This window comes from Saccharopolyspora sp. NPDC045839 (assembly GCF_056431645.1).
On sequence record NZ_JBWKKH010000038.1, the window covers coordinates 34,384 to 89,208 of the forward strand.

At 71.1% G+C, this 54,825-nt stretch carries 49 protein-coding genes and 1 pseudogene; 25 read left to right on the forward strand and 25 right to left on the reverse strand.

Annotated elements, in window-relative coordinates; genetic code table 11:
• Positions 1-223: 223 nt before the first annotated feature.
• Positions 224-457 (reverse strand): encapsulin, encoded by a 234-nt coding sequence (locus AC07EQ_RS36205; protein WP_478392319.1) that lies wholly within the window; start codon positions 455-457, stop codon positions 224-226.
• A gap of 264 nt (positions 458-721) precedes the next feature.
• Positions 722-1,996: an ATP-binding protein gene (locus AC07EQ_RS36210; protein WP_478392320.1), complete on the reverse strand. Its 1,275-nt coding sequence runs from the start codon at positions 1,994-1,996 to the stop codon at positions 722-724.
• Positions 1,997-2,294: 298 nt separating this feature from the next.
• On the opposite strand from AC07EQ_RS36210, the gene AC07EQ_RS36215 reads away from it, so the two are divergent.
• Positions 2,295-3,197, forward strand: a complete 903-nt coding sequence (locus AC07EQ_RS36215; RefSeq protein WP_478392321.1) for a LysR family transcriptional regulator — start codon at positions 2,295-2,297, stop codon at positions 3,195-3,197.
• Between the two features lie 3 nt (positions 3,198-3,200).
• On the opposite strand, the gene fdhD is transcribed toward AC07EQ_RS36215, so the two are convergent.
• Positions 3,201-4,034, reverse strand: a complete 834-nt coding sequence (fdhD, locus tag AC07EQ_RS36220; protein ID WP_478392322.1) for a formate dehydrogenase accessory sulfurtransferase FdhD — start codon at positions 4,032-4,034, stop codon at positions 3,201-3,203.
• Positions 4,035-4,236: 202 nt separating this feature from the next.
• Positions 4,237-6,522 (reverse strand): FdhF/YdeP family oxidoreductase, encoded by a 2,286-nt coding sequence (locus AC07EQ_RS36225; protein WP_478392323.1) that lies wholly within the window; start codon positions 6,520-6,522, stop codon positions 4,237-4,239.
• Between the two features lie 281 nt (positions 6,523-6,803).
• Here AC07EQ_RS36225 and AC07EQ_RS36230 point away from each other — a divergent pair, with 281 nt between their 5' ends.
• On the forward strand, positions 6,804-8,021 hold the full coding sequence (locus AC07EQ_RS36230) for a molybdopterin molybdotransferase MoeA (protein WP_478392324.1): 1,218 nt from the start codon (positions 6,804-6,806) through the stop codon (positions 8,019-8,021).
• A 183-nt stretch (positions 8,022-8,204) separates the two neighbouring features.
• Here the strand turns inward: AC07EQ_RS36230 and AC07EQ_RS36235 are convergent, their stop codons facing one another.
• Positions 8,205-8,807 carry a PadR family transcriptional regulator gene (locus AC07EQ_RS36235; RefSeq protein ID WP_478392325.1) on the reverse strand — a complete coding sequence of 201 codons (603 nt, stop codon included), beginning with the start codon at positions 8,805-8,807 and terminating at the stop codon, positions 8,205-8,207.
• Between the two features lie 54 nt (positions 8,808-8,861).
• Here AC07EQ_RS36235 and AC07EQ_RS36240 point away from each other — a divergent pair, with 54 nt between their 5' ends.
• Both AC07EQ_RS36240 and AC07EQ_RS36245 read left to right on the forward strand, forming a co-directional pair.
• On the forward strand, positions 8,862-10,058 hold the full coding sequence (locus AC07EQ_RS36240; protein ID WP_478392326.1) for an FAD-dependent oxidoreductase: 1,197 nt from the start codon (positions 8,862-8,864) through the stop codon (positions 10,056-10,058).
• 128 nt (positions 10,059-10,186) lie between these two features.
• Complete coding sequence (locus tag AC07EQ_RS36245; RefSeq protein ID WP_478392327.1) at positions 10,187-11,122, forward strand: alpha/beta hydrolase; 936 nt, start codon at positions 10,187-10,189, stop codon at positions 11,120-11,122.
• 8 nt (positions 11,123-11,130) lie between these two features.
• Here AC07EQ_RS36245 and AC07EQ_RS36250 read toward each other — a convergent pair whose 3' ends face one another.
• The gene (locus AC07EQ_RS36250; RefSeq protein WP_478392328.1) at positions 11,131-11,859 is read right to left on the reverse strand and encodes a TioE family transcriptional regulator; all 729 of its coding nucleotides are present in this window, start codon (positions 11,857-11,859) and stop codon (positions 11,131-11,133) included.
• Between the two features lie 477 nt (positions 11,860-12,336).
• On the opposite strand from AC07EQ_RS36250, the gene AC07EQ_RS36255 reads away from it, so the two are divergent.
• A complete protein-coding gene (locus AC07EQ_RS36255) occupies positions 12,337-13,632 on the forward strand; it encodes an MFS transporter (RefSeq protein ID WP_478392329.1) in 1,296 nt (431 codons plus the stop codon).
• Between the two features lie 96 nt (positions 13,633-13,728).
• Here AC07EQ_RS36255 and AC07EQ_RS36260 read toward each other — a convergent pair whose 3' ends face one another.
• Positions 13,729-14,499, reverse strand: a complete 771-nt coding sequence (locus tag AC07EQ_RS36260) for an MBL fold metallo-hydrolase (protein WP_478392330.1) — start codon at positions 14,497-14,499, stop codon at positions 13,729-13,731.
• Positions 14,500-14,726: 227 nt separating this feature from the next.
• Here AC07EQ_RS36260 and AC07EQ_RS36265 point away from each other — a divergent pair, with 227 nt between their 5' ends.
• From AC07EQ_RS36265 to AC07EQ_RS36285, 5 genes are all read left to right on the forward strand, one after another.
• Positions 14,727-15,638: an aminoglycoside phosphotransferase family protein gene (locus AC07EQ_RS36265; RefSeq protein WP_478392331.1), complete on the forward strand. Its 912-nt coding sequence runs from the start codon at positions 14,727-14,729 to the stop codon at positions 15,636-15,638.
• A gap of 166 nt (positions 15,639-15,804) precedes the next feature.
• Complete coding sequence (locus AC07EQ_RS36270; RefSeq protein WP_478392332.1) at positions 15,805-16,230, forward strand: DUF4913 domain-containing protein; 426 nt, start codon at positions 15,805-15,807, stop codon at positions 16,228-16,230.
• Positions 16,227-18,125, forward strand: a complete 1,899-nt coding sequence (locus tag AC07EQ_RS36275) for an SEL1-like repeat protein (protein ID WP_478392333.1) — start codon at positions 16,227-16,229, stop codon at positions 18,123-18,125. The genes AC07EQ_RS36270 and AC07EQ_RS36275 overlap by 4 nt, the downstream gene beginning before the upstream one ends.
• Before the next feature lie 18 nt (positions 18,126-18,143).
• A complete protein-coding gene (locus AC07EQ_RS36280; RefSeq protein ID WP_478392334.1) occupies positions 18,144-20,840 on the forward strand; it encodes an AfsR/SARP family transcriptional regulator in 2,697 nt (898 codons plus the stop codon).
• Positions 20,841-21,477: 637 nt separating this feature from the next.
• On the forward strand, positions 21,478-22,758 hold the full coding sequence (locus AC07EQ_RS36285; protein WP_478392335.1) for a sigma-70 family RNA polymerase sigma factor: 1,281 nt from the start codon (positions 21,478-21,480) through the stop codon (positions 22,756-22,758).
• Between the two features lie 171 nt (positions 22,759-22,929).
• On the opposite strand, the gene AC07EQ_RS36290 is transcribed toward AC07EQ_RS36285, so the two are convergent.
• The 5 genes and pseudogenes from AC07EQ_RS36290 to AC07EQ_RS36310 all read right to left on the reverse strand — a co-directional run bounded on the left by AC07EQ_RS36290 (position 22,930) and on the right by AC07EQ_RS36310 (position 26,570).
• On the reverse strand, positions 22,930-23,529 hold the full coding sequence (locus AC07EQ_RS36290; RefSeq protein ID WP_478392336.1) for a TetR/AcrR family transcriptional regulator: 600 nt from the start codon (positions 23,527-23,529) through the stop codon (positions 22,930-22,932).
• A gap of 10 nt (positions 23,530-23,539) precedes the next feature.
• Positions 23,540-24,229, reverse strand: coding sequence for a demethylmenaquinone methyltransferase (locus tag AC07EQ_RS36295; RefSeq protein WP_478392337.1), 690 nt, complete (start codon positions 24,227-24,229; stop codon positions 23,540-23,542).
• A 223-nt stretch (positions 24,230-24,452) separates the two neighbouring features.
• Positions 24,453-25,034, reverse strand: a complete 582-nt coding sequence (locus AC07EQ_RS36300; RefSeq protein ID WP_478392338.1) for a DUF6463 family protein — start codon at positions 25,032-25,034, stop codon at positions 24,453-24,455.
• A gap of 114 nt (positions 25,035-25,148) precedes the next feature.
• Positions 25,149-25,376 (reverse strand): annotated as a pseudogene (locus AC07EQ_RS36305) (esterase-like activity of phytase family protein); the annotation flags it as partial.
• A gap of 252 nt (positions 25,377-25,628) precedes the next feature.
• Positions 25,629-26,570 carry an NAD-dependent epimerase/dehydratase family protein gene (locus AC07EQ_RS36310; RefSeq protein WP_478392339.1) on the reverse strand — a complete coding sequence of 314 codons (942 nt, stop codon included), beginning with the start codon at positions 26,568-26,570 and terminating at the stop codon, positions 25,629-25,631.
• Positions 26,571-26,931: 361 nt separating this feature from the next.
• Here AC07EQ_RS36310 and AC07EQ_RS36315 point away from each other — a divergent pair, with 361 nt between their 5' ends.
• The 6 genes from AC07EQ_RS36315 (at position 26,932) to AC07EQ_RS36340 (ending at position 34,262) form a co-directional block, all read left to right on the forward strand.
• The gene (locus tag AC07EQ_RS36315) at positions 26,932-27,435 is read left to right on the forward strand and encodes a hypothetical protein (RefSeq protein ID WP_478392340.1); all 504 of its coding nucleotides are present in this window, start codon (positions 26,932-26,934) and stop codon (positions 27,433-27,435) included.
• Positions 27,405-28,823: a hypothetical protein gene (locus AC07EQ_RS36320; RefSeq protein ID WP_478392341.1), complete on the forward strand. Its 1,419-nt coding sequence runs from the start codon at positions 27,405-27,407 to the stop codon at positions 28,821-28,823. The genes AC07EQ_RS36315 and AC07EQ_RS36320 overlap by 31 nt, the downstream gene beginning before the upstream one ends.
• Complete coding sequence (locus AC07EQ_RS36325) at positions 28,820-30,169, forward strand: VWA domain-containing protein (RefSeq protein ID WP_478392342.1); 1,350 nt, start codon at positions 28,820-28,822, stop codon at positions 30,167-30,169. Before AC07EQ_RS36320 ends, AC07EQ_RS36325 begins: the two co-directional genes overlap by 4 nt.
• A gap of 75 nt (positions 30,170-30,244) precedes the next feature.
• Positions 30,245-31,357 (forward strand): ATP-binding protein, encoded by a 1,113-nt coding sequence (locus AC07EQ_RS36330; protein ID WP_478392343.1) that lies wholly within the window; start codon positions 30,245-30,247, stop codon positions 31,355-31,357.
• A complete protein-coding gene (locus tag AC07EQ_RS36335) occupies positions 31,354-34,113 on the forward strand; it encodes a DUF5682 family protein (RefSeq protein WP_478392344.1) in 2,760 nt (919 codons plus the stop codon). Before AC07EQ_RS36330 ends, AC07EQ_RS36335 begins: the two co-directional genes overlap by 4 nt.
• Positions 34,110-34,262 carry a hypothetical protein gene (locus AC07EQ_RS36340; RefSeq protein ID WP_478392345.1) on the forward strand — a complete coding sequence of 51 codons (153 nt, stop codon included), beginning with the start codon at positions 34,110-34,112 and terminating at the stop codon, positions 34,260-34,262. Before AC07EQ_RS36335 ends, AC07EQ_RS36340 begins: the two co-directional genes overlap by 4 nt.
• 211 nt (positions 34,263-34,473) lie before the next feature.
• On the opposite strand, the gene AC07EQ_RS36345 is transcribed toward AC07EQ_RS36340, so the two are convergent.
• Positions 34,474-35,361, reverse strand: a complete 888-nt coding sequence (locus AC07EQ_RS36345) for a TrmH family RNA methyltransferase (RefSeq protein WP_478392346.1) — start codon at positions 35,359-35,361, stop codon at positions 34,474-34,476.
• Positions 35,362-35,693: 332 nt separating this feature from the next.
• Here AC07EQ_RS36345 and AC07EQ_RS36350 point away from each other — a divergent pair, with 332 nt between their 5' ends.
• On the forward strand, positions 35,694-37,961 hold the full coding sequence (locus tag AC07EQ_RS36350) for an ATP-binding protein (protein ID WP_478392347.1): 2,268 nt from the start codon (positions 35,694-35,696) through the stop codon (positions 37,959-37,961).
• 81 nt (positions 37,962-38,042) lie between these two features.
• Here AC07EQ_RS36350 and AC07EQ_RS36355 read toward each other — a convergent pair whose 3' ends face one another.
• Positions 38,043-38,546: an ester cyclase gene (locus AC07EQ_RS36355; RefSeq protein ID WP_478392348.1), complete on the reverse strand. Its 504-nt coding sequence runs from the start codon at positions 38,544-38,546 to the stop codon at positions 38,043-38,045.
• Positions 38,547-38,756: 210 nt separating this feature from the next.
• Between AC07EQ_RS36355 and AC07EQ_RS36360 the strand changes: the two genes are divergently transcribed.
• Positions 38,757-38,996, forward strand: coding sequence for a hypothetical protein (locus AC07EQ_RS36360; RefSeq protein WP_478392349.1), 240 nt, complete (start codon positions 38,757-38,759; stop codon positions 38,994-38,996).
• A 32-nt stretch (positions 38,997-39,028) separates the two neighbouring features.
• The gene (locus tag AC07EQ_RS36365) at positions 39,029-39,196 is read left to right on the forward strand and encodes a hypothetical protein (RefSeq protein WP_478392350.1); all 168 of its coding nucleotides are present in this window, start codon (positions 39,029-39,031) and stop codon (positions 39,194-39,196) included.
• A gap of 22 nt (positions 39,197-39,218) precedes the next feature.
• Here AC07EQ_RS36365 and AC07EQ_RS36370 read toward each other — a convergent pair whose 3' ends face one another.
• Positions 39,219-40,379 (reverse strand): cytochrome P450, encoded by a 1,161-nt coding sequence (locus AC07EQ_RS36370; RefSeq protein WP_478392351.1) that lies wholly within the window; start codon positions 40,377-40,379, stop codon positions 39,219-39,221.
• A 165-nt stretch (positions 40,380-40,544) separates the two neighbouring features.
• Positions 40,545-41,432 carry a transcriptional regulator CynR gene (cynR, locus tag AC07EQ_RS36375; protein ID WP_478392352.1) on the reverse strand — a complete coding sequence of 296 codons (888 nt, stop codon included), beginning with the start codon at positions 41,430-41,432 and terminating at the stop codon, positions 40,545-40,547.
• A 117-nt stretch (positions 41,433-41,549) separates the two neighbouring features.
• On the opposite strand from cynR, the gene AC07EQ_RS36380 reads away from it, so the two are divergent.
• From AC07EQ_RS36380 to AC07EQ_RS36390, 3 genes are all read left to right on the forward strand, one after another.
• Positions 41,550-42,146, forward strand: coding sequence for a carbonic anhydrase (locus AC07EQ_RS36380; protein WP_478392353.1), 597 nt, complete (start codon positions 41,550-41,552; stop codon positions 42,144-42,146).
• Positions 42,147-42,281: 135 nt separating this feature from the next.
• Positions 42,282-42,752: a cyanase gene (gene cynS / locus AC07EQ_RS36385; protein ID WP_478392354.1), complete on the forward strand. Its 471-nt coding sequence runs from the start codon at positions 42,282-42,284 to the stop codon at positions 42,750-42,752.
• Positions 42,753-42,920: 168 nt separating this feature from the next.
• Positions 42,921-43,418, forward strand: a complete 498-nt coding sequence (locus AC07EQ_RS36390; RefSeq protein WP_478392355.1) for a nucleoside deaminase — start codon at positions 42,921-42,923, stop codon at positions 43,416-43,418.
• A gap of 237 nt (positions 43,419-43,655) precedes the next feature.
• On the opposite strand, the gene AC07EQ_RS36395 is transcribed toward AC07EQ_RS36390, so the two are convergent.
• Positions 43,656-44,048, reverse strand: coding sequence for a DUF5997 family protein (locus AC07EQ_RS36395; protein ID WP_478392356.1), 393 nt, complete (start codon positions 44,046-44,048; stop codon positions 43,656-43,658).
• Between the two features lie 60 nt (positions 44,049-44,108).
• Here AC07EQ_RS36395 and AC07EQ_RS36400 point away from each other — a divergent pair, with 60 nt between their 5' ends.
• Entirely contained in the window at positions 44,109-44,864 is a 756-nt protein-coding gene (locus tag AC07EQ_RS36400; protein ID WP_478392357.1) for a LysR family transcriptional regulator substrate-binding protein, read from the forward strand.
• Positions 44,865-44,950: 86 nt separating this feature from the next.
• On the opposite strand, the gene AC07EQ_RS36405 is transcribed toward AC07EQ_RS36400, so the two are convergent.
• The 3 genes from AC07EQ_RS36405 to AC07EQ_RS36415 form a co-directional block, all read right to left on the reverse strand.
• Positions 44,951-45,616 carry a class I SAM-dependent methyltransferase gene (locus AC07EQ_RS36405; RefSeq protein WP_478392358.1) on the reverse strand — a complete coding sequence of 222 codons (666 nt, stop codon included), beginning with the start codon at positions 45,614-45,616 and terminating at the stop codon, positions 44,951-44,953.
• Between the two features lie 253 nt (positions 45,617-45,869).
• Positions 45,870-47,339, reverse strand: a complete 1,470-nt coding sequence (locus AC07EQ_RS36410) for an FAD-dependent oxidoreductase (protein WP_478392359.1) — start codon at positions 47,337-47,339, stop codon at positions 45,870-45,872.
• Positions 47,340-47,343: 4 nt separating this feature from the next.
• Positions 47,344-48,261 (reverse strand): AurF N-oxygenase family protein, encoded by a 918-nt coding sequence (locus AC07EQ_RS36415; RefSeq protein WP_478392360.1) that lies wholly within the window; start codon positions 48,259-48,261, stop codon positions 47,344-47,346.
• A 174-nt stretch (positions 48,262-48,435) separates the two neighbouring features.
• Here AC07EQ_RS36415 and AC07EQ_RS36420 point away from each other — a divergent pair, with 174 nt between their 5' ends.
• Positions 48,436-49,005, forward strand: coding sequence for a dienelactone hydrolase family protein (locus AC07EQ_RS36420; protein ID WP_452617710.1), 570 nt, complete (start codon positions 48,436-48,438; stop codon positions 49,003-49,005).
• Between the two features lie 191 nt (positions 49,006-49,196).
• On the opposite strand, the gene AC07EQ_RS36425 is transcribed toward AC07EQ_RS36420, so the two are convergent.
• From AC07EQ_RS36425 to AC07EQ_RS36445, 5 genes are all read right to left on the reverse strand, one after another.
• Complete coding sequence (locus AC07EQ_RS36425; RefSeq protein WP_478392361.1) at positions 49,197-49,676, reverse strand: (2Fe-2S)-binding protein; 480 nt, start codon at positions 49,674-49,676, stop codon at positions 49,197-49,199.
• Positions 49,669-50,517, reverse strand: coding sequence for an FAD binding domain-containing protein (locus tag AC07EQ_RS36430; RefSeq protein ID WP_478392362.1), 849 nt, complete (start codon positions 50,515-50,517; stop codon positions 49,669-49,671). Before AC07EQ_RS36430 ends, AC07EQ_RS36425 begins: the two co-directional genes overlap by 8 nt.
• Positions 50,514-52,886 (reverse strand): xanthine dehydrogenase family protein molybdopterin-binding subunit, encoded by a 2,373-nt coding sequence (locus AC07EQ_RS36435; RefSeq protein ID WP_478392363.1) that lies wholly within the window; start codon positions 52,884-52,886, stop codon positions 50,514-50,516. The genes AC07EQ_RS36430 and AC07EQ_RS36435 overlap by 4 nt, the downstream gene beginning before the upstream one ends.
• A 324-nt stretch (positions 52,887-53,210) precedes the next feature.
• Entirely contained in the window at positions 53,211-53,402 is a 192-nt protein-coding gene (locus AC07EQ_RS36440; RefSeq protein ID WP_478392364.1) for a DUF397 domain-containing protein, read from the reverse strand.
• 18 nt (positions 53,403-53,420) lie between these two features.
• Positions 53,421-54,287, reverse strand: coding sequence for a helix-turn-helix domain-containing protein (locus AC07EQ_RS36445; protein WP_478392365.1), 867 nt, complete (start codon positions 54,285-54,287; stop codon positions 53,421-53,423).
• Between the two features lie 119 nt (positions 54,288-54,406).
• On the opposite strand from AC07EQ_RS36445, the gene AC07EQ_RS36450 reads away from it, so the two are divergent.
• Positions 54,407-54,709, forward strand: a complete 303-nt coding sequence (locus AC07EQ_RS36450) for a hypothetical protein (protein ID WP_478392366.1) — start codon at positions 54,407-54,409, stop codon at positions 54,707-54,709.
• Positions 54,710-54,825 lie beyond the last annotated feature (116 nt).

A 54,825-nucleotide genomic window follows, 5' to 3' on the forward strand; every position in this document is an offset into this window, starting at 1 on the left:
ATTGGGAAAGGGTGTTTCTTTGTCGGCGAAACCTTGTCTCTTGGGGGAGGGGTGGGGTGCTGTTTTCGCGCGAAAACGCCACCTACCGACCACCGGGACGAGCATGGACGGAGCCTTTCTGGAACCTTCTGAGTCGCCCTTGTCCATGCGGCAGACCGTGATCAACGCCGGCGGTTCAGGGCCGCCGGTGGCGTCCGTCCACAATGGCCGACGATCGGCGATTTCACCTGAAGGAATGAGAGCGTGCCGGGGACTCAGCTGGCCGGGACGGCGGACAGCGCGATCGCCGGCGCGGGCGTGTTGAGCGGGACGCGAAGCTCACCTCGAAGTACAGGTCGATTCCCCCGGCGCCGTGCGACCGGTACCCGATCGAAAGGTCCCGCCCGAGCAACAGGTCGTGGTCGCCGCCCCGAGGCGGCAGCAGGCAGCCGCCGCTGATCGAAGGCGCCCACACCACTCACCTCCAAGTGTCCGGCTCCAAGGGGAGATTTCTGAATCGGCTTTGCGTAGCGGTGCGGGCAGCGGCTCCTGCGGGATGCGGCCGAAACCGCATTCGACCGGCCTCGGTGCTACAGCGAGCTGTTCTGGATGTGGTGGCGCGGCGTCGTGGTCGGTCGGCGGGCTTCGAGGTGGTGAGGCGAACGGCCTGTTCACTTCACCTATCGGTACGAACGGGCCGTTCACTCCACACCCGCCAACGAGCAGGGTTCAAGAACAGCCGCTACAGCCGGGTGTGCGCGTCGATGTCGCGCTCGAACTCGGTGATGGCCTCCGCGGTGAGCGTGGGGCGGGTGTCCGCGATCGCCTGCAGGTACTCGTCGGTCGTTGCGAGGTCGCCGCGCTCGTGCAGCACGTCGCGCTCGAACGCGGTCTGCGCGCCCTGGCGCGCCGCGAACTCGATGTCCGCCGGGGTGAACAGCTCCGTCTGCTCCACCAGCAGGTCCAGGTCGACGTTGTCGCGCGCCGGGCCGAGGTAGCGCGACCAGATCGCCCGGCGCGCGGGCGGATCCGGCGGCCCCACCGGGATCAGGTAGTCGAACCGGCCGGGCCGCAGGAAGGCCGGGTCCAGCGAGCTCACCGAGTTGGTGGCGCACACCAGCAGGCGGTGGTCGTGCTCGCGGAAGCCCGGGATGAGCTTGAGCAGCTCGTTGGTCACGCCGTGCGCGGCGCCCACCGCCGGGCTGGAGCGGGTGCCGGCGATCTCCTCGACCTCGTCGATGAACAGCACCAGGTCGTCGAGCTCCTCCAGCTCCGCGAACACCTCCCGCAGGGAGGCCGCCAGCCCGTCCGGGGAGGACGCGGCGAGGCGGGACGGGAACAGCTCCACGAACGGCCAGTTCAGCCGGGAGGCGATCGCCTTGGCGAAGCTGGTCTTGCCGGTGCCCGGCGGCCCGAACAGGACGATCGCCTTGGGCGGCAGGACGCCGTGGCGCTCGGCCTGCTCGTGGTGGGAGATCGGCAGCACGACCCGGCGTTCGATGACATCCTTCTCCCGCCGCATGCCCGCCAGCGCGTCCCACCCGCCGGGCGGGAGGAGCCGGCCGCCGAGGTGTTCGAGGACGTCGAAGTCGGCGGGGTCGAGCTCCTGGACCTTCTCGAAGTAGGTCAGGTCGGTGCGGGGCCGGTAGCCGGAGTTCACCATCGCCCGGAAGCCCGCGGCCCCCTCCGACACCAGGCTGGCGATGCGGTGCACTCCCGCGCTGCGCAGTTTCTTCTCCAGCTCGGCCAGCAGCGCGCTGCCGATGCCGCGGTTGCGCCACCGGGCGTCGAGGGCGAACAGCGCCAGCCAGGCCCGGTCGCCCTCGACCTTCGCCGCCGCCATGCCGACGACGTCCTGCTGCACCACCGCGACCAGGGCCGGATGCCCGGCCCGCGCGAGCGACACCACCTCGGCGGCGGAGAACGCCGGCTCGCCGCCCTCCCTGCTCTGGTCCCAGATGTGGATCGCCTGGTCCAGGTCGTCGTCGTGGAAATCGCGCACCCGCCAAGTCGGCACGGCCCACCTCCCGGTCTTCCGCGCTGCGCGGCCGCGCCGGCCGCGAGCTTGTGTCGGGCAGTACGAGTCGGGAAATCCTGCGGTGCCGTGCCGCCTTCGCGCAGCGGCCGAATCGGCACCGGCAGAATTCTCCGCCGGGCATTTGGGGAAAGTCAAAGAGACATTTCCGATTTCGCGATAGGTCGCACCTATTTGCGTGCCGGGACTCCGTGTGCATGCGACGTCACGCGGTGTCGCAAGTCGGCTTTCGCGTTCCGGGATAGGATGTTCCGCGGCCCTCTGGCGTTAGGTGAACAAAATGCTCTTCCGGCAGCTCGAGTACTTGGTGGCATTGTCGCGCGAACGGCATTTCGTGCGCGCCGCGCAAGCGTGCTCCGTTTCGCAGCCGGCGCTGTCCGAGGCGATCCGGAAGCTGGAGGAGGAACTCGACGTCCCGCTGATCCGCCGCGAGCGCCGCTTCCAGGGCCTGACGCCGGAAGGCGAGCGCATCGTCCGCTGGGCCGAGAAGATCCTCGCCGACCGGGATTCGATGCGGCTGGAGGTGAGCGCCCTGCGCACCGGGCTGACCGGTCAGCTCTCGATCGGCGTCATCCCGACGGCCGCGCCCGCGGTGCCGCTGCTCACGGCGCGGTTCTGCGCGGAACACCCGCTCGCCCGCGTTCAGGTCATGGCCGACCTGCCCACCGACGAGATCTTCCGGCGGCTGCAGAACTTCGAGCTCGACGTCGCGATCGGCTACCTCGCCGGCGCCGAGGCGGCCGGCATGGTGAGCGTTGCGCTGTACCGGGAGCGGTACGTGCTGCTGACGTTCGCCGAGGGGGAGTTCGCCGCCCGCGAGTCGGTGACCTGGGCGGAGGCCGGGCGGGTGCCGCTGTGCCTGCTGACGCCGTCGATGCGCGGCCGCCGCACCCTGGACGGGGTCTTCGCCGAAGTCGGGATTTCGCCCGTCCCGCAACTGGAAACCGATTCGATCGCGGGGTTGTGCGCGCACGTCGCGATGGGGCGGTGGTCCAGCATCGTGCCCGCCCCGTTCGCCCGGGCCATCAGCGACACGGCCGGGGTGAAGGCCGTTCCGCTGGTGGCCCCGGACCACGAGGCGCGGGTCGGGCTGGTGACGACCGCGCGGGAGCCCGGATCGGTGATGGGCCGGGCGTTCATCGAGGTCGCGCGGTCGGTGGATGTGGCCGGAGCGCTGGAGTGAACCTCACGCCGGGTCCGGGCACAGCCGCTCGGCGCCGCTGTAGACGTTCATCGAGGTGCCGCGCAGGAAGCCGATGAGGGTCAGCCCGGCGTCCGCGGCCAGGTCCACGGCCAGCGAGGACGGTGCGGAGACGGCGGCCAGCGCGGGGATCCCGGCCATCACCGCCTTCTGCACCAGCTCGAAGGACGCCCGGCCGCTGACCATCAGGACGGAATCGCGAAGCGGCAGCCGGCCCGCGCGCAGGGCGTCGCCGACGACCTTGTCCACCGCGTTGTGCCGCCCGACGTCTTCGCGCAGGCACGTGAGCCGGCCGTCGGCGGTGAACAGCCCGGCTGCGTGCAGGCCGCCGGTGCTGTCGAACACCCGCTGGGCTTCCCGCAGCCGGTCGGGGAGGACGGCCAGCGTCGACGGCTCGATCCGCAGCGAGTCCTCGCCGAGGGGCCAGGCCGTCGTGGTGCGCACCGCTTCCAGGCTCGCCTTGCCGCACAGCCCGCAGGACGACGTGGTGTAGAAGTTCCGCTCCAGCGACGCATCCGGCGGCGCGACACCGGGAGCGAGGGCGACGTCGACGACGTTGTAGGTGTTGCCGCCGTCGGAGGTGGCGCCCGCGCAGTAGCGGATCGCGGCCACGTCGTCGGCCGAGTCGACGACGCCCTCGCTGACCAGGAATCCGACGGCGAGGTCGAAGTCGTGCCCCGGGGTGCGCATGGTGACGGTGAGCGGGCGGCCGCCGACCCGGATCTCCATCGGCTCCTCGGCGGTCAGGGTGTCCGGTCGCTGCGATCGCACCCCGTCGCGGATGCGCAGCACCGGCCGTCGCACGGTCACTCGGCCCATCGTTGCGTCCTTTCCTGGAGGTCACCGGGGATCCGGTGGGGTAGGTGGCTTCGGGACACCGCGGCCGCGGCCGGCATCCAACTGGACGCGGTGCGGTAGGTCGTCATGCCGGGTCGGCCCTTCTGGTTCGCGTGCGGAGGCGATCCCGGCACGACGTGGTGTCCACATCAGACGATCCGATGTGGACGTTCCGGCGGTGGCGTCAGGAGCGGGGTTCCAGCCGGACCACGATTCCCTTCGAGGTGGGCGTGTTGCTGAAGTCGGCCACGCTGTCCAGCGGCACGAGGACGTTGGTCTCCGGGTAGTACGCGGCGGCGGAGCCGGGCGTCGTCGGGTACGCGACCACGCGGAAGTCGCGCGCCCGTCGCTCGACGCCGTCGTGCCACACGCTTACCAGGTCCACGGCAGCGCGGTCGGCGAGCCCGAGCGCGTCCAGGTCGACGGGGTTGACGAGCACGACCCGGCGGGCGTTGTGGATGCCCCGGTAGCGGTCGTTCGGCGCGTACGGGATGGTGTTCCACTGGTCGTGCGAGCGCAACGACTGCAGCACCAGGTGCCCTTCGGGCGCGCTCAGCATCTCGAACTCGTTGCGGGTGAAGACCGCCTTGCCGCTGGGCGTGCGGAAGACCCCGCTGTTCACCGGGTTCGGCAGCGCGAACCCGCCCGGCTTCGCCACCCGCGCGTTGAAGTCCTCGAACCCCGGCACCACCCGCGAGATCCGGTCCCGGATCGTGCCGTAGTCCGCCTCGAACTCCTCCCACGGGATGTCGGGATCCGCGCCGAGCGTCAGCCGCGCCAGGCGGCCGAGGATCGCGACCTCGCTGAGCAGCATCTCCGAGGCCGGCTCCAGGCGGCCGCGCGAGGCGTGCACCACGCTCATCGAATCCTCGACGGTGACGAACTGCTCCCCGCCGGCCTGGACGTCCCGGTCGCTGCGCCCGAGCGTCGGCAGGATCAGCGCGGTCTCGCCGCACACCGCGTGGGAGCGGTTCAGCTTGGTCGAGATGTGCGCGGTCAGCCGGCACCGGCGCATCGCCCGCTCGGTGATCTCGCTGTCCGGCGTGGCCCGCACGAAGTTCCCGGCGACGCCGAGGAAGAACCTGGCCCGGCCGTCGAGCATGGCCCGGATGGAATCCACCGAGTCCCAGCCGTGCTCGGCGGGCGGGGTGAAGCCGAACTCCCGCTCCAGCGCGTCCAGGAAGGACTGCGGCATCTGCTCCCAGATGCCCATGGTGCGGTCGCCCTGCACGTTGCTGTGCCCGCGCACCGGGCAGACCCCGGCCCCCGGTTTGCCGATGTTCCCGCGCAGCAGCAGGAAGTTGACGACCTCGCGGATGGTGGGGACGCCGTGCTTCTGCTGCGTCAGGCCCATCGCCCAGCAGACGATGACGCTCCTGCTGGCCAGCACCCGGTCGAGCACCTGCTCGATCTCCTCGCGGGACAGCCCGGTGGCGGCGCGGATCTCGTCCCACGAGATCTGGCGGGCCTGCTCGGCGAACTCCTCGAAGCCGGTGGTGTGCGCGCGGATGAACTCGTGGTCGAGCACGGTGCCCGGGGCGGCGTCCTCGGCCTCCAGCAGCAGCCGGTTCAGCGCCTTGAACAGCGCGAGGTCGCCGCCGGGGCGGATCTGCAGGAACTGGTCGGCGATGGCGGTGCCGCGGCCGACGATCCCGCGGGCGTTCTGCGGGTTCTTGAACCGGATCAGCCCGGCCTCGGGCAACGGGTTCACGGCGACGACCTGCCCGCCGTGCCGCTTGGTCTCCTCCAGCGCGGACAGCATCCGCGGGTGGTTGGTGCCGGGGTTCTGGCCGACGACGAAGATCAGGTCGGACTCGTGGATGTCGTCCAGGCTCACGCTGCCCTTGCCGATGCCCAGCGTCTGCTGCAGCGCGAAACCGCTGGACTCGTGGCACATGTTGCTGCAGTCGGGCAGGTTGTTCGTGCCGAACGCCCGCGCGAACAGCTGCAGCAGGAACGCGGCCTCGTTGTTGAGCCGGCCCGAGGTGTAGAACAGCGCCTCGTCCGGGGAGTCCAGCGCGCGCAGCTCGCCGGCGAGCAGGCCGAGGGCGTCGTCCCAGGTGATCGGCTCGTAGTGGTCCGATCCGGGCCGCTTGACCATCGGCTCGGTGAGCCTGCCCTGCTGGTTGAGCCAGTAGTCGGACTTGCGGGCGAGCTCGGAGACCGGGTGCCGGCGGAAGAAGTCGGCGGTGACCCGGCGCGACGTCGCCTCGTCGTTGACGTGCTTGGCGCCGTTCTCGCAGTACTCGTTGAGGTGCCGCTGCTTCGGGCCGGGTTCCGGCCACGCGCAGCCGGGGCAGTCGATTCCCTTGGCCTGGTTGAGGTTCAGCAGCGTCAGCATGGTCCGCCGGACCGAGGTCTGGCCCAGCGAGTACTCCACGGCGTGCGCCACCGCGGGCAGTCCCGCCGCCCAGGTCTTGGGCGGGGTGACCGAGAGGGCGTCCTCGCCGGGATCTTCGATCTTGCTCATGTCGTGGCCAGCCCCTCGTTCGCTTCCGAATTCCGCCGCGCTTTTCAAGCGTTCGGTACCGGCCGGAGAAAGTCAAAGAGGGAGCGGCGATGATCTGATAGGCGCCGTTTATCGACTCCGGCCCGGCCGGTGATGGGCATTGCCCATCGGCTGGTGGGGGACTCCGCTTTGACCATTCGGGCCCGATATCGGAAACTGATGGGCGACCGGGATTTCCGCATCGCCGAGAATTGCGAACAGCACGAGGCGTTCCGTCGGCGGTGCACCGGGCGGGGAATCAGATGAATCTCGTTGCACGAATCGGTGCCGAGGCGCCCGCGAAGAGCTGGGCGCAGGCGCGGGACACCGCCATGGACGCCGCCGGGGAGCCGCTGCCCGCGGTTGCGCGCGAGCTCGCCGACGCGCTCGGCCACGCCCTCGCCGAACCGCTGGTCGCGCTCACCGACCTGCCGCCGTTCGACACGTCCGCAATGGACGGTTGGGCCGTGGCGGGGCCGGGACCGTGGCGGCTCGGCGGCACCGGCGTGCGGGCCGGCGGGCGGCCGGAACCGCTGGCGGAGGGCACCGCCGTGAGCATCGCGACCGGCGCCGAGCTGCCACCCGGCCCGATCGCGGTGCTGCGCAGCGAGCACGGCGAGGTGGAGCGGTCGGCCCGGATCCTGTTCGACCGCGCGCCGAGCCCGCCCACCCCGGGCCGCGATGTCCGGCCCCGGGGTCAGGAATGCCGCTCGGGCGAGCCGCTGCTGCCGGCCGGTACGACGGTCACGCCCGCCGTGCTGGGCCTGGCCGCGGCGGCCGGGTACGACCGGCTCGTCGTCCACCGGCGCCCGACGGTGGAGGTGCTGGTCCTCGGTGACGAACTGCTGGACTCCGGCCTGCCCGGCCGCGGCGCGGTCCGCGACGCGCTGAGCCCGCTGCTGCCGCCGATGCTGCAGTGCGGCGGCGACGTGATCGGCCGGCGCCGGATCGCCGACGACTTCGAGCTGCTGCACGACGCGATCCGGCACTCACCGGCCGACGTCGTGGTCACCACCGGCAGCACCGCCGCTGGTCCGGTCGACTTCCTGCACGCAGTGCTCGCCGAGACCGGCGCCCGGCTGCTGGTCGACTCCGTCGCCGTGCGGCCAGGTCATCCGATGCTGCTCGCCGGGCTTCCGCCGGCCGCGGACGGGCGCACCCGCCGGCTCGTCGGGCTCCCTGGCAACCCGCTCGCGGCCGTCGCGGGAACGGTGACGCTGGCCTTGCCGCTGCTGCGCCGCCTGAGCGGTCGGCCGGATGCGGAGCCGCGACGCGTCGAAGTCTCGGTCGAGCTGCCCGGACATCCGCGAAGCGCCAGGCTGCTGCCGGTGCTGCTCCGCGAGAACACGGTCGCGCCGCTTCCCTTCGACGGTCCCGCGATGCTGCGCGGCCTCGCGCTCGCCGACGGCCTCGCGGTGGTCCCGCCCGGCGGTCTGCCCAACGGCTCCACTGTGGACGTGCTGGAGGTGCCGCGACCGTGATCACCCGGCGGGCCGCGACGCCTCCACGGTGACCTCGAGGGGCCCGCCGTGGGCGCTCGGTGAACTCGACGTCGACGGACTTCTGCTCCTCCAGCATGGCCTTCGCCAGGCCGCGGACCAGCGCCATGGATCATGGACACCGTTCGCCCATGTCAGTCCAGTCGGGACTTCGGCCCCGATCGGCTAGGCGAGCTTCTCGGCCACCGCGCGGATCCATTCCTCCGACCACGTGAGCTCGCCCGACCGGAGCGCCGCCAGCACGTCCTCGATCCACTTCAACTCCGCCTCGCGGACCGCGATCGAGTATTCCTCGTCCAGGAGGAAGAGCCGCGGCAGCTCCGGCGCGGCCCGGAGGGCCTCGCGGTCGGCCGCCAGCGCGGTGGCCAGGTCGGTCGCCCGTTTCGCCAGCCCGGCCGTCACGTCCTCCGGAGTCAGGACCATGAGGGTGGCGAGCGCGGCCGGGAACTCCGGGAACTCGCGGGCCGGGCTCGCGAGCATCTCGGCGGTCCAGGTGCGCAGTGCTTCTCGGCCGGCATCGGTGATCTCGTAAACCGTGCGTTCCGGCCTGCGCTCGTCGCGGGCGGTCTCCCGGACGGCGATGAGCTCGGCGCGCAGCAGGCGGTCGATCGTCTGGTAGACGCTGTTGCGTTGCGCCACGTTCGCGATCCGGTCCTTGCCGCGCTCCTTGATCATCTCGCGCATCCGGTACGGGTGCATCGGCTCCTCCGCCAGCAGGGAAAGCAGCACGAGTGCCAGCACGGACCGCCGATGGATGCTCCTCGCCATGGGACAGACCTTAGTACCCCTTGCCCGAAGAGTCATTCTATATATAGTCATAATATGACTAAAACGAAGGCATTGATCATCGTCGGCGGCGTAGCAGGGCCGGTCACGGCGATGGCGCTCCAGAAGTCCGGCCTCGACGCGACCGTCTACGAGGCGTACGACCGCGGCGCGGATGGCGTCGGCGCGTTCCTGACCCTGGCGGTCAACGGCCTCGCGGCGCTCGGCACGCTCGACCTGCACGCGATCGTGCGCGACAAGGGGTTCGCGACCACGAAGATGTCCATCGGCATGGGCGGGAAGAGATCGATGGCCGAGTTCGGCTTCGGCGCAGCGCTACCCGACGGAACCGGCACGCAGACCATCACGCGCGCCGCGCTCTACAGCTCGCTGCGGGACGAGGCCGTGCGGCGCGGCATACCGATCGAGTACGGCAAGCGGCTGGTGGCCGCGACGCCGGCAAGGGATGGCGTGACCGCCACCTTCGCCGACGGCGGCACCGCGCACGCCGACCTGCTCATCGGCGGCGACGGCCTGCGCTCGACCGTCCGCACCATCATCGACCCGAACGCACCGGCGCCGAGGTACGTACCGCTGCTCAACACCGGCGGCTATGCCAAAGGACTGCGGCTCGACGCCGAGCCCGGCGAGATGCACATGGTCTTCGGGCGTGGCTGCTTCTACTGCTACCTCGTCCACCCCGGCGGCGACGTGTGGTGGTTCGCCAACCCGCGCCAGCCGAAGGAGCTGCCGAAGGAAGAGCTGGCCGCCGTCAGCGAGGACCGGTGGCGTGCCAAACTGCTCGACCTGTTCACCGAGGACGACGGCCCCGCCCGCGACCTCGTCACCGCGAGCGACGAGCTCTTCGCGGGCTGGAACACCTACGACTTCCCGAAGGTGCCGACCTGGCACCGCGACCGGATGATCATCATCGGCGACGCGGCGCACGCCACCTCGCCCGCATCGGGCCAGGGGGCGTCGATGGCGATCGAAGACGCGGTCACGCTCGCGAAGTGCCTGCGCGACGCGGACGGCGTGCCCGCCGCCTTCACCGCGTACGAGTCACTGCGCCGTGCCCGGGTGGAACGTGTTGTAGCGCAAGGGAAGCGCAACGGCGACGGCAAGACGCTCGGCCCCGTGATGCGGCACGTGCTGCCGCTGATCTTCAAACTGCGCAAGCCGAACCCGGAGTCCATGGACTGGATGTACGGTCACCGCATCGACTGGGACTCGCCGGCGACGGCCGCGCGGTGACCCCGGCAGTCCCAGCGAGCTGGTGCGCGAGCCGGGGCGTGCCGCGGACGGCGCTCGACTGATCCTTGACGCGAATCCGCAAGTATGTGTGGACAAAACGCCGCCGGGCGGAATCTGGGAGGAGAGGCATGGAGATCGGGCTGAAACGGCTGATCGACGAGGATCTGGCCGCGCACGTCGAGGAGAGCAGGCAGTTCAACGCCGCCTCACGGGCCGCCGCCGCCGACCAACCGATGCCCGATCCGGCCACACCCGAGGGCCTGCGGCAGATCCGCGAGCGGCTGGCCTCCACCGCCCAGTCCGGCGGCAAGGCCGTCGACCGCATCGCCGAGGCCGGCGGGTGCCAGGTCCCGGTGCGCATCACCGTCCCCGAGGGAGGCGAGATCCGGGGAGCCTTCCTCGACATCCACGGCGGGGGCTTCTACCTCGGATCGGCGGCCTGGGGCGATGACCGCAATGCCCGCCTGGCGGAGGCCCTCGGGGTGGCCGTGGTGAGCGTCGACTACCGGCTGGCGCCCGAGCACCCGTGGCCCGCGGCTCCCGACGACTGCGAAACCGCCGCCCGATGGCTCGTGGAGCACGCCCAATCCCTGTTCGGCACGGGGAAACTGGTGATCGGCGGAGCGTCGGCGGGAGCCAACCTGGCCGTGGTCACCCTGCTCCGCCTGCGGGCCCTGGGTCTGGCCGAGCGGTTCGCCGGTGCGGCCCTGCTGCACGGGGCCTACGACCTGAGCGGGCGATCTCCGGGCGGGCGGCTGATCGCCGACGAGTTCTTCGTCCAGGCGTACGCGGGTCACGTCGCCGACCGGACCGATCCCGACATCTCCCCGCTCTACGGCGATCTCGTCGGCCTGCCACCGGCCCTGCTGGTCGTGGGCGGCCTGGACACCGCCCTCGAGGACAACCTGGCGATGGCGGCCCGGCTCTCCGCCGCGGGCGGCGACGTGGACGTCCGGGTGTACCCCGAGTCCGGGCCAGGCTTCATCTCCTTCCCGACCGCGATGGCCGCTGCCGCCGTGCGGGATGTCGAGTCGTGGCTCGGTGGCCGGCTGGCCGAGGAGTAGGCCGTGCCTCAGGAAGAGGGCCGGGATTCGTCGAGCAAACCCAGGTAGCGGCTGAGGTGAGTGGCCGCGTCGAGCATGGCGCGGCCCTGCGCCGTGAGCTTCCGCTGCCAGTCGGCCAGGGCGCGGGACAGCGCCTCGGTGCCGCCGGCGGTCCGGATCTGCTGGACCACGGTGGAGATGTGCTCCAGCGGGTAGCCACCGCGCCGGAGCAGGTGGGCGAGCTCGGCGTCGCGGATGTCGCCCGCGCGGTAGCGGCGGTATCCGGTGGCCGGGTCTCGCGCGGGGACGAGGATGCCGGCGTCCTCCCAGTTGCGCAGGGTCGCGGGCGTGACGCGGAGCCGGTGCGCGAGTTCGCCGATGTTCAGCGGCACGGCGGCTTCCGGCCGGTCTGGGTCGGCATCGGGCTCCACCGTCAGGTGATCCACCGCTTTCCGCACCGCATCGAGGGTTTCGCGGTCGCGGAGCAGCTGGCCGTGGCCGCGATCGATGATCAGCAGGGCGTTGTCGAGCGCGTCGTCGTGGAGCGCGTTCATGATCCGGCCGCTGGCCGCGTGGCCGTACGCCGAGACGAGGGCGAGGTAGGCGCGCAGGGCCGCCGCGTGCACCTCGGTGCAGACCCGGTAGCCGCTGTGCGTGCGCTCGGCGGGCGGGAGGTACCCGTCCCGCTCGTAGTTGCGCACCGCCTGGGTCGAGATGCCGTGCTCGCGCGCGAGGTCGGCTGGTCGCAAGTTTCTCACCGATTTGAGACTTTACCGCATGAATCCGTGCCCAGTGCTTCGAAAGTATCAACAGAGCTTTCAAAGATACGGTTCAGGCATCTGAGTCAGGACAGCAACGACTTCGGGACCCCGCCGGGTGACCTGCTGGCCTACGGCGAGCCGACGCACCTCGGAGAGCCCGAGCCGGACACCTGCGAAGGCCTCCTGCAGGGCCGCATCACCACCTGGGGCTGACGAAGGCCAGGCCCGCACGCGCACCGGCGCCAAGGCGGAGCAGCGCTACTTCCCCCTCGATGAGGCGATCCTCGGTGCGGCTGACGCGATCTTGCGCATCGCCGACGGCGCGATCCCGGAGTGACGTGACCGGAGCTGCGGGTGGCGGGCAGGGCTGTCGCCCGCGCTCCAGTGCTGCCGTTCGCGGGATTGCCGTGCGATGATCCACGTCGCTACTATCCACCAAAACGGTTTTGATGGTTACGTCGAGGTGCGTTTGAGATGACCGACCGACTCGCCGAGCACGCGCCCCCGGACGTGGCGGCGGCGCCCCGCGATCGCAGTGCGCACAACACGCTGGTCCTGGTGGTGTTCACCGCGATCACCAACCTGGCCGACGGCGTGATCAAGATGGCGTTGCCGCTGATCGCGACGACGCTGACGGCCTCGCCCGCCGCGGTGGCGGCGGTGTCGATGACACTGACGCTTCCGTGGCTGCTGACGGCGCTGCACGTGGGCGTGCTGGTCGACCGGTTCGACCGCCGGAAGCTGTTGTGGCTGGCCAACTCGCTGCGCCTGCTGACGCTCGCCGCGCTGCTGTTCGCCCGGTTCGCCGGCGCGATCAGCTTGCCCCTGCTGCTGGTCGGCGGGGCGGTGCTGGGCATCGCGGAAGTGGTCGCGCTGACCTCGGCGATGGCACTGACGCCGACGGCGGTCGGCCCGCGCTGGCGGGAACGGGCCAACGCCTGGATCACCGGCGCGGAAACGGTCTGCAACGAGTTCTGCGGCCCGTTCGTCGGCGGCCTGCTGCTCGCCGCCGGAAGCGCCTTCGCACTCGGCGCCACCGCCGCCGGGTACGTGCTGGGCACGGTCTTGCTGGTGTTGCTCGTCGGCCGGTTCCGCCTGCCGCGGACGGCCGGGCGGGCACCGGCGAGCGTGAGCCGCCAGATCGGCAGCGGCCTGCGGCACCTGTGGCGGCAGCGCCTGCTGCGGCTGATGGCCCTGGTCCTGACCGTGCTGTGCTCCTGCTGGGGAGCGTGGCTGGCGCTGATGCCGCTGATGGCGACCACGGTGCTGCGCCTGGACGCCCGCGAGTACGGGGTGCTGCTGAGCGCGCTCGGCATCGGCGGCCTGGTCGGCGCGCTGACGGTCACCGCGGTGAACCGGCTCATCGGCCGCCGGTGGGCACTGTTCGCCGACCTCGTCGGCACGCTGGCGATGGTGGCGGCGCCGGTGCTGACCACGGAGTTGTGGATCTTGGCGGTGGGCGCGTTCCTGGGCGGCATGGGCGGCACGCTGTGGGCGGTCAACGCGCGCACCATCGCGCAGTACCTGGTCGATCCGGAGATGATGGGCCGCTACAGCGCGGCGGCGCGGCTGTTCAGCTGGGGCGCGATGCCGGTCGGCGCCGGAGTGGGCGGGCTGCTCGCGGAGTTCGCCGGCATGCGCGCGGCCTTCGCCGTGTTCGTCCTGGCGGTCCTGATCGCCATGCCGGTGTTCCTGCGCTCGGTGACCCCGCAGGTCCTGGCCGGCGTCGAGGAGGCCAAGCGGCGCCAACTCGCGGAAGTCGTTGCCTGACAAGCGGAACGAGGCCTCGGATCCGCAATTTCCATTGAAATTGGACCTTCGATTTCAATGGAAATTGCGGACCGCGCTGTGCCGCGGGAGGTTCGGTCAGATGGTGTAGGTGGTGCCCGCGTGGACGACCTCCACCGGGCCGTCGAAGGCGTCGCGCGCTTCCCGGGCCAGCGCGTCCTGATCGGTCCACGGCGAGTAGTGGGTGAGCAGCAGCCGGCGGGCCCCGGCCGAGGCCGCCGCGGCGCCGGCCTGCTTGCCGGACAGGTGCATTCCGGTGGGCTGGTCGGGGAAGTCGAGCCAGGACGCCTCGGACAGCAGCACGTCGGCTCCCTCCGCGAGCTTGGTGATCCCGTCGCTGGGACCGGTGTCGCCGGTGAAGGCGAACACCCGGCCCTCCGCCTCGATGCGCAGGCCCCAGGTCGGGCACAGGTGGTCCACCGCGAACGCCCGGATCTCGAACGCCCCGATGCGGACCGGTTCGACCGGCGGTTCCCGGAACTCGAAGACGTCCGACAGGTCGGTCTCGGCGAGCTCCGCCGCGCTCGGCGCGAACAGGGCGGCCAGCCTGCTCGGTGCTTCCGGCGGCGCGTAGACGGGCATGCGGTGCTGCTTCGGGTCGTAAGGCTGGTTCGGCCGGTACCGCAGGTACACCACCAGCGGGGCGAAGTCCGCGCAGTGGTCGGGATGCAGGTGCGTCAGGAACAGGGCGTTGATGTCGAACGGGTCGATCCACTTCTGCAGCGGCCCCAGCGTTCCGTTCCCCAGGTCGATCACGATCCGGCTGTCGCCGGAACTCAGCAGGTATCCGGACGACTGCGATTCCGGCGACGGTGCGCTGCCGGAACAGCCGACGACGGTCAACTCCACGGGATCACCTCACGAGCGGTTCCGCGCCGACGACCGGCGCATCGGTCGACCGGCCGCGGCGCCGGGCGAAGTGGCTGGTGCGGCCAGGAATTCACGGCGCTGAGTATCGGATTCGGCGCGGCCCGCCGCCCGCCGAGAACCCGAACGGTCGACGCCCGCGCGCGCCCCGGTCGTGGCGGCCAGGGCCCCCGTTCGGGCGCGGTGGCGGCCTGCGCGATGATCGGCAGGTGGATGCCAATGCCCCGGACGGCCGAGCCGGTATCGACGCCGCCCTCGTGGCACGTCTCATCGACGCGCAGTTCCCGCAGTGGAGCGGCCTGCCCGTGACGCCGGTGGAGGTCGACGGCTGGGACAACCGGACCTACCGGCTCGGCGCGGACATGACGGTGCGGCTGCCCACCGCCGCCGGCTACGTCCCCGCGATCGCCAAGGAAACCCGCTGGCTGCCGCGGCTGGCGCCGTCGTTGCCGGTCGCCGTGCCGCCGATCCTGGCCGAAGGCGCCCCGGGCGAGGGCTACCCGTTCCCGTGGTCGGTGCGCGGATGGTTGCCCGGTGAAACAGCCGATCGGGGCCGCATCGACGACATGCCGCGGTTCGCCGCTTCGCTGGCGGAGTTCATCAAGGCCCTCCAGCGCTGCGACGCCACCGGAGGCCCGCTCGCCGGAGCCCACAGCTTCTACCGGGGTGCTCCGGTGCGCCACTACGACGAGGAAACCCGCCGCTGCCTGGCGATCCTCGACGAGCGCGTCGACTCGGCCCGGGCCGCCGCCGTCTGGGACACCGCCCTGGCGACCGAATGGCGCGACGAGCCCGTCTGGTTCCACGGCGACATCGCCCACGGGAACCTGCTGGTGGACAACGGGAATCTCGCGGCCGTGATCGACTTCGGGACCTCGGGCACCGGCGACCCGGCCAGCGACCTGGTGATCGCGTGGACGTTCTTCTCCGGCGAGAGCCGCCGGACGTTCCGCGACGCGGTCGGTCACGACGATGCGACCTGGGCGCGCGCCAGGGGCTGGGCCCTGTGGAAGGCCCTGCTGACGCTCACGGGGTGCATCGACGAGGACCCGGTAGAGGCCGCCGTCCAACGGCTCGTGATCGACGAAGTCCTCGCCGACCACGACCTCTTCGGCGGCTGACCGTCCCTTGTGGACTGCGATGGGCAGCCCGCGAACACCGGGCATGATCTGCGGATCGCCACCGCCGTGCGGTTCTAGCGGGTAGGTTGCGGTGGGTGGTGCGTGCGGTCCAGGTGATTCGTCCACCGTTGCAACACCCGGTGTTCGCAGAGCCGCGGAGGGAAAGGTGGCCGAAGACATGCGCCCGGCCGACGATGCCGTTCTCACGGAAGAGGAACAGGACGTCGTCGACGCCGCGGCCGAGCACGGCGAGAAGCCGCAGCCGGTCTTCCGCAACGTCGAGGAGTTCGTCGTCTACCGGTTCCTGCCGATGTACTGCCGACCGCTGGGCGACTACCGGTGGTGCGCGCAGTGGTGGAAGCATTCCGAGGCCGTCTCGCGGTTCCACGCGCTGTGGCACGCCTGGGAGGTGCTGCGGTACGAACCGGGGACGGGCATGGCCGTGTGGTACCGCGATCATCTCGATCCGCACCTGGGGGTCCTGCTCTCCAGCAAGGGCCCGTTCAGCGCGTGCAGCCCGGAGCACCACCAGGATCCCGTGCCGCTGCCTTCCGTTCCGGCTCCCGAGGGCTGGTTCGAGGACGAGTGGTGAAGAACGAGTACCGCAACCAAGCGCGCGATGTGCACGGCAACGTCGTGCAGGTCGGCGTGCACTACGGCGACATCGTGATCAACGGTGGCGGCCGGCCGGTGTCCTCGCCCGCTGAGCTGCCGCTGACCGGGGAATGCGATCCGTTCCTCGCCGGGGTGCACCGCGCTCGCCTGGACCGGGACGGCGGCGTCCTGCCGCCCTACGTCGCGCGGGACGCCGACGGGGAGTTGCGGACGCGGGTCGGCGAGGCCGGCGAGAACGGTGGGCTGGTGCTGGTCGTGGGCCCGTCCACGGTGGGGAAGACGCGGGCGGCGTTGGAGGCGGTCCGGCGGGTCCTGCCCGGGCACCGGATCCTCGCGCCGGACCCGGGATCCGACCTGCGACGACTTCCCGAGCTGGTGGACCCGAAAACGCCGCAGTGGGTGCTGTGGCTCGACGACCTCGAAGGGCACCTGGGCGGCGCCGGGTTGAGCCCGGAGCTGCTCGACTGGCTCACCCGTTCCCGGATACCCGTGGTCGCCACCATGCGGTCGCGCTTCTACCGCGAGCTCCGGTCCGGGCCGCGGCGGGGCGATCTGCGGCGCGGCGAGCACCTGCTGGGCATGCGGGTGCTGAACTCGGTGCAGCCCGTCCTGCTGGAGCGCGCCTGGTCCGACGGTGAGTTGGCGCGCGCGGCCGCCACCGGCGACGACCGCCTGCGGGAGGCGCGCGCCCGGTTCGGCGATTTCGGCGTCACCGAGTACCTCGCGGCCGGTCCGGAGCTGCTGACGGCGTGGCGCGAGGCGCGGATTCCCACTGCCGATGCGGGACATCCCCGCGGCCACGCCCTGGTCGCCGCGGCGGTCGACCTGGCCCGGACCGGGCTGACCTCGCCGGTTCCGCGGCAGCTGCTGGACGAACTGCACACCGGCTACCTGCTGGACGCCGCCCTGCTGCGCCCGGAAAGCCTGGGCGAGGCGTGGGAATGGGCGATCGAGCAGCGGCTCGGGGTCGCCAGCCTGCTCGTCCCGGGTGACGTCGAGCAGACGACGTGGCGGGCCTTCGACTACCTCGCCGATGCCGCGGACGCGAGCGTCGCCGACGTGCCCGACGCTGTGTGGCGCGGTGCCCTCGACCACGCTTCCGACGACGAGCGCTGGATGATCGGGCGCGCCGCCTACGACGCGAATCGGTGGGACGTGGCCGAATTCGCGTGGTGGCCGCTGGCGGAGCGGGGCGAGAGCCGCGCGATGAACAACCTCGGCATCCTGCTCGAGAACCGCGGCGATCACGAGGCCGCAGCGAAGTGGATCGACCGGGCGGCCGACGCCGAGAGCGACGTGGCGATGTTCAAGGTCGCGATGCGGCTGCGGCGGGAGAGCCCGGGGCGGTTCAGCCTCGTCAGCGCCGAATACTGGCTGCGCCGGGCGGCCGAGTCCGGCCACGTTCCCGCCATGTACGAGCTGGCGCGCGTCCTCGATTCCGGTGCCTCCACGTCGAAAGCCTTCTCCATGCTCTCGCCGGGATGGGCGGAGGAGCGGCTGGCCGAGACCGAGATGTGGTTCCGGCGGGCGGCCGAGGCGGGCGACTCCCGGGCCGCCGCGGGCCTGTCGGAACTGCTGCTCGACGCGGGTCGGCTCGACGAGGCCGAGACGTGGTTCCAGCGGTTCGCGGACGCGGGGGACCCGGACGGCTTGTACCGGCTCGCGGTCGTGGCCATGCGCCGCGGCGATTCGCACGCGGTGGAATCGGCGCTGCGCGATGCCGCCGGCGCGGGGCACGCGCGGGCCGGTTACGAACTCGCCGGGCTGCTCCGGGGGCGCGGCCGGCTCGACGAAGCGGATCGCCTGACCACCAGGGCGATCCGGCACGAAACCCGCGCGGTGAGCGACTCGATCTCCGCGCACATCCGCTGACCCCGAGGGGTGGTACTGGTGCTGTTCGAGGTGTTGGGACCGGTGCGGCTGGCGCGCGGCGGCGGTGCGGCGGTCGCGGTGCCGGGCGAGTTGCGCCGTCGGCTGCTGGCGATGCTGTTGGCGCGAGCCAACGAGCCGGTCTCAGCGGACGCGCTGGTCCGGGCGCTGTGGCCCGACGGGGCCGCCGACGACCGGCGCGCCCGGCTCCAGCTCCAGGTCCACCGGCTGCGGGGCCTGCTCGACGATCCGGGGCGGTTGGGGTTCGGCCCGGACGGCTACTGGCTGCGGGTGGTGCCCGGTGAGCTGGACGCCGACCGGTTCAGCGCGCTGCTGGACGAAGCGGAGCGCGCCGACGACCCGCACCTCAGCGCGGCGCTGATCCGCGAGTCGTTGGCGCTGTGGCGCGGCGAACCGTACCAGGGCGTGGACGTCGCGGATCTGCACGGCGAGGTGCGGCGACTCGTCGAGCGCAGGTTGGCGGCGCTCGAGGAGCTGTACGCCGCCGAGATCCGTTGCGATCGGCATGCCGCGATCGTCGGTGAGCTCGCCGACCTCGCCGGACGGCATCCGCTGCGGGAACGGCTGCACGCGCTGCTGATGACGGCCCTGTACCGGGGAGGGCGGCAGGCCGACGCCTTGGCGGTCTACCGGGACGTGCGAAAGCTCCTGGTGGCGGAGCTCGGCATAGAGCCGGGGCCGCAGCTGCGATCGCTGGAAGCGACGATCCTGGCCGGACGGCCGCTGGAGCCGGGCCCCGGGCCGACCCGCGCCGACCCGACGCCGGTGAGCGCGCACCGGCAACTTCCCGCTGATATCAGGGACTTCTGCGGTCGCCGGGAACAGCTGCGGGTGCTGAACGAGGAGTTGTCGCCGTCCGGGATCCCGACGGCCGTGATGATCCGGTCGATCGAGGGCATGGGCGGGGTGGGGAAGACGCGGCTGGCGCTGCACGCGGCGCACCGGTTGGTGGCCACCGGCCGGTACGCGGACGTCCAGCTGTACGTCGACCTGCACGGGCATGCCGACCGGCTACCCGCGTACCCGGCGGCGGTGCTGGCTTCGTTCCTGCGGCTGCTGGGTGTGCCGGGGGACCAGATCCCGGACGGGTTGGACGAGCGGGCGGCGCTGTACCGCGACCGCCTTTTCGGCAGGAATGCGCTGGTGTTGCTGGACAACGCGGCGAGCGAGGAGCAGGTGCTCCCGCTGCTGCCGGCGAGCCCGGGGAGCCTGGTGCTGATCACGAGCCGACGAGCGTTGGCGGTGGATGGATCCCGCGCGCTGGTGCTCGATGCGTTCACCCGCGCCGAAGCGGAAGAGCTGCTCGTGCGGATGGTCGGCGAAGACCGGGTGCTCGCCGAGCCGATGGCAGTTGACCGGGTCGTCGGGCTGTGCGGTCGGCTGCCGCTGGCGATCGCGCTGGTCGCCCGCCGCATGCAGTCCCGGCCGCGGTGGTCGTTCGCGGAGCTGGCCGGCCGGCTGGCCGAGCCCGGCAACCGGCTGGCGGAGATCGCGGCCGGAACCCGCCGGCTCCGGCCGGCGTTCGAGCTGTCCTACCGCGCCCTCGCGGCCGGCGAGCAGCGGGTTTTCCGGTTGCTGGGACTGCATCCGGGCGAGGACTTCACCGCCCACTCCGTTGCGGCGCTGGCGGATGTGACACCCGCGGCCGCCCGGCGGATGCTCGATGGCCTGGCGGACGAGCACCTGGTGATCGCCACCGGCGGCGACCGCTATCGCCTGCACGACCTGATCGCCGACTACGCCCGCTCGGTCGTCGAGCAGGAGGACTCCGCCCACCAGCGGCACGAGGCGACCGGACGCCTCCTCGACTACTACCTCCACACCGCGGTCGCGGCGATCCAGACCATCCAGCCGCGAAAGGTGCGGTTCAGCCTCACCGGCGGCGAACCCGCGCACGGCCCCGTCCTGGAAACCCGCGAACAGGCCGAGACGTGGCTGAGAGCCGAACGCGCCTGCCTGATCGCCGCGGTCGCCTGCGCCGCGGACGGGGGCCGGTCAACGCATGCCTGGCAGCTCGCCAATGCGTTGTGGAGCTTCTTCCTGCTCGACACCTACTACGAGGACTGGGCGGAGACCCATCGCATCGGCCTCGCCGCCGCCACCGCTGCCGGCGATCACGAAGGCCAGGCGGTGATGCTCACCTGGCTGGGCGGCGCGTACACGCTTCAGGGCAACTACGACGACGCGCGCGACCTGCTGGAGAAGTCGCTCGCCCTGCAGGAGGGCCACGACGACGATCTGAACATCATCGCCCACTTCTTCCTCGGCCTGCTCCACCACCGCGTCGGCCGGTATCCCGAAGCCGTGCACCACACGCGGCGATCGATGCGAATCGCCGCCGCCTTGTTCCCGCACCGCGAGGTGCCGGGCGAGCTCAGCGCCCAGTACGTGATCGACGCGAACCGCGATTTCGAACGGGCGGTGGCCGGTTACACGCAGGCCAGGCAGAGCGGCGACCTCGTGGAGGAGGGCCGCTTCCTGGCCGATCTGTGCAACGCCTGCCGACGGCTCAACATGCTCACCGACGCGCTGGACTGGGGCGAGCGGGCCGTGGCGATAGCCGGGGAATGCGGATCGGCGACCCTCGAAGCCCACGCCAGGCGCATCCTCGGCGTCCTCTACGCGGAATTGGGACGCATCCGCGAGGCGCAGGAGGAACGAGCTCGCGCGCTCGCCCTGGAACAGCATCCGACCTGATCACGGCCGGGACAACCGCGGTTCCGGGGATTCGCTCCCACTCGCTGCTGTCGCCGCGAAAGCGCGAGGAAAGCGCGGCTTGCGACGATCTTCGAATGCGGGCGGCCGAACCGAGTCGATGAAGCGGGCAATGTCGTCGCCGGGCGTTGGCCGTGACGTGATCGGGATTTCGGCCACGTCGGTTTCGCCGGAGGCGCACCTGTTCGGGGAACACCGGGGAACAAGGGGGGTTCAGGTTCGAATCCGGTCGTGCCGACGCAATTGGAGGCCCGCCGATCAGCATGCGAGTGCCGATCGGCGGGCCTTTCGTCGCCGCGCGTGTTCCGCCAGGCCGCCGCAACGGCTCGCGCGGTCCCGGGTTCGACGGCATGTCCTCGCTTCTCTCGGGCGGCTTCGGTCACCAATCCGACGTGAACCTTCTCCTGCGAACCGCGCTTGAAGAGGTCTGGATCCGCCGCACCCGGGCGTCGCGACCCTGGACTGCGGTGTCCCGGCGTACGGCGGCACCTCGCGCTGGTGCCACCGGGTGACTTCGCGTTGATCCGTTTTCCTGGTCGAGTCCGCCTATTCGGCCGATGGCGCCCGGGATACCCTTTCGGTTCAGCGGGAGTGGTTCGGGGCGTTGGAGTGATGTGTGGTGGCCGTGCAGCGGGAGGATCTGGTCCAGGAGACCAGTGACGCCGTCCTGATCGACGCCGTGCGCGGCGGGGACACCGATGCGTTCGGGGCGTTGTACGAGCGGCACGTCGGCGCGGCTTACACGATGGCGCGGCAGGTCACCAAGTCGCAGGCCGAGGCCGACGACGTGGTGTCCGAGGCGTTCGCGAAGGTGCTCGGCCTGCTGCGGGACGGGCGCGGGCCGACGGACGCCTTCCGGGCCTACCTGCTGACCGCCGTGCGGCACGGCGCCTACGACCGGGCCAACAAGGCGAAGCGCACGCAAGCCGTCGACGACTTCGAGACGGTGCCGGACATCGACATCAGCCAGCCGTTCCGCGACCCGGCCGTGGAGAACGAGGAGCGCTCGCTGATCTCGCAGGCGTTCAACCGGTTGCCGGAGCGCTGGCAGATGGTGCTCTGGCACGTGGAGATCGAGGGCGAATCGCCGTCGAAGGTCGCGCCGATGCTGGGCATGACGGCCAACGGCGTTTCCGCGCTCGCCTACCGGGCCCGCGAGGGCCTGAAGCAGCAGTACCTCCAGATGCACCTGATGCGCATGGACGCCGAGGCCGTCGAGTGCCGGTCGGCGATCGACCGGCTGGGGTCGTGGACCCGCGAGGGCCTGTCGAAGCGGGAGACGACGCAGGTCAACGAGCACCTCGGCAAGTGCGACCGGTGCGCAGCGCTGGCGGCCGAGCTGATGGAGATCAACGGCGTGCTCAAGGCGTTCATCGCCCCCGTGGTGCTGGGCGGGACCGCGTCGGCCACCGGATACCTCGCGGTCTCGGGCAGCGGGAGCCTGGTCGGCGCCGGGGTGGTCGGCGTGGTGCGGTCGAACCCGCGCAAGAGCATGGCGGTGGGCGGCGCGGTGCTGGCCGCGCTGGCGGCGCTGGGCATCGCGCTGGCGGCGAACCAGGCCGATCCGCCGCCGCTGGCCGCCGCACCGGTCGACCCGGAATCGCCGACCCAGCAGTCGCAGGGCCAGGCCGCAACCCCGCCGCCGGCGGCTCAGCCCAACCCGGCTCCGCCGCCCGCCCCGCCGGCGCCTGGGCAGCAACCGGTGCCCGGGCCTCCGGCGGAAGAGCGCGTGCCGTTGCTGCCGCCGCTGCCGCTGATGCCGCCGGGGCAGCAGCACGTCGCGGACGTCGAAGCGAACCTCCCGCTGCCGCTGCTGAACCGGAGCGTGGCGGTGGATCTCGACGTCGACCGGGACCGGGCCCAGCTGGACGCGGGCGTGACCCCGGGTCGCCCCGGCTAGCCGACGGTCAGACGGCTCAGCAGCAGCATGTACGCGATCTCCGCCCGGGAATGACCGTCGACGAACCCGATTGCGATACGCCAGACGGCAGCACGCCCACCGGAGCTGCCCAAGCAGCCCGCACCGCCCAGCGAGCGGGAGGCAGCGGTCGCGGATCAGCGGCATCCGGGTTCATCGGTCCTCGTCCATCGTCTGGTCGTCTCCGAGCACCTTGTGCAGAACGAACGTGTAGAGGCTGCGCAACTCCTCACCGGCTACGGGGGGGATGCTGTGCTGCGCGCCGATCAGCACGAGGTACAGGAGTTCGGCGATGCGCGAAGACTCCTCCGGGGTCGCGGCGAGTTGCCGGCACAAGCCTCGCAGGTACTCGATCCGCGTCCGGTCGATCTGCGCCTGTACCTCGTGAACCTCGGCGCTTTGGGTCGCCCATGCGCGAATGGCGCGCTCGGCGTCGGGCCGTTCATCCGTGGCCACCAACATCGCCAGGCGCTCCAGCCGCTCGAATGGCGGTCCCGAGGCATCGGCGGTGTCGATGTAACGCGTCGTGAACTCGGTCGCGAAGTAGTCCAGCAATGCCGTTCGGAAGGCCGTCAGCCCTCCGAAGTGGTGGTAGAAGGATCCCTTCGTACGACCCAGTTTTGTCGCCAGGCGGTCGATCGTCAGCGCTGGCGCCCCCTGATCGGCCAGGATCTCGAGCCCGGCATCGAGCCAGTCCTGCTTTCCCGACATCTTGATCTCCTTCTGCTCGTCGAGCACCGTGCCGTACCGCATGGCTCGGTACCTACGGGGCGAAGCCGCGGTGCAGGGCGACGATCCCGCCTGTGAGGTTTCGCCACTTGACCCTCGACCAGCCGGCCCGCTGCATCCGCCGCGCCAGCGTGGGCTGGTCGTTCCAGGCGCCGATGGACTCGGTGAGGTATCCGTAGGCGGCCGGGTTGCTGCTCAGCGCGGCCAGGGGAGGCAGGGCGCGAACCAGGTACTTGGTGTAGAGGAACCGGAAGGGCGGCCATGCCGGATGAGACAGCTCGCAGACGACGATCCGGCCCCCGGGTCTGGTGACGCGCAACATCTCGCGCAATGCGTCGTCGGTGTGCTGAACGTTGCGGAGCCCGAAGGAAATGGTCACGGCGTCGAAGGCGTTGTCCTTGAAGGGAAGGCGGGTGGCATCGCCGGCGACCAGGGGCAGTTCCGGGTGGCGTCCCTTGGCCTTTGTCAGCATGCCCAGCGAGAAGTCGCACGGGACGACGAACACGCCCTTCGCGGCTAGCGGCGCCGACGATGTGGCCGTGCCTGCCGCAAGGTCGAGAACACGCTCGCCTCTTCGTGCGTCGACAGCGGTCATTACGGCCTTCCGCCATGCCCCGGCCTGCCCGAGGGACAGCACGGTGTTCATGAGGTCGTACCTGGCCGCGACGTCGTCGAACATCACGGCGACGTCGCCAGGTTCCTTCTCCAGCGTCGCTCGAGTCATGCCAGTGATCATACCGTACCGTATGGTACGGCAAGTCCGACGATCGCGACCGGACGCATGAGGCCAGTCGCTGACCGGCCTCGACCGCTGACCGCAGTGGAGCGTTCACGGGGCATCTGGACCTCGCGTTCCACTGCCCCCGCGGGCACCGCAACGTCCCGGGGCAGGCCCCTCTTTGTCGGGCCCTGCCACTTGTTCCGCCGAACCGGCGGCACTTGGCCGGCTACCGTGAACCGCTGACCGGTTCGCCACGCCGGGCGGCGAGGGCGAGCATCCCGAAGGCGAGTACGGCCCACCCGCCGGTGGCCGGGAACTCGATGACGCATAGCAGCGTGCCTGCCGCAACCAAGTACCAGCCGACCTGTGCGGGGATCTCGCCTGTGACGCGAACGGACCGCCGGGCGATTGTGCCCAGGGCTAGCAGCAGGATGCCGCAGGTGAAGAAGTAGAGCGTGTATTGCCGCTTGAAGTAATCGGCGGCGCTGGTATCGGTAGCAGCGGCCCAGATGCCATCCTTCGCGATGTCAACCCAGGAGTTGGGGCTGACGAGCGCGTAGCCGAAGTGCACGATCGCGAGCGCGATGATCAGGCGGGGTACCCAGCGGTTGAGCGCGTTGATCGAGTGCCTCTCCTTGCCGGCTCGGCGAAGTCCGTCGCGGAGCGCAGGTGGCGATCCGCCTGGATTCTGGCCGGGCTCCGGTTGTGGGAGACCTTGATCGGCCCCACGCGGGTCGCCATCGATCGATCGCCTGGCCCTGCTTGCCGTGTTCAGTGGGAATCTCGAGCCCTGCTTTCGGCCGGTCATATTTCTCCCCTCGAAAGATCCACGCCGTACCATACCGTATGGTACGGCGCGCCGTCCTGTTGGCGCCCCAGTCGCAGATCGGTTCTCCCCGCCTGCTGCCGGAGCCTCATCCGGTCAGGGGCACGGTTCCGGTCGCGCGGGATTCAGCGGGCGGCGGGGACCCCGCGTCATGCCTTCCACGTTGTCCACCGTGGACGGTCCGAGGTCGTGGAAGTCGGCGATGAGGTGCTTGCGCATGGGATGGACGTTCGCGGCGGCGAGGGAGTGCACGTCCTTGACGTCGGTGGCGCCGAACCGGCGGATCTTGAACCCGGCGCCCTCGACGTAGGTGCGTTCCCGTACGAGGAACCGGTGGGATCGTCGAGGTGGACGAGGATGGCGGGCACCCCGGTGTCCGGTTTCCGGGTGGTGGGTGCGGTGAAGATCGGTTCCAGCGGGTACGCGTGCTGTGCTCGTCCTGGGTGATCTCGTAGTTCGGCGCGAGCGGGAGCTCTCCGGGGTGCTGCCCGGTGGCGTCGCAACTGCCTCGCGGAATGCGGTGGCGAACGTCGCGGTGCGTGACGACTTCGCCTGTGCGGAACGGCTTGCGCGGTCTCAGCTTCGGGTGGCGAGCTTCTCCTGCCACCACTCGACGGTCTTCGCGAGCGCTTCTTCCATCGGGGCCGGTTCCTCCTCGAACGTCGTCGAGTAGGCGCTGGAGTCGATCACGAATGGCGCGTCGAACTGGTAGCGGATCTCCTGCAATTCGCGGACCAGCGGGGATACCAGGCCGACCGCTCGCAGTGCCCACCACGGCAGGGCGGACACGCGGGGCACCGCGACGCCGGCGATCCGGCACATTTCCTCGATGGCCTGACGCGCCGACACGGGAGGCGCGGTGGGGACGTGCCATGCGCGGCCCCACGCCCGTTCTTCCCGGGCCAGCCGGACCAGGGTGCGCGCGACGTCGGGCACGTAGGTCCAGCTGTGCGTCGCATCCGGGTTGCCGAGGACCTGGACCGGCCGTCCCCTGAGCAGCTTCGGCACGACGCGTCCGGCCAGGTGACCGCCCGCTGTCACGCCGGGGCCGATGAAGTCGGACGCGCGTGCTTCGGTCACGCGGACGCGTCCCTCCTGGTGGCGGGCCAGGGCGTCCCGCCAGACGCGGGCCCGGGCCGCGCCCTTGCGGAATCGGGCGTTCAGCGGAAGGTCTTCGCTCATGGGACCGTCCGTCGGGCCGTACGCGTAGAGATTGCCGGTGAGGACCAGAACCGCGCCGGTGCGTTCGGCGGCGTCGAGCAGGCCGGCAGACAACCGCGGCCAGTCCTGGACCCATCGGTGGTAGGGCGGCGCGGCGCAGTTGTAGATGGCCACCGCGTCGGCGCTGGCCTCGGAGAGCCGCCCGGCGTCACCGGCATCCAGCGCGACGTGCTCGATCGGGCCTTCGGCGGGGCCGCCGGAACGGCTGATCAAGCGAACTCGATGGCCTCGTTCGGCGAGCAGGCTCGCCGTGGCCGTGCCGATCGGCCCCTTGCCGACCACGACGTGGACGGACATCCGGTCATCTCCCTCGACGTGACGACTGGCCGGCCAACACCGAAGTGCAGCCGGATGTTCACCGCGAAAGTGTCCCATCAGGTCCGCGCACGGCGTCGTGGTGGTGCGGGAGCGGTCGCCGCGGTGCGGAACGGGGCCTGCCGGGAACCGTTCTGTCCGCATTGGACAGTGGATGTCCGGCGAACGAGCGATGCCGGGTCGTGCGCGTTTTTGGATCGCTGTAGCAGCCCAAAATGCTCACGATCCGGCGAGCAGTGCCTGGCAGGTGGGCGCCATGATCGGGATTGTCGGGGGTCGCCGTTATGTTCGTCGTGTCGCGTCGTCGTGGCGTGGAAGTCCGCCTCGTGCATTGGAGATGGTGTTGGAAGCTTGGGAGACGTCGAGCACGGCGCGGGTGCTGCCACCCGCACGGCCGCGCAAGCTCGCCAAGGTCCCGTTCGTCGAGCTGGCGGACGGGCGCTTGCAGGGCGTGGTGTCCAGCGGGTCGGACATCGAGCGGGTCTACGTCTCGTCGGTCGCGGCCGGTGACCACGCGTTCGCCTGCAGCACCAACAACAACCGGCCCTGCGGCGGTGCTCGCGGCTCGTTCTGCAACCACATCCGGGCGCTGATCAACGAGGCGGTCCTGCAGTACGGCGCCGGGCGCGTCGCGCGCTACCTGAAGGTCGAGATCGCGGACGAGGAGGCGGGCGCTCCCGCCATCGCCTACGGCATGAGCAGCGCGAATCCGCCGCAGGCCGACAGCAAGGCCGCCGCGACCGTCTTCAGCCGGTTCCTGCGCCACCTGGCCTACCTGGAGCTCGTCCCGTCCACCGCGCCGCTGCCGGAGATGCAGTGGTTCCCGCCGACCAGGGCGGTGGCGTGATGCGCGCCGATCTGCTCGCCGAATCCATCGCCGGGCTCGACGAAGCCCTGGCGGCCGTCGACGCCTTCGACCACGCGCTCGTCGGCGGCCTGCTCCGCCCGCAACCCGCCCAGGCCGCCGAACTGGCCGAACTCGCCGACGCGGTCGCGGGAACGCCGCTGGCCGCCGCGGTCGCCGAGGCGGCCGAGAAGGCGGCGGCCGGCGCCGCGGGCGAAGACCACTTCGTCGCCCTCGCCGCCGCCCGCACCGCGCTGCTCGGCTCCGTCCACGATGCACTGATGGCCCGGGTGGCGGAGGCGACCGGCCGGGCCGCCGGCGACGATCCCGGCCCGGCGACCGGCGGGCAGCACGGGGCGAACCTCCTCGCGGCCGCCCGCTCCTGGCTGTCCGACCTGGCGCGATCCGGGTGGCGGGGCATCGACCACGACGTGGTCTCCGCCTCGGCGCAGGTCGTCTCCGCGATGCTGCCGGACCCGGCCCTGCGCCGGCTGGCGTCGCTCCTCGACGGCTTCGCCGCCGAACTCGCGGCGTCCTGCCCGGGCGCGGCGCTGGCGCGCATCCCGGCGCGCCGCTGGGCCGACCTGTGGTCGCGCGCGATGCTGCTGACGCTGCCCGGGGCGGCCGACGTGACGGAGACCGGCACCGCCACCGGCCGGCTCCTGCCCCTCGGCGTGGACGTGCACGAACACGCGACCGCCGTGCAGGCCCAGGTCCACGCGGTGTTCGAACCCGCCGACGGCGCCGCGCCCCGCCTGGTGCGGGCCAGTGTGTCGGCGCCCAAGCCCGACACCATCGTCGGAGCGGGCCTCTGGCAGCTGCTCCGCCCGCACATGTCGCTGCTGGCGGCCGTCAGCGAGGGCCGATCGATGGAGCTCGACGGCATGCCGATCACCGCCGAGGGCGACCTGATCTGGAGCGACGAGCACGCCCGCCAGGGCGAGCCGGCCGGCGCCTTCGCCACCGCCCGCGTCGCCCTGGCCGCCGCGACGGCTCCGGCGCCCGCGCCGCTGGACCGGCACCCGGCGCGCATCGCCGTGCCCGTCTTCCTGGAGGGCTACGACGCCGAAGTGGACGGCGGCGCAATGGCTTTCACCATCGCCGGACACCGGTTGGCCGTCGACGCCGACCGCATTCCGGCCGCCGGGCCGCTCACCCCCGAGGCGGTCGCGGCGTCGGGCGCGTGCATCGGCCTGCTCCGCTGGGATTCCGGCGCCTTCGGCATCCAGCCGCTCGCCGTCGAAACCACCAAGCGGAAGAAGGCCGTCGCGGTCCACGCCGGGGCGTGGGCTGGTGGCACCACCGACAAGACCGGTGCCAAGGCGGAGAAGGCCGCCACCGACGCCGCGGCCGTGCTGCGGGAACGCGCCGGGAGGTTGTTGCGGAAATGACCGAACACGATCCCGAGACCATCTCCCACGACAACCGCCGCCAGGTCCTGTACTGGCGGCTGCTCGCCCGGCTCTTCGACGACGAGGAGCAGGCGACGCTGGAATCGGCGAGCGTCGCCGTGGTCGAGGACATCGGCCTGCCGCCAGCGCTGCTGGATCCGCAGGTCTCCGTCGACTCGATCGTGCAGCGCCATCCGGACCTGGCCGCCGAGTTCGACGGCCTGATGACCCCGGAGTCCACATCGGACGGTGGTGAGCGCGACCGGGCCGCCGAGGTGCGGCGCGCGGCGCTGGTGTCGAAGGTGCTGCTCAACGTCTTTAACTCCGGCAGCGGCACGGTCACCGCGGGGCAGCTGTCGCGCTGGCAGTCGGATGCGGGCTGGCTGGAACGCGCGCTCGGCTGCCGGCCGGGGGAGCTGCGGGGCGGTCGATCCGGCGGCTCCGGTCCCGCGCCCGGCCTCGGCCAGGAGCTCGGTGACATCGAGGCCGACCTGGTCAAGCGGATGCACCTCCGCGAGGTGCTGGCCGATCCCGCGCTCGCCGCGCAGCTGACCCCGAGCATGTCGCTGATCGAGCAGTTGTTGCGGGACAAGAGCAACCTCTCCGGCGTGGCGCTGGCCAACGCCAAGGCGCTGATCCGCCGCTACGTCGACGAGGTCGCCGAAGCCCTGCGCACCCAGGTGGCGAAGGCCACCGTCGGCGCCGTGGACCGCTCGGTTCCGCCGAAGCGGGTGTACCGGAACCTGGACCTCGACCGCACGATCTGGAAGAACCTCACCAACTGGAGCCCCGAGGAGGAGCGGCTGTACGTCGACCGCCTCTTCTACCGGCACACCGCCCGCAAGACGACGCCCCAGCGGCTGATCGTGGTCGTCGACCAGTCGGGCTCGATGGTCGACTCGATGGTGAACTGCACCATCCTGGCGTCGATCTTCGCCGGGCTGCCGAAGGTCGACGTGCACCTGATCGCCTACGACACGCACGCGATCGACCTCACGCCCTGGGTGCACGACCCGTTCGACGTGCTGCTGCGCACCAACCTGGGCGGCGGGAACGACGGTCCGGTGGCGATGGCCATGGCCCGGCCGAAGATAGCCGAGCCGCAGAACACCGTCATGGTCTGGATCTCGGACTTCTACGAGTTCGACCGCTCCCAGCCGCTGTTCGAGGGCATCGAGGCGGTCCACCGGTCCGGCGTGAAGTTCATCCCCGTCGGCTCGGTGACCAGCTCCGGCCGCCAGGAGGTCAACCCCTGGTTCCGCGAGCGCTTCAAGGCCCTCGGCACGCCGGTCATCTCCGGTCACATCCGCAAACTCGTCCGAGAACTCAAGACATTCCTGGCTTGAGAGGCCGGTTTCCGGTCTCGCCCCTGCGGAAACATCGAACTGCGAATGCCCAGACGCTTAAGAAAGGCTCTCAACATGTCCGACCTGTTGCGCGCACCGGCCGAGATCAAGTACGCCGAGGAGCTGGACTGGCTGGAGTCGATCGACGACGGCCCCAAGCCGTTCGCCTGGCGGCTGTCCCCGAAGATGGTCCGCCTGTTCGTGCTCGGCTCCGAGCGCGCCGACGGCCTCGACCGGGAGATCGCACCGAAGTGGTTCGGCGACCGCAGTTTCGTCGAGCGCTCCATCGTCACGCTGGCCTCCGACCGCGGCCTGCTGCTGATCGGCGACCCCGGCACCGGCAAGAGCTGGCTGGCCGAGCTGCTGGCCGCCGCGATCAGCCGGAACTCCACGCTCGTCGTGCAGGGCACCGCGGGCACCACCGAGGACCAGATCAAGTACTCGTGGAACGTGTCCATGGTCATCGCCAAGGGGCAGTCGCGGGAGTCGATGATCCCCTCGCCGATCATGACCGCCATGGAGACCGGCGCTATCGGCCGCTTCGAGGAGCTCACCCGCTCCACCAGCGATGTGCAGGACGCGCTGATCTCGATCCTGTCGGAGAAGTACATCTCGGTCCCCGAGCTCGACGGCGACAACATCGTCTTCGCCAAGCCGGGCTTCTCGATCATCGCCACCGCCAACAGCCGGGACCGGGGCGTCAACGACCTGTCCTCGGCGCTCAAGCGCCGCTTCAACTTCGTGCGAATCCCGGTGGTGACGAACAAGAAGAGCGAGGCGGAGATCGTCCGCTTCCGCACCGAGGAGCTGTTGCGCCGCCACCAGATCGAGCTCGACGTGCCGCCGACGCTGCTGGACGTGCTGCTGCGCAGCTTCGCCGATCTGCGCGCCTCGGCGGCCGCGGCCGGCAGCGATGACGAGAAGCTGGAGTCGGCGCTGTCCACCGCCGAGCAGATCGGTGTGCTCGAAGACGCGATCCTGCACGGCAACTTCTTCGGCGAGCACGCGCTGACCGCCCGCACCCTCGCCTCCTCGCTCGTCGGATCGCTGGCCAGGCGAGCGCCGGAGGATCTGGCGATCCTCAACAAGTACCTGCACGGCGTCGTCGAGCCGCGCAGCAAGGACGAAGGCGGATCGTGGCCGGAGTTCCTGGAGGGCGGCCGCGACGCGATCGCCACCCTGTCGTGAGCGGCGCCTTCGACGCGCTCCGCACGCAGCTGCGGGAAGCCGCCGCGACGTTCGCCGACGGGCCCGATGCGCTGGAGGGCATCCTGCTCGGCATCGTCGACGACGTCGACCGCGCGCAGCGCGAGCCGCTGGAGATCTTCCCGGTCTGCCACCACTCGCAGGCCTCGGCCATCGCGATGGCCCGGCGATTGCGGCAGAAGCAGCCGAAGGTGGTCTACCTGGAGCTGTGCGAGGACATGGCGCCGCTGCTGACCGAACTGCGCAACTGCCGGCTCCCGGTCGCGGTGCAGGCGTTCGCGACCGAGGTCGAGGGCTTCCCGGCGGAATGGTCGCCGCTGTCGGTGGTCGCCCCGATCACCGAGGCGTCGGCCGAGTACCAGGCGATCGCCTACGCGCTGGAAACACCGGGCGTCGAACTGGTCCTCGTCGACCGGTCCTCCGACCACGTCTTCCAGTGGGAGGAGCCCGCCGACCCGGACGCGCCGGCGGCGGAGGAGGAGACCGCGCTGCACGGCGACGCGATCGGCGTGGAGATCGGCGACCTGCGGCCGCGCTTCGCGGAGCTGGAGGAGCACCTGCTGCGCCACGGCCGGGTGCGGCACTGGTCGGAGTGGTGGCACCAGTACGTCGAACTGCCGCTCGGCGACAGCGACCACGACGCCTACCGGCAGGTCATGCTCCTGATCGGCAGCCTGTTCCGGCGCCTCGCGCCCGGCGATCCGCGGCGGGTGCGCGTGGACGAGGACCGCGAGCGCTACATGTGGACCAGGATGCGCGAGCACCTGGCCGCGACCGGCGCCGATCCGGCGGACTGCCTGTACGTCTGCGGCGCGTTCCACGCGGCCAGCCGCGTCGCGGAGTTCGGCGTGCACGGCACCGGCACCTTCGAGATCAGCCCGCCCAGCGCCAGCAAGTGGCGGCACGGCCTGATCCCGTCGAGCAACGCGGCGATCGAGGCGCAATTCGGCCTGGCCGCCGGTTCGGTGTCGATCGCCGCGACGGAGTGGGCGAAGAACCTCAAGCGCACCAAGGTGCAGCCGTTCCGGCTCGCCGGGCAGGCGGGTGCGAAGAAGAAGCCGGGGAAGACCGCGCCGCCGGTCGATCCCGCGCCGACCGGGCCTTCGGACCAGCTCTCCGGCTTCCTCCAGCGACCGCCCGTCCTCGACCGGCTGGACGAGGCCGAGCTGCTGGGCTGGTCGGTGGACATCGTGCGCGCCGCGCGCCGCAACGGCTACCTCGCGTCGACCGCGGACGCGATCGCCGTGTTCGAGACCTCGATCCTGCTGGCCGGGATGCGCGACCGGGCCAAGCCCACACCGTACGACTTCCAGGACGCGGCGATCACCTGCATCGAGAAGGACGCCGTGCCGGGCAGGCGCGACGTGCGCCGCCTCGTCGAGATCATGATGGGCGGCGACCGGATCGGTCAGGTCGGCTACGACGCGCTGCCGCCCCTGGCGCGCGACGTGCACGACCGGCTCGCGCCGCTGGAGCTCAAGCTCCAGCAGCGCGGCGTGCAAAGAGCGTTGCTGGACATCGCTTCCCGACCGGAGCTGGCGCAGTGCTCCGACGTGCTGTGGATGCTGCGCTACCTGCTGCCGCGCGGCGCGGCGCGGCCGATCATGGGCGAGCGGCGGCTCGGCGAGCGGCCGATCCAGGAGTCGTGGGACGTGGCGCTCGGCACCCACCAGCGGGCGCTGATCGAACTCGGCTACGAGGGAGTCAGCATCGAGCAGGTGCTGGAGCAGCGCCTGCGCAGCGCGGCGTACGGCCCGCGTGCGACCACGGCCACCGTCCTGGAAGCGGTCGAGGACGCGACGCTCTACCTGCGCAGCCGGCGTCTCGCCAACGAGCTGGGCACGCGTGCCCTGGAAGTCCTGGCGACCGAGCGCAGCGTCGATGGCGCGCCGGAAGTCCTGCGCCGGGTGCGCCGGCTGCTGGCGTACTACCGGACCAGCGAGCCGGTGCTGCCGCCGTGGATCGAATCGTTCGTCAAGACCGGTTACGCGCACTACTGCACCCTGCTGCCGACGGCGTTCACCGACGAGGACGCGACCGTCGACCAGGTCGCCGCCATGCTGGGCTTCCTGTTCAGCATGGAGGGCCTGGCGCTGTCGCTGGGCTGCGACCGGGCGCAGCTGGAGCTGGCGTTCGCGCAGTCGCATCCGCGGGAGCCGGCGAAGCTGGCCCTGCTGTGGGCGGCTCAGGTGCAGCTCGGGCAGCTCTCCCGCGCGCAGCTGCGGGTGAGGTGCGACGAGATGCTCGCCAACCCCATGGTGGTGCCCGTTTACCCGCGCTACCTGAGCGGATTCGTGCACGCGCTGGAACCGGTGCCGGGGCTGACCGACTTCGTCGTGGAAGCGGTGTCGAACGCGTTCCGGCGGCTGCCGGACCCGGTGCTGCTGCCGTGGTTGCCCAGCCTGATCAGCACCCTGCGCTCCGGCGGCGCGGAGCTGGCGCCGATGCTCATCCGTGAGGCCGGGCGGATCTTCCCCGACCGCCTCGCGGCGCTGGACGAATGGGTGCCGCCGTGGCTGGCCCAGCCGACGCCGGAAGCCGTGCCGCAACGGAGAGCGCCGGGTGGGAACGGGGTGGCGCTGCTCGCCGCGCATCCTGCTACCTGCGACGCGGTAGCGGATCTGCTGGGCTGCGACGGGACGTGGCAGACGGCCGATCCAGGTGGGACAGGCGCCGAGCTGGTCGGCCGCTACCCGGACACGGCGGCAGCGCTGGCGGAACTGCTCGCCAGGGCGTGAGACCGGTGCGGTGGCCCGGGTTCACGGGCCACCGCACCATGTCCACAGTGGACGCGGGCCACGAGATCGTCAAGAGCTATCCCGCCAAGAACGGCCTGGGCGTCATCGAGCCTGCTACGTCGGTTGAAGGTGACGTCGCCTGTTCGTGAGTTCGGACGCCGGTCGCCAGGTGCCGGTTGGGGATGCCGTCTCCACTGCTGTGACGGCACCGAGGCGGCGGCGCGCTGGAAGGGGTCCTCCAGCCGCGCGGTTCGCCTTCGCTCTCGCCCTGGTAGCGGCGTCGAAGGTCAGCGTGATGAAGCGGCGCTGCGCGTAGGAGGGGGACAGATCCGTCCCCGGCTGCGCGGCGGGTCCGGGCGATCAGCCTGCGGCGGGGAAGCCGCGCTGCCGAGCGGCCTCGTACAACACCACGGTCCCCGCCGAGGCCGCGTTGAGCGAGCTCGCGGCGCCTCCGATGGGAACCCGGACGATCTCGTCGCACAGGTCGCGCCAGGTCGCGCTCATCCCGGAGGTCTCGTTGCCGATCACCAGCAGCACGGGCCGGGTGAAGTCGAAGTCGGTGATCTCGGCGGTGCCGCGCTCGTCGGTGCCCACGACCGCGATCGGCACGCCGCGCCGCCGGTGCCCGTCGACCCAGTCCAGCACGTCCTGCGGCGACGACACCCGGACCGCGGGGACCGAGAAGAGCGAGCCCGTGCTGGCGCGCACCGACTTCGGGTCGTAGACGTCCGCGGCGTGCCCGCTGACGATCAGGCCGCCGGCGCCGAAGGCGTCCGCGGAGCGGGCCAGCGTGCCGATGTTCCCGGGGCTGGTGGGCCGGTCGAAGACCAGGCCCAGGAAGTCCTGCCCGACCGGCAGCCGGTCGAGGTCGTCGGCGGGCAGGGCGGCGACGGCGATCAGCTCCGGCGCCTCGGATTCGCGTTCGCCGAGTTCCCAGAGCAGATCCGGGTGCACCTCCACGGCGGTCGCATCGCATTCGTCGATCAGCCGCCGGGCCCAGGTGGACAGCTTCCGGCCCGACGGGTACAGGAGGTTGTGCAGCGGCCAGCCCTGCTCGACCGCCAGCGTGATCGGCCGGACGCCGTGGATCAGGAACTCGCCGGAACGTTGCCGCTTCGTGCGGTTCGACAACAATGCTTGCCACTGCTGGAAAAGCGCGTTCCGGGTGCTGACCCGGAGTCCTCGGGAACGGCTGCCGCCGCGCTGGTCCTGGCTCCTTCGTCCCCGGTTACGTCCTGCGTCCGACACCGGAGAAGGCTAACAGGCAGCGGCGGCCGCGAGCGCTCGGCCGTCCAATGTCGACCGACGCCCGAGAACGCCGGGTCCGACGGCTCCGCCTGCCGACCACAACCCCGTCCGCACGGTCCCGCACCGGTGCCGCGGCGCGGGGGACAGGTGCACGGCTCGCATTCGGGGCCGCACCCGCCGTAGGCTGGCGGTGAAGAAGGCGGGCGCTGCGCGCCCGGTGCCGCTACTTCGTTGTGGGGCCGAAAATGGCCAGTCGAACGTCGCGCAGGCTGGTGGGAAATCTCCCCGCCGAGCGAACGAGTTTCGTGGGCCGTCGGCAGGAGTGCGCCGATGTGCGAGCACTTCTGTCCCGCTCCCGGTTGGTGACGCTGACCGGTGTCGGTGGGGTCGGGAAGACCAGGCTGGTGCTGCGGGTCGCGGCGCAGCTGGGCCGCGCCTACCGGGACGGCGTGTGGCTGGTCGAGCTGGCCGAGGTGCGCGACGACGGCCTGGTGGTGCACACCATCGCCCAGACGCTCGGCATCCAGGACTGGTCGTCCCGGGGCGTGGAGTCCGTGCTCGCCGAATACGTCCGGGACAAGGACGTCCTGATCGTGCTGGACAACTGCGAGCAGGTGCTGGACGGGTGCGTCAAGGCCAGCGCGGTGCTGCTCGACGCCGCACCCGGGCTGCGGATCCTGGCCACGAGCCGGCAGCCGCTCGACGTCTACGGCGAACACGTCCTCGTCGTGCCGACGCTGCCGGTGCCCGGGCCGGCGGAGGTCGACGGGGGCGCCGGCACGTCCAATTCCGTGCGGTTGTTCATCGACCGGGCCTCGGCCGCGGGCTTCCGGTGCCCCGCGGGCCGGGAAAGCACCATCGTCGAGTTGTGCCGGGCGCTCGACGGGATCCCGCTGGCGATCGAACTGGCGGCGGCCCGCACCCGGTTCCTGTCGCTGGACGAACTGCTGTTGCGGATCGGCGACCGCTTCCGGCTGCTCTCCAGCGGGAACCGCACGTCCCTGCCGCGGCACCAGACGCTGCAGGCGACCATGGACTGGAGCTACGAGCTGTGCTCGGCCGAGGAACGCATGCTGTGGGCGCGGTTGTCGGTCTTCGCCGGCGGCATGGACCTGGCGGCCGCCGAGCACGTCTGCAGCGGCGACGGCCTCACCCCGGACCGCGTGCTGGACCTGATCGCGTCGCTGATCGACAAGTCGATCCTGATCCGCACCGCGAACCCGACCGGGGATCTTCCCGCCGGCACCCGCTACCAGCTGCTGTCGACCGTCCGCGAGTACGGCCTGAGCCTGCAGGACGAGGAGGAGCGGGCCCGGCTCCGCCTGCGGCACCGGGACTGGTACCTCGGCCTGGCCGAACGCGCCGCCCGCGAATGGTTCGGCCCGCGCCAGCTCGAATGGCGCGCCCGGATCACCACCGAGCACGACAACCTGCGGGCGGCCATGGAGTTCTGCGCGTCGAAGCCCGAGCACGTGCAGGCCGGGCTCCGCCTCGCCGGGGATCTGTGGTTCTACTGGACGGCCTGCGGGCTCATCGCCGAGGGACGGCAGTGGCTCGACCGGCTGCTGGCGCTGGATGCGAGCCCGACCGCGGCCCGGGCGACCGACCTGTGGGTCTGCAGCTGGCTGGCTTCGCACCAAGGCGATGTGGCCTGGGGCCGGTCCACGGCCGAACGGTGCCTCGCGATCGCCCAGGAGCTCGACGATCCCAGCCTGGCGTCCTTCGGCATGCACCTGCGGGGCGTCGCCGCGTTGGCCGAAGGCGAGCTGGAGCAGGCCCACGATCTGTGCATGCAGGCGTGGTCACGGCATCGCACGCGCGAGGAGATCACCAGCCCGATGGTCATGTCGCTGGTCCAGGCGGGCCTGGTGGCGTGCCTGCAGGGCGATGACGAGAACGCGATCGAGCACGCCGAGGAATGCCTGCAGATCACGGCGAAGGCCGGCGAGCTGTGGACCCGCTCGTGGTCGCTCGTGGTGCGCGGCCTAGCGCGCTGGATGCGGGGCGATGCGAAGGCCGCGATCGCGGATCTTCGCGAGGGCATCGGCATCAAATGCCGCTTCAACGACCTGTTCGGCCTCGGGGTGGCGGTGGAGGTCCTGGCGTGGTCGCACGTGTCGCTGGGCGAACACGACCAGGCCGCCAGGCTGTTCGGCGTCCTCGGGCGGCTCTGGCCGCTGGTCGGGATCCCGCTGCTGGGCTCGCAGCAGCTGATCGACTACCGGAGCCGGGCGGAAGCCGAAGCGCGCGCGGAGCTGGGGGACGGCGTCTTCGACAAGCTCGCCGCGGAAACCGCGAAGCTACCGCTGGCGCAGAGCCTCCCGATGATGGTGCGGGGCCAGGCCCGGTCGATTCCGGTGCAGAACGCGGCCCCGCCGGCCGGGGACCGGCAGGGCGGGCTGCTGACCCGGCGCGAACGCCAGGTCGCGGAAGCCGTGGCCCGGGGCATGTCCAACAAGGAGATCGCGGCGAACCTGGTGATCAGCCAGCGCACCGCGGAGGCGCACGTCGAGCACATCCTGACCAAGCTCGACTTCGGCTCGCGCACCCAGATCGCGGCGTGGGTCGCGGCACAGCGCAAGACCGAAGGGGCCACCTAGCGGGCACCCGCCCGGGGCGGGGCCGATTCCGGGAGAGATCGCGCCGTCCCCGGATGACGACCACCGACCTGCCGAAGTGGATCAGGCCGGGGCCAGGCCGATGCCGATCGGCGCGTTCTCCTCGCCGCGCATCTGGCGCAGCACGGTCTCGTTGTCGAAGTAGATCCGCTCCGCGAGCAGCTTCGCGGCGTCGTCCGAGCGGAACAGGTAGAACGCCGCCAGCTCGAACGAGACCCGTTGGCCGGTCGGCGGGACGCCGCAGTACTCGCCCTGGTGCGTGCCGCTGACCGTCACCTCGCGCACGGACGATCCGGGCATGTCGTACTCGGCGTTCACGGTGACGCGGAAGTCCGGAACGGCGGTCTCCAGGATCTGGTAGAAGTCCTGGACGCCCTCGAACCCCGCGTACCGCGTGCTCAGCGGGACGACGTCGTAGTAGGCGTGCTCGTCCTGGATGAAGGTGCCGTACACCCGCGACCAGTCGTGGGCGTTCTCCGCGTCGATGTGCTCGGCGATCGTGCGGCGCTGCAGTTCGATCCGTTGTCCGTCGCTGGTCGCCATGTCGGCCCCCGATTGCTCAGCCATGGCAGGACTTCCGCGTTCGAGCCTACCCGTTCGGAATCCGGAGCCCGTGCGCTTCCGCGGTGCGCGCCCGCCGACCGGAAGCGGCGACCCGTACAGAGGCGAAGGTCCCGGATTTAGGTAGTCACTACGTAGAACTCCCGTGTTCCCCCGGGGGCCTCGCGGGCCAAGCTGGGTTCCGTACCGAACAGATACCCCTCAGGAAAGAACACCATGCACACCCCCCGATCCACCACCGGACACCCGGCAGTCCGCACGCTCGATCCGCGTTCCCCCTCCCCCCAGCGGCCCCACGTCTACCGAAACCTGTTCATGGGCACCTGGATCTGCGATCAGGAAGGCACCCGGGCCAACCCCGGTCCGGAACACGCCCGCACCGTCTACCGCACGCACCTCGACGCGGTGCAGGCCGCCGTCGACATCGAAGCCGCGCCGCAGCCGGTCGCCGCGTGAACGGCGAAGACGACGATTTCCCGGGCAGCCAGATGATTTTGCACAAGTGCACCGAGGCGGAGCTCGACGACCGGGCCCGCCGCGCCGAGCACCACATGAACATCGCCCTCGAATCCCGGCGCTGGAACCTCGCCCAGCGCTACCGCGATGAGATGCGCGCCGTGTCGGCGGAATCCGCCCGGCGAGCCCGGCAGGGCTGAACGCAGTGACCTGGTGATCCCGTCACCAGGTCACCGGCAACTCCACCAGCGTGCTGGTGAAGTCGGCGCTGAGCCGCAACTCCTCGACGGGCACGGCCAGCCGCAGGGCCGGGAACCGGGGGAGCAGCGACGCGCGCACCGTCCGCAGCTCGATCCGGGCCAGCGGCGCGCCGAGGCAGTGCCACGGGCCGTGGGCGAACGCCAGGTGCGGGTTGGGCGCGCGGGTGACGTCGAAGCGGTCCGGCTCGTCGAAGGCCGAGCCGTCGAAGTTGGCGAGCGTCGTGTCGAGCAGCACCGCCTCGCCGGCGCGGATCGTGACGCCGCCGATCTCGACGTCTTCCCGGGCGTAGCGCGGCAGGCCGGGTCCGCCGCGCTCGGCGGTCCGCAGGATCTCCTCCACCGCGCCGTCCACCAACTCCGGGTCCCGGAGCACCGCGTCCCGCTGGTCCACATTGGTCAACAGCAGCAGGGTGCCGAGATCGATGGCGTCCGCGACGCTGTCGTGTCCGGCGAACAGCACGATCGCGGCGATGCCCGCGATGGTGTCGTCGGGCAGTCCTTCGACCCCGCAGAGCCCGGAGATGACGTCGTCCTCCGGGCGGCGGCGCAGATCCGACGTATAGCCGATCAGCTCGGCCCGCCCGGTGCCCGAGCGCTGCGGGTCGGAGAGGTCCGCCATGCGGTGCACCAGCTCCTGGAACCGGTCGCGCTCGGCGTACGGCACGCCGAGCAGTTCGCACAGCACCCGCACGGACAGCGGCAGGGACAGCGCCCGGTGCAGGTCCGCCGGGGGCCCGGCGGCGGCGATCTCGTCCAGCAACCGGTCGGCCAGCAGCTGCACCCCGGGCTGCAGCGCCCGCATCCGCTTGGCGGAGAAGTACGGCGTGAGCAGCGCCCGCAGCTGGGCGTGCCCGGTCTCGTGCTCGTACAGATCCGTGCCCTTGAGCATGGCGTGATCGCGTATTCGCGGCGCCCGTTCGGGATCGGGGTGGGTCCGGCCGATCCGGCGGTCGGTGAACAGCTGCTTCACCTCCGCGTACCTGGTCACCAGCCAGGCCTCGTCGCCGGCCGGGGTGCACACCCGGACGATCGGGCGCTCGGCTTGCAGCGCTCTCAGCTCGGGCGCGTGGGTCAGCACGGTCGGTGGTGACGCGGGCAGGTCGGGGAGGTCCTCGGCGGACATGTCGCCTCCGCGATGTTCACTGCGCCGGGCGGCTGGCGGGGCGGCGTTTTCGCGCGAAACCGTCACCTCGCCCTCACGCGGAGCGCCGGTTTCGCGCGAAAACGGCGCCCTGCGTTCCAGGTGGTCACGTCTCGTGCGTGCCCGCGTCCCGTTCCGGAACGGCTCCTACGTCTGCGCCCAGCGATGCGTCAGCTGGATGAGTGCCCGGGCCGCGGCGCTGAGGTAGGCGTTCTCGCGGCGCAGGATGCTGACGGTGCGGCTCGGGAGCCCGGGATCGAGCGGGATCGGGTGCAGGCGGGGGTGTTCCCGCGTGATGGCGTCCGGCAGCACGGTGGCCAGCGCGGTGCGCTGGATGATCTCGGTCAGCGCGGTGATCGTGTTGGTCTCGACCGCGATCGGCATCTGCGCCCGGTGCCGCGCGAAATAGGCGTCGATGTGGCCCCTGGTGGCGAAGTCCTGGCTGAGCAGGGCCAACTGGTGCTGCGCCGCTTCGGCGACCGGCAGGGGCAGGGTTCGCCCGGCGTGCGGATGGCCGGGACCCACGACGAGGCTGAGGGATTCGGCGAACAGCGCGGTGCTCTCGATGCCCGGCAGGTGTCCGCCTTCGAAGGCGATGCCGAGGTCGAGTTCGTCGGCGAGCAGGGCGGATTCGATCCGGTCCTGGGTCATCTCCCGGACGTCCAGGCGGATTCCCGGGTGCCGGTCGTGGAATTCGCCGGCGAGCGGCCCGATCAGGTAGGCCGTGAAGGTCGGCGTCATCGCCAGGCGCAGGTGGCCGCGGGTGAGGTCCTGGACGTCCAGCACCGCGCGCCGGCCTGCGGCCAGGTCGCGCAGGGCCCGCCGGGCGTGGTCGGCGTACGTCGCGCCCGCGTCGGTCAGCCGCACGGTGCGGCCGGTGCGGTCCAGCAGTTGCACGCCCAGCGACTTCTCCAGCTGCTTGATCTGCTGCGACAGCGTCGGCTGGGAGATGTGCAGGTCCTCGGCGGCGCGAGTGAAGTTCGCGTGCTCGGCGACCGCGAGCAGGTAGCGCAGATGGCGCAGCTCAAGGGGCATGACACGACTATAGATGAGATCAATCGTGATCATGCGAATTGCGACTTGGACACTATCGCCGCAGCTGGTGCACGGTTGTGTAGTCGGTCCCCGCAGAAGTCCGGAAGGAGAGTGGGCATGCACCACCTCGCCGAGGGAATCCACCGCTTCCAGGAAGAGGTCTTCCCGGCCAAGGCGAAGCTGTTCGCCGGCCTCGCCGCCGTCCACCGGCCGAGCACGCTGTTCATCGGCTGCTCGGACGCACGGGTCGTCCCCGAGCTGATCACCCAGCAGGAGCCGGGCGAGCTGTTCGTCATCAGGACCGCGGGCAACCTGGTGCCCGCCTACGCCCCGGGCGCGGACGGCGTCACCGCGAGCATCGAGTACGCCGTCGCGGTCCTGGGCGTGTCGGACATCGTCGTGTGCGGTCACTCCGCCTGCGGCGCGATGACCGCCATCGCCGAGGGCCACGACCTGACCGGCATGCCCGCCATCGCCGACTGGTTGCGCCACGCGGACTCCGCTCCCGGCCGCACCCCGCCCGGCGATCGCGATGCCGTGGCCGCGCTGGTCCGCGACAACGTCGCCGCGCAACTGGCGAACCTCGCCACCCAGCCGTCGGTGGCGCGGGCCCTCGCGAAGGGCACCGTGCGAGTGCACGGCTGGATCTTCGACATCCCGACCGGCACCGTCGACGAGCTCGACGCGGGCGACCTCCGGCCCCACGTCGCCTGACCCCGGCTCGTGGGCGTTTTGGAGCGCCATGGCACTCCAAAACGCGCACGAGCCCGGCCCGCCCCGCCACCGCGGGCGGATCCCGCTCAAGCCCCGCCGCAGCGCGCGGCGGCCACCCGAAAGGAAGCACGTCCCATGCCGCACGCCCAGTTCGACCCCGCCGCCCGCCAGTCCGTGGCGGCGGTGGCCGTGGAGGCCAAGACCCGCAAGAACCTGACCTGGCAGCAGATCGCCGAGGCCGCCGGCCTGTCGACGGCCTTCGTCACCGCCGCCGTCCTCGGCCAGCACGCCCTGCCGGAGGCGGCGGCCAAGGCCGTCACCGAACTGCTGGGCCTCGACGACGACGCCGCGATGCTGCTGCAGACCATCCCGACCCGCGGCTCCATCGACGGCGGTGTCCCGACCGACCCGACCATCTACCGCTTCTACGAGATGCTCCAGGTCTACGGCACCACCCTGAAGGCCCTGGTCCACGAGCAGTTCGGCGACGGCATCATCAGCGCCATCAACTTCCGGCTGGACGTCAAGAAGGTCGCCGACCCCGAGGGCGGCGAGCGCGCCGTGATCACCCTCGACGGCAAGTACCTGCCGACCAAGCCCTTCTGAGGCGGACCCGAACCAAGTGAGGCTCTGAGAACCCGCGGCGGTGCAAGCGTCGTAGGTGGCTATGTGCCTGCGGCGCATGCGGCATCCCACCGTCGTGCGGCTTTGCGACCCGCGACTGCGGGCCGACCAGGATGAAAAACGCTCAGTGCAACCGGAGGAAGGAATTCCGTGGACTTCGCACAACGCACCATCGACCTCGCGCGGCAGAACGTCGCCGAGGGCGGCCGCCCGTTCGCGACGGTGATCGTCAAGGACGGCCGGATCGTCGCGGAAAGCCCCAACAAGGTGGCCCAGACCGGCGACCCCACCGCCCACGCCGAGATCCTCGCCATCCGCGAGGCCTGCACGAAGCTCGGCACCGAGCACCTCACCGGCGCCACCATCTACGTCCTGGCACACCCGTGCCCGATGTGCCTGGGCTCGCTGTACTACTGCAGCCCTGACGAGGTGGTCTTCCTCACCACCCGCGACGACTACGAGCCGCACTACGTGGACGACCGGAAGTACTTCGAACTCGCCACCTTCTACGGCGAGTTCGCCAGGGACTGGGACGAGCGCCGCCTGCCGATGACCTACGACCCCCGCGACGCCGCCGTCGACGTCTACCGGGAGTGGCAGGCCCGCAACGGCGGGGAGCGCCGCGTCGCCGGAGCCCCGACCGCGTGATCGCGTCGGCTCGGCCGGCCCGGCTCCGGGCCGGCAGAGCCGGTGTCCTGACCGGTCATCCGGCGGGTTCGCCGGAGATCGGGAGCTTGTTCCCGGTCACCGGGGAGGACAGCACGATCGAGGTGGTCGTCCGGCCCAGCGCGGTCATCGACCCGAGGATCGGCCGACATCCGGCACCGCCACCTTGAAGATCCAGCAGTCGTCGCCCGACCCCCGCCGGCGGCGACGGTGCTCTCGTCAGGGACGTCGCTGGCGGCGATCGGCCTCCTTCTCCTTGATGCGCGCCGTCTCCTTGCGGACGTCCGCCTGGATGGCGCGCTCCTGCTGGAGCCACTCGGGATCGTCCGCCTTCAACGCCTCGATCTGCTCCGTGGTGAGCGCCTCGGTGACCCCGCCGCGCGCGAGGCCGCCGATGGAGACGCCCAGCTTCGCCGCGACGACCTGCCGCGGGTGGGGGCCGTTGCGGCGCAGCTCGCGCAGCCACTCCGGCGGGCTGGTCTGCAGGGCGTTCAACTCGTCGCGCGAGACGACACCCTCCTGGAACTCCGCGGGGGTGGCCTGGAGGTACACGTTCAGCTTCTTCGCCGCGGTCGCGGGCTTCATCGTCTGGGGGGTCTTCTGCGACGTCATGCCCTCAAGGGTATCGACCGGGTGCGCACTACCTGCGATGACGCCCGGTAGCCTGGCCACGTGACAGGCTCGGACGGACAACCCTCGTTCACGCTCGCATACGTCCCGGGGGTGACGCCCGGCAAGTGGGCGCGGACCTGGCAGGAGCGGTCGCCCGAGGTCCCGCTGCACCTCGTGCAGGTGACCGCCGCCGAAGCCGCCGGCCTGGTGCGGGCCGGTGACGCCGACGCGGCCCTCCTCCGGTTGCCGACGGACCGGGAGGGCCTGCACGCGATCCCGCTCTACACCGAGACGACGGTGGTCGTGGTCCCGAAGGACCACGTCGTGACCACGGCCGAGGAGGTGTCCGTCGACGACCTCGCCGACGAGCTCGTGCTGCACCCGCTCGACGACACCCTCGACTGGGAGCGGCCGCCCGGCCGCCCGGCGATCGAGCGCCCGGCCACGACCGCGGACGCGATCCAGCTGGTGGCCGCCGGAGTGGGCCTGCTCGTCGTCCCGCAGTCGCTCGCCCGGCTGCACCACCGCCGGGACCTCACCTACCGGACGATCGTCGACGTGCCGCAGTCGCGGGTCGCGCTGTCGTGGCTGGAGGACGAGACCACCGACCTGATGGAGCAGTTCATCGGGATCGTCCGCGGGCGGACCGTCAACAGCACGCGCGGACGTCCACCGGCTCCGGCGCAGGCGAAGAGCAAGCGTCCCGCAGGCGACGGCAAGAAGGCCGCCGCCCGCAAGCCGGCCGGTGGCACCCGGCAGCCGCGTTCCGGCGTTCCCAAGGGCGGCAAGCGCGGGAAACCCCGCCGCCGTTCGTAAGCGCCTGCTCGATCCGCAATTTCCATTGAAATCGAAGGTTCGATTTCAATGGAAATTGCGGGACTCCGAGGGGGTGGAGATTCCGTCTACTGAGGACTCGGTAGGCGGGTCTGGGTGACCCGCCACAGCCTGCGGGGCAGTTCGCCCTCTTCGAACGCGTGGACCTCGTCGAGGCGCCAGCCGGCGGCGAGGTCGTCCACGAGAGCCCGGCCGAAGAAGTGCACCGCGAAACCGCCGTGCTCGTAGATGTCGTCGCCATGCGAGATTCCGGCGCCCCAGTGCGCGTCGCCGGTGTGGCGGACGGTGTAGACGAGCGTGCCGCCGGGCCGCAGGACCCGCCCGATCTCGCCGACGAGCGCGCGAATGTCCGCTGTGGACAAAGCCATGCACAGCAACATGTGCGCGAACACGGCGTCGACGCGGCCGTCGGCCAGCGAGAGCGGCTCGCGCGCATCGTGGACGGCGGTGGTGACCCGTTCGGCGAGCCCGTCCCGCTCGGCGTCCTGGGCCAGCTGCTGCAGGCCGACGGGGCTGAAGTCGGTGGCGTGCACGGTGAAACCGGCGCGGGCGAAGTGCATGGCGTCGCGCCCGTGACCGGCGCCGAGTTCGAGCACGGAACGCGCGCCGCGGGTGCGGAACAGCTCGGCGGCGTAGCGCGCGGGCTCCGAGGGCGCGTCTCCGTACATGTGGGGGTGGTCCCGGTAGACCGCTTGCCAGTGCTGCTGCTGGGACGATCCCAGGTTCGGGGACATCGCTGCTTCGCCTTCAGGGGTCGTTTCAGAATGGTGCGCGGGCACGTGTGCGACGTGGCCGCCTAAGGTGCGGGGCGTCGATTTCGCGCGAAATCAACGCCCGGCGCCAGGGCCTTCGGCTGAGCCGGGCGGAGCCATTCCGAAACGCCCTTGTGGCGACTACCGCTGCCCTCGGATTCTACGAGCCCCAGGAGTTCGCCGGACCCGCGGCGGGGCGGGGCAAAACCCCTGCCGCGGGTCCGGCGAGGCCGCCTCAGCGCGATGCCGGGAGGCGGCCGGCGATGGCGTCGTCGAGCAGCGCGTCGACCGTTTCCCGGGCGCACGTCCGGTTGGCGCCGATGCCGCCGGTGGGGCCGCGCTTGATCCAGCCCACGACGTAGGTCCCCGGCCGTCCGCCCACCCGGCCGTCCGCGTGCGGGACGGTGCCGGTGTCCTCGTCGAAGGGCAGGCCGGGCAGTTCCGTGCCCCGGTAACCGATCGCCCGCACCACCTGACCGGCGGTGACTTCCACTTCGCAGCCGCGACCGGTGACGCGGAGCGCGCGCACCTGCGTGTCGCCGCTGATCTCCACCGGTGCGGAGTGGAAGCGGAGCACGATGCGGCGGCGCCCGTGCCGGGGCGGCGCGGACCAGTCGACGGCCTCGCGTGGGAGGCCCCGGAGCAGGCTCGCCTTGCCACCGGAGGGTGCCGTCTCGATGGCCGCCTCGATCTGCGCGTCGTGGCCGTCCACGACGAGTTCGACGTCGTCGAGCTGGGTGAGCGCGAGCAGCTCCGGCGTCGTGTACGCGGCGGATTCGGGGCCGCGGCGGCCGAGGAGCACGACCTCGCGGACCTTGCTCGACCGGAGCCGCGCCAGCGCGGCGGGGGAGATGGTGGTGCCTTCCAAGGCCGCCGGATCCGCGGTCAAGATCCTGGCCACGTCGAGCGCGACGTTGCCGTTGCCCACCACGACCACCCGCTCCGCCGAGAGGTCGATCGCATCGGCCGGGACGTCCGGGTGCCCGTTGTACCAGCCCACGAGGGTGGTGGCGACGACGCTGCCGGGCAGGTCCTCGCCGGGAATGCCGAGCCGGCGCGCCGAAGAGGCGCCGACGGCGTAGATCACCGCGTCGTGCCGGGCGGCGAGCTCGTCGGCGGTGACGTCCCTGCCGACCTCGACGCCCAGCCGCAGCCGCAGCCGCGGGTGGGTGTGGAAGCGGCTGAAGGTCTCGCCGATCTTCTTCGTCGACGGGTGGTCGGGCGCGACGCCGTAGCGCACGAGCCCGCCCGCGACGGGCAGCCGGTCGATCAGCGTGACCCGGGAGTTGGTGCGCAGGAGCAGGTCCTCCACCGCGTACATGCCCGCGGGGCCGGTGCCCACGACCGCGACGTCCAGCGGCGCGAAGTCGCTGGGGATGGCGCGGCCGAACACCGGCGGCCCCCAGCGGTGGAAGTTCGGCGCCGGATCGGTCGTGTCCGCAGTGGGCTCCGCGCCCGCGTAGTAGGCGGCGTTGACCTCGGCGTAAGCCTGCAGCGGCGCGGTCAGGTGCTCCACCGGGAAGATCGCCTCGACCGGGCAGGCATCGGCGCAGGCGCCGCAGTCGATGCAGGAGGCCGGGTCGATGTAGAGCATCTCGGTGGTGCCGAAGTCCGGCTCGTCCGGCGTCGGGTGGATGCAGTTGACCGGGCAGACCTTCACGCAGGTCGCGTCGTTGCAGCAGGTCTGGGTGATCGCGTACGCCATGGGCTCAGATCAGGTTCGCGCGCTTGTAGAACCACTGCGACGCCTTGGTGAGCAGGCCGGCGGAGCTGAGGAACTCCATCAGGCCGGCGCAGCTGGAGCGCAGCATCGACTTGTGGTGCTCGTTCGCCTTCGCCTCGCGGATGGCCCGCTTCGGGTCGAGCCCGGCGTTCTCGTACACCTTGCGGTTCCACATGCTGGTGACGATGAAGTAGGACGCGCCGGCGACCACGACCGCGGTGATCTGCCGCCGCAGCCGGCCCGCGCCCTCCAGCCGGGTCTTGGTCTCCTCGCGGGCGAACTTCATGTGCCGCGATTCCTCGACGACGTGGATGTTGTTCACCGTCCGGACGAACGGCACGACCCGCTCGTCGCGCATCCAGTCGCGCTGCATGACGTCCAGGACCTCCTCGGCGACCAGGATCGCCGCGTAGGCGGCCTCGCCGAAGGCGACGGCCTTGAACACGCGGCCGAGCTCCACCACCAACCGCGTCGGCCGGTACGCCGGGGCGCGCAGCTTCGCGGCGCCGCGCGCGAACATGATCGAGTGCCGGCACTCGTCGGCGATCTCGGTCAGCGCCCACTGGAAGGCGGGATCGGTCGGGTCCTTCGCGTAGAAGTCCCGCAGCACCATCTGCTGCAGGATCATCTCGAACCAGATGCCGGTGCTCGCCACCGACGCGGCCTCCTGGCGCGTCAGCTCGCGCTGCTGCTCCGGCGTCATCTCCTTCCAGTAGGAGGTGCCGTACAGCGTGCTCCACTCGGGGCTCGTGCCGTGGTAGCTCGTGTCCAGCGGTGTTTCCCAGTCCACCTTCTGGACCGGGTCGTAGGAGAGGATCTCCGAGGAGCGCAGCAGCCGGTCCGCGAAATCGGCGCGGTCGGACTGCGGCGGCGTTCCGTGGTCCCGGGCGATGCTGCCGGTCATGGGCGCTCCCTGCGACGGTGACGGCGGTGTCTCGCGCTACCCGGCGATACCTGATACCGCGAGTAACAGGTATCAGGATCGATGACATCGACGACTGTGTCAATGGCTATTGCAATGATTCGGCGGCGCCGCCCGTCCCGGGCCCCGGTCGCGGCGGGCTGATTGGATGTTCCCGTGGACATCCTGTTGCTTCATTCCGCGTTCGGCCTGCGGCCCGCCGTGCAAGCCGCCGCCGAACGGTTGCGCGTGGCCGGTCACGAGGTGCACGTCCCCGACCTGTTCGACGGTCGGACCGCGGAGACGGTCGAGGACGGCATGCGCATCACGGAGGAGATCGGCCGGGACGAGCTGCTGCGCCGCGCCGTGCAGGCGGCGGCCCCGCACAGCGACAAGGGTCTGGTGTACGCCGGGTTGTCGTTGGGCGCGGCCATCGCGCAGAACCTCGCGCTGGCCGACGAGAAGGCCCGTGGCCTGCTGCTCCTGCACGGCACCTCGGACATCGCCGAGAACGCGGCCGTCGACGACCTGCCCGTGCAGCTGCACGTCGCCGACCCCGACCCGTTCGAGACGGCCGACTGGCTGAACTCCTGGTACCTGCAGATGCGGCGGGCCGGGGCGGACGTCGAGATCTTCCAGTACCCGGGCGCCGGGCACCTGTTCACCGATCCGGACCTGCCGGACTACGACGCGGAAGCCACCACGGAGGCGTGGTCGGTCGCGCTCGCGTTCCTCGAATCGCTCTGAGCCGGGCGGCTATGAGCCTGTTTGGGATGTGGTGGTGCGGGGTCGTGGTAGGGCGGCTTGTGCCTTCAATGCGGTGCAGCGAACGGCCTGTTCACCTCGTCTATCGGGACGAACGGGCCGTTCACCTCACACCAGCCAACGAGGAGCCACCACTACGCAAACGAGTTCTCAAACAGCTCCTATAACAAGCTCTAACCCCGGCCCCAGGCCTGGTTGACGGCGTCGACGATGTGCTGGTAGCCGGTGCAGCGGCAGATGTTCCCGGACAGCAGCTCTCGGATGGCCTCGTCGTCGGGGTGCTCGCCGGGATCGGCGACGGACAGCGTCGTGATGAACCCCGGCGTGCAGAAACCGCACTGGAGCCCGTGGCAGTCCTTGAACGACTGCTGCATCGGACTCAAACCGCCGTCGGGAGTGATGCCTTCCACCGTGGTCACCTCGGCGCCGTCGGCCTGCACGGTGAGCGTGATGCAGGAACGCGCGGGCTCGCCGTCGATGAGGACCGTGCACGCGCCGCAGACACCGTGCTCGCAGCCGGCGTGGGTGCCGGTGTGGCCGAGGTCGTCGCGCAGGAAGTCCACCAGCAGGCGGCGCACCGGCACGAGGCTGCGGACCTCGCGGCCGTTGACGGTGAGCGCGATCTCGCGGTTCGCGGCCGGGACGTCAGTCATGCGCCACCTGCTCCAGGGCTCGCTGTGCCGCCGCGCGCAGTGCGGCGCGGCGGGTTTCCGGATCGGCGTGGAGGTCGTCGGGCGGCGTGGCGGAGTCGGCGGCGGCGCCTGCCGCGGCACCGATCGCATCGGCGTCGAGCGCCCGCCCGAGCAGGACCTCTTCGGCCTCGGGCAGGCGCCGCACCGTGCCGCCGATGCCGAGGCCGGCCAGTCGCGCGCGGGTCACGGTGCCGCCGTCGAACTCCAGTGCCGCGGCCACGCCGGCGATGGCGAAATCCCCGGCCCGGCGGGCGATCTCGGCGAAGCCGTGGCGGGCGTCGTGGATCGGCAGCCGCACCTCGGTGAGGATCTCGTCGGCGGCCAGCGAGGTCTGGTAGGGCGCGACGAACAGCTCGGCGGCGGGCACGATGCGCCGGCCGCCGGTGCCCGTCACCACGACCTCGGCGTCCAGGGCGCAGGCGGCCGCGCACAGCTCTGCCGCCGGGTCCGCGTGCGCCAGGGAGCCGCCGATGGTGCCGCGCGAGCGGATCTGGTTGTGGCCGACGTGGCGCAGCGCCTGCCCGAGCAGCGGGCAGGCCTGCCGCACCAGCGGCGAGGTTTCGGCGGCCCGCTGTCGCACGCCCGCCCCGATGACCAGGACGCCGTCGTCGCGGCGCAGTTCGGTCAGCTCGGGCAGGCGGCCGATGTCGACCAGGACGCTCGGGCGGGCGAGCCGGAAGTTCATCATCGGCAGCAGGCTCTGCCCGCCGGCGAGGGCCTTCGCGTCCTCGTCGGCGGCGAGCAGCCGCACCGCTTCGCCGAGGCTGCCGGGGCGGACGTAGTCGAACGGCGGCGGCTTCACGACGCGGCCTCCTCGATCAGCCGCCGCACCACCGATGGCGTCAGCGGCGTGGTGTCGATGTCGGCCACCCCGAGCGGTTCCAGGGCGTGCTCGACGGCGCGCACGATCGCGGCCGGCGGGCCGATGATGCCCGCCTCGCCGACGCCCTTGATCCCGAACGGGGTTTCGGGTGCCGGGCTGCACAGCTCCTCGGTCGCGATGTCCGGGATCTCGCAGGCGGTGGGCAGCAGGTACTCCATGAACGTGGTGGCCAGCGGCTGGCCGTCCTCGTAGGGCAGCTGCTCGTAGAGCGTGCCGCCGATGCCCTGCGCGACGCCGCCGTGGATCTGGCCGGCGACGGTCAGCGGGTTGATCACGCGCCCGCAGTCGTGCACGACCGCGTAGCGCACCACGCGCACCTCGCCGGTGGCGGGATCGACCGCGACGACCGCGGCGTGCGAGGCATTCGTGTAGGTGGTCGAGGCGTTCATCTTCCCGTCGGGACGCGGCACGTGGTCCATCCCGGGCGGCTCGTAGCTCGCGCGCGCGTCGAGCCCGGGCTCGACGCCCGGCGGCAGCTCGAAGGTGCGGGTCAGCGCCACCCGCGCCACCCGCTCCCAGGGCACCGAGCTGCCGGGGCTGCCGCGCACCTGGAATCCGCCGTCGGCGAGCTCCAGGTCTTCCGGCGCGGCTTCCAGCAGGTGCGCGGCGATCTCGGTTCCCTTGCGCCGCAACACCTCCGCCGCCTGCGCGATCGCGCCCCCGGCGACGACGGCACCGCGGCTGGCCCAGCTGCCCAGGCCGAACGGGGCGGTGTCGGTGTCGCCCATCACCACCCGCACCTGCTCGATCGGCAGGGCGAGCTCCTCGGCGACGAGGGTGGCCACCGTGGTGTGCGCGCCCTGGCCCATGGCCGAGACGCCCACCGCCGCGGTGACGCCGCCGTCGGCGTCGAAGCGCACGTCCGCGGAGTCCTGCCCGCTGAAGGTGCCGGTGATCGAGAACGCGCTGGCGGCAACGCCTTCGACGTAGGTGGCGTAGCCGACGCCGAGGTGTGTGCCGGGCTCGGCGCGTTCCCGTTCGGCTTCCAGCAGCCGCTCGCCGATCTCGACGGCGCGGTCGAAGGCCGCGCGGTGGCTGCCGGAGTCCAGCCGGGCACCGGCGGCGGTCTCGTAGGGGAGTTCGTGCGGATCGAGGATCATCCGGCGGCGCAGCTCGACCGGATCGATGCCCAGCTCGCGCCCGATCTTGTCGACCAGCCGCTCGATGGCGAAGGTGCCCTCCGGCATGCCGAAACCGCGGTAGGCGCCGAGCGGCGTCTTGTTGGTGACCACGCCCTGAACCGCCACGCACTGGTGCGGAATCCGGTACGGCCCGCACAGCGAACCGACGGCGACCAGGCTGGGGCCGAACCCGGCGGGGAACACCTCGCCGGAACCCAGATCGGTGCGGACCCGGCCGCGCAGCGCCGCGATGGTGCCGTCGTCGCGGACCGCGGCGGACAGCTCGATGCGCATGTCGCGGGCGTGGCAGGCGGTGATCAGGTGCTCGTGGCGGTCTTCGAGCCAGCGCACCGGGCGGCGCAGCCGCATCGCCAGCCACGGGATCACGTAGTCCTCGGGGTAGACCTCGTTCTTCTGCCCGAATCCGCCGCCGACGTCGGGCGTGATCACCCGGATGTCGCGTTCCGGCAGGCCCAGCACCTGCGAGAGCATCGACCGCACGATGAAGGCGGCCTGGGTGGAGGTCCACACCGTCAGCCGGTCGTCGCGGTACTCGGCGACGACGCCACGGGGTTCCATGGGCACGGCCGCGTGGCGGTGCGTGGTGTAGGTGCCGCTGATCGTGCGCAGCCGGTCGAACGCCTCGTCCACGGCGGGGTTCTCCGGGGCGGGGATCGACAGCAGGAGGTTGTCGCCCCATTCCGGGTAGAGCAGTGGTGCGTCCTCGGCGAGGGCGTCCTCGGCGGTGTCGATGGCGGGCAGCGGTTCGAGGTCGGCGTCGACGAGTTCGGCGGCGTCCTCGGCGAGGTAGCGGTCGTCGGCGACGACCACCGCCAGCGGGCAGCCGACGAAGCGCACCCGGTCGCGTGCCAGCGGGAAGTGCTGCACGCCGCGCACCCAGGGCATCAGGTCCGGAATAGCGCGAACGTCGAGGTCCGCGCCGGAAAACGCCGCGTGCACCCCAGGGGATTCCAGCGCGGCCGCCGTGTCGACACCGCGCACCCGCGCGTGCGGAATGTCGCTGCGGACGAACGCAGCCTCGACCATGCCTGGGAGGACAACGTCGGCGATGTACCGGCCGCGCCCGGTGACCAGGCGGTCGTCCTCGATGCGGGGCACCCGGACGCCGAGCAGCGTCGGCCGCATGCCCTGCTCTGGTTGCACCATCGGGCCTCCCGACCGCCTAGTGCGCCGCAGCCCGGCGCGGTGGCGGCGGCGATCCCCCGGGTAGCCTGCGGCAACCCTGGTTACCGCGCAATCCACCGGAAGGTGGCTTTGACGAGTCCGGGTTCCGCCGGGTGACGCTGGCGGCGTTTTCGCGCGAAACCGTCGCCCTCCAGGCGTGGCGAACGCCGTTTTCGCGCGAAAACGCCGCATCGCCGGTCCGCGGCCGACCGGCTAGGGGCCCCGCTGGTCACGGGGCCGTGAGTCTTTTGCGCTGCCATGGCGACCGAAAAGACTCACGGGCCCTGACCTGCCGATTCTGTGTGCCTAGCCCTTCAAGGTGCCGAGGAAGCGCGCGAAGGAGCCGGAGTCGAAGACGAGCACCGGGCCATCGGGATCCTTCGAGTCCCGAACACCGACAACACTCGGCTGAACAGCAACCTCGACACACACGCCGCCGTTACCCTGGCTGTAGCTGGACTTGCGCCAAGCGGCATTCTCGAGAGCTAAGGCAGACATCGTTTTTCCTCCCGGTGGTCACCGGTACTTCTTGAGCACGCGAGCAATGAGTTGTCGGGTCTTCGGGACAGGCAGTGCAGCGTTGCTCAGTCGCTCGAAGATGACGCTGTACCGAGTGTATTCCTCCGGCTCCCACAGATAGGTGGCACCGAAGAAGTCTTCCAGGTACACCGTCGAAAGTTGCTGGTCGGAGAGATGCATCAATGCTGCCGATGAAGTGACGGCGATGCGATTGGCGTCGAACGGCAGAACCTGGAGCCGGACGTTCGGCAGCTCTGAAACTTCAAGCAGGTGGCCGAGTTGTCGCGCCATCACGTCTTGGCTGCCCTGCGCGCGGTGCAATGCTGACTCGCTGAGCACGACATGCAGATCAAGCGCCGGGTCAGTCCGCGTGAGTACGGCCTGACGTTCCATCCGGGTCTTGACGTGGCTTTCCACGAGCCGTGGGTCGGCCGCAGGCTCCCATGCGAGCAGCGTGGCCCGGGCGTAGTCCTCGATCTGGAAGAGCCCGGTGATGATCTCTACTTCGTAGATCTTCATCTCGGTGGCTTCGGATTCCAGGGCGAAGAATCGTTGAACCCAGTCCGGCACGGCGTCGCGGTACATGGTTCGGCGACGGCTGCGTTTCGGGACCTGTGCCGCAAGGCTCACCAAGTATTTCCGGCGTTTCACCGGTGCGCCGTAGAGGTCGGCCAGCTTCTCGACTTCTTCTGGCGTGGCGGCCTGTTTGCCGTTCTCGATCTTGCTGATCTTGGGTACCGCGCCGCCCAGGGCCCCTGCTGCTTCGGCTGCTGTGTGACCTGCGTTCTCGCGCAAGCGGCGCAACTCGATCCCGATCTGGATCTTGAGCACCTTCGGGTCCGGGGACATCGCCATGCCGCTCATCTTGGCACCCCGCTGCACCCAAATCGGTTACCGGAAGATCGACCACCCGGATCAGCGACTGTTAACGAGCAAGTTTCTCGCTAACCTTCTTTCAGGTTGATCGGCAGATGGGAGTCGGGATGTTGGAGCGGCGTTTTTCGCTGGGCCCGTGGGGTGAGGACGAGCTTCCGGCGGTGCTGGAGGACTTGGCCGGGGCTTACCAGCCGAGGAAGTTCGCGTTGTGCGAAGTCGCGCGCGATGGTGATGGGGTCACCGACGCGCGGATCTACCTGTGGGGCCTGGACTTTCGCCGTGCTCCCGGCGCCGACGGTCCGGGCGCGGTGTTCGTCAGCCCGCACGGCTGGACCGGCAACTCCGACTCCGCCGAAGGCGCGCTGGAGTGCTTCTCGTTGATCCGCGACCTCCGCCTCGTCTGGCTCTGAAGGGGCGGGGGGGGGGGGGGGGGGGGGGGGGGGGGGGGGGGGGGGGGGGGGGGGGGGGGGGGGGGGGGGGGAGGGGCAAGTGAAGAACCAACTGTGTGACGGTGGGCTGAACCCGA

Bases quoted from the DNA above. Each gene is read 5' to 3' on its own strand.
- AC07EQ_RS36215 (WP_478392321.1), top strand. From the start codon at position 2,295: ATGCTCTTCCGGCAGCTCGAGTACTTGGTGGCATTGTCGCGCGAACGG.
- fdhD (WP_478392322.1), bottom strand. From the start codon at position 4,034: ATGGGCCGAGTGACCGTGCGACGGCCGGTGCTGCGCATCCGCGACGGG.
- AC07EQ_RS36225 (WP_478392323.1), bottom strand. From the start codon at position 6,522: ATGAGCAAGATCGAAGATCCCGGCGAGGACGCCCTCTCGGTCACCCCG.
- AC07EQ_RS36230 (WP_478392324.1), top strand. From the start codon at position 6,804: ATGAATCTCGTTGCACGAATCGGTGCCGAGGCGCCCGCGAAGAGCTGG.
- AC07EQ_RS36235 (WP_478392325.1), bottom strand. From the start codon at position 8,807: ATGGCGAGGAGCATCCATCGGCGGTCCGTGCTGGCACTCGTGCTGCTT.
- AC07EQ_RS36240 (WP_478392326.1), top strand. From the start codon at position 8,862: ATGACTAAAACGAAGGCATTGATCATCGTCGGCGGCGTAGCAGGGCCG.
- AC07EQ_RS36245 (WP_478392327.1), top strand. From the start codon at position 10,187: ATGGAGATCGGGCTGAAACGGCTGATCGACGAGGATCTGGCCGCGCAC.
- AC07EQ_RS36255 (WP_478392329.1), top strand. From the start codon at position 12,337: ATGACCGACCGACTCGCCGAGCACGCGCCCCCGGACGTGGCGGCGGCG.
- AC07EQ_RS36290 (WP_478392336.1), bottom strand. From the start codon at position 23,529: ATGCGGTACGGCACGGTGCTCGACGAGCAGAAGGAGATCAAGATGTCG.
- AC07EQ_RS36295 (WP_478392337.1), bottom strand. From the start codon at position 24,229: ATGACTCGAGCGACGCTGGAGAAGGAACCTGGCGACGTCGCCGTGATG.
- AC07EQ_RS36300 (WP_478392338.1), bottom strand. From the start codon at position 25,034: ATGACCGGCCGAAAGCAGGGCTCGAGATTCCCACTGAACACGGCAAGC.
- AC07EQ_RS36310 (WP_478392339.1), bottom strand. From the start codon at position 26,570: ATGTCCGTCCACGTCGTGGTCGGCAAGGGGCCGATCGGCACGGCCACG.
- AC07EQ_RS36325 (WP_478392342.1), top strand. From the start codon at position 28,820: ATGACCGAACACGATCCCGAGACCATCTCCCACGACAACCGCCGCCAG.
- AC07EQ_RS36330 (WP_478392343.1), top strand. From the start codon at position 30,245: ATGTCCGACCTGTTGCGCGCACCGGCCGAGATCAAGTACGCCGAGGAG.
- AC07EQ_RS36355 (WP_478392348.1), bottom strand. From the start codon at position 38,546: ATGGCTGAGCAATCGGGGGCCGACATGGCGACCAGCGACGGACAACGG.
- AC07EQ_RS36360 (WP_478392349.1), top strand. From the start codon at position 38,757: ATGCACACCCCCCGATCCACCACCGGACACCCGGCAGTCCGCACGCTC.
- AC07EQ_RS36365 (WP_478392350.1), top strand. From the start codon at position 39,029: ATGATTTTGCACAAGTGCACCGAGGCGGAGCTCGACGACCGGGCCCGC.
- AC07EQ_RS36370 (WP_478392351.1), bottom strand. From the start codon at position 40,379: ATGTCCGCCGAGGACCTCCCCGACCTGCCCGCGTCACCACCGACCGTG.
- cynR (WP_478392352.1), bottom strand. From the start codon at position 41,432: ATGCCCCTTGAGCTGCGCCATCTGCGCTACCTGCTCGCGGTCGCCGAG.
- AC07EQ_RS36380 (WP_478392353.1), top strand. From the start codon at position 41,550: ATGCACCACCTCGCCGAGGGAATCCACCGCTTCCAGGAAGAGGTCTTC.
- cynS (WP_478392354.1), top strand. From the start codon at position 42,282: ATGCCGCACGCCCAGTTCGACCCCGCCGCCCGCCAGTCCGTGGCGGCG.
- AC07EQ_RS36395 (WP_478392356.1), bottom strand. From the start codon at position 44,048: ATGACGTCGCAGAAGACCCCCCAGACGATGAAGCCCGCGACCGCGGCG.
- AC07EQ_RS36405 (WP_478392358.1), bottom strand. From the start codon at position 45,616: ATGTCCCCGAACCTGGGATCGTCCCAGCAGCAGCACTGGCAAGCGGTC.
- AC07EQ_RS36410 (WP_478392359.1), bottom strand. From the start codon at position 47,339: ATGGCGTACGCGATCACCCAGACCTGCTGCAACGACGCGACCTGCGTG.
- AC07EQ_RS36415 (WP_478392360.1), bottom strand. From the start codon at position 48,261: ATGACCGGCAGCATCGCCCGGGACCACGGAACGCCGCCGCAGTCCGAC.
- AC07EQ_RS36425 (WP_478392361.1), bottom strand. From the start codon at position 49,676: ATGACTGACGTCCCGGCCGCGAACCGCGAGATCGCGCTCACCGTCAAC.
- AC07EQ_RS36435 (WP_478392363.1), bottom strand. From the start codon at position 52,886: ATGGTGCAACCAGAGCAGGGCATGCGGCCGACGCTGCTCGGCGTCCGG.
- AC07EQ_RS36440 (WP_478392364.1), bottom strand. From the start codon at position 53,402: ATGTCTGCCTTAGCTCTCGAGAATGCCGCTTGGCGCAAGTCCAGCTAC.
- AC07EQ_RS36445 (WP_478392365.1), bottom strand. From the start codon at position 54,287: ATGAGCGGCATGGCGATGTCCCCGGACCCGAAGGTGCTCAAGATCCAG.
- AC07EQ_RS36450 (WP_478392366.1), top strand. From the start codon at position 54,407: ATGTTGGAGCGGCGTTTTTCGCTGGGCCCGTGGGGTGAGGACGAGCTT.